Raw genomic sequence first — 54914 nt, 5'->3', positions numbered from 1 at the left:
GGGCGGCGCCTACCAGGCAAGCCAGGACAAGGCCTATGCCCAGCCCTATGTGGCCGAGCACCCCGACGTCACCGTGTCCTGGGATGAATCCTCGAACGAGGCCGTCGCCAAGCTGCGCGCCATGAACGAGGCCGGCAACATCACCTGGGATCTCGTGGATGTGGTCGCTGCGGACGCCATCCGTCTGTGCGACGAAGGCCTCGCGATGGAATACGACCCGGACGAGCTTCTGGCCCCCGCCGACGATGGCACCGATGCCTCGGATGATTTCGGTGACCTGATCGTGTCGGATTGCTTCATCCCGCAGATCGTCTATTCGACCACCGTGGGCTATCGCACTGATCTGGTGGGCGACACCCCCCCGACCGAGATCTGCGCCCTGTTCGACATGGATGCCTATCCGGGCAAGCGCGCGCTTGAAAAGCGCCCGATCAACAACATGGAATGGGCCCTGTACTGCGACGGTGTCGCCAAGGACGATATCTACGATGTGCTGGAAACCCCCGAGGGCCAGGACCAGGCGCTCGCCAAGCTTGATACCATCAAGGATCAGGTGGTCTGGTGGTCTGCTGGTGCCGACACGCCGCAGCTGCTGGCCGACGGCGAAGTCGTGATGGGCTCGACCTACAACGGTCGTCTGTTCTCGGTGATCGAGGAACAGGATCAGCCCGTTGGCATGCTCTGGGATATGCAGGTGTTCGATCTTGACGGCTGGATCATCCCGACCGGCCTGTCGGACGAAGCGCTCGCTCGCGTCAAGGATTTTGTCTACTTCGCGACCGACACGCAGCGCCTTGCGGATCAGGCCAAGTACATCTCGTACGGTCCCGCGCGCATGAGCTCGGCTCCGCTGGTCGGTCAACACGCCGATCTGGGCATCGACATGGCGCCGCACATGCCGACCGATCCCGAGAACTCCAAGAACACGCTGCTCTACAACTACGAGTTCTGGGCTGACTATCGCGACGATATCGACGCGAAGTTCCAGGCCTGGCTGGCGCAGTAAACACGCTTGGGGGCGGGCCATTGGTCCGCCCCCTCTGCAAAGGGCATTCGCCCGTGACAGCGCGTCCGCAAGAGACCGCACCAGAACAACCGACAACGGGGACCCCCATGACCCAAGCAAGCGCAGAAGGCGACGCCTCCGGCCCGATGCTGGCCGCCGATGGCACGCCTCTGAAAAAAAGCCTCGCGCGTGCATTGCGCCTGCAAAAGATGCGCGCGCTGATGCTGATCGCGCCGCTTTTGCTTTTCGTGCTCGTGACCTTCATCGCGCCGATCGCCGATATGCTGTTCCGCTCTGTCGAGAACGAGATCGTTTCAGAGACCCTGCCGCGCACCACCGCCGCGCTGGCCGATTGGGATGGGCAGGGCCTGCCGCCCGAGGGGGTCTATGAAGACGCCTTTTACGACCTCTACATGGCCGCCGAGCGCAAGGAGCACACCCGGCTTGGCACGCGGCTGAACTACGAGATGACCGGCGCCTCGTCGCTGATGCGCAAATCGGGCCGCGGGCTTGATGATATCGGCGAGGTCTATCAGGACCAGTTCGAAGACTTGGACAAGAACTGGGACGAGGCGCAGCCTTGGGCCGAGCTGATGGGCGACCCCGAGTGGCTGACCGATCAGGCCGCGTGGGAAAAGGGCGATCGCATGCCCAAATTCACCCTGCGCGATGGCATCGCCGACCTGCTGCCCAAGACCGCCGAGCAATACGAGGCCTTCGCGCTCTACCAGCAAGAGGAAGAGGCCAAGAGCCCGCTCAAGGAAGAGCCGTGGTCCGCCGTGCACACCGCGCTGTACGAGGATCTGAAGGCGGGCGATCTGTCGGGCTATACCGGCCCGCGCGCCGAGATGCTGATCGCCGCCGATGCGCTGGTAGACAGCCCTGACTTCGAGACCGTGTCCTTTGCCGATGGCTTCGTCGAGATGGACGAGGACTGGGCGCAGCCCGAGATCTGGAAGACCATCAAGCTATACGCGCCGGATTACACCTCCGGGTATTTCCTGAACTCGGTCGACATGCAACTGACGCCGGAGGGTGTGGAAATGCGCCCCGAGAACGAGCGCATCTACATCCTGCTGTTCAAGCGCACGATCTTCATGTCGCTGGTCATCACCGGCTCGTGCATCCTGCTGGCCTATCCGGTGGCCTATATCCTGTCGAACCTGCCATCGCGTCAGGCCAACCTGCTGATGATCCTCGTGCTGCTGCCGTTCTGGACATCGCTTCTGGTGCGCACCTCGGCGTGGAAGGTGATGCTGCAACAGCAGGGCGTGATCAACGATGTGCTGGTCTGGCTGGGGCTGATTGCCGATGACAGCCGCCTTGTGATGATCAACAACCAGTTCGGCACCATCGTGGCGATGACCCACATCCTGCTGCCGTTCATGATCCTGCCGATGTATTCGGTGATGTCGACCATCCCGCCAACCTATGTGCGGGCGGCGAAATCGCTGGGCGCAACCAACTGGACGACGTTCTGGCGGGTGTATTTCCCGCAGTCCATTCCGGGCATCGGGGCGGGGTCGATCCTCGTGTTCATCCTGTCCATCGGCTATTACATCACCCCGGAAATCGTCGGCGGCACCACCGGCACGTTCATCTCGAACCGCATCGCCTATCATATCTCAAGCTCGCTCAACTGGGGGCTTGCGGCGGCGCTGGGGGCGATCCTGCTGGCAGTGGTTCTCATACTCTACTGGGCCTACGACCGGATCGTCGGCATCGACAACGTGAAGCTGGGATAAGGCTATGAACGACGTCATTCTCACACCCGCAGGGGAAAAGCCGCTGGGGTTCACCCTTGGGGTTCTGGCGGCGGCAGGCGCTGTCGCCGGGATCTTTATCGGCGCGGCCAACGGCTCGTCTCTGCTTGGGGTCATCGGCGGCGCCATCGTCATGGCGGGCATCGCCTATGTGCTGGTCAAACTGCTAGGCGAGGGGCTGGAAAAGCTCGCCCGTCTTGGGCTGGTCGCGCTGTTCGCGGTGGTCGGCCTGCTGCTGAGCGGCACGCCGGGGCTGGTCGTCGGCGGGCTGTTCGGCTGGTTCTTTGGCTGGTTCGCTTACTGGATCGGCTTTGGCCGTTACCGGACGCCGCTGGTGCCCTACCTGACCTCTGGGCAGGTGCTGTGGCATTACACCTTCCGGGTGATCTGCGGCGCGATCTTCGTGTTCCTGATCACACCGATCCTCGTGGTGATGCCGCTAAGCTTCAACGCCGAAAGCTTCTTTACCTTCACCCCGGAAATGCTGAGCTTCGATCCTGCCGGCTACAGCCTGCGTCACTACCGCGACTTCCTGACCAACCCGGAATGGACCCGCGCGGTCGAGAATTCGTTGCTGATCGCGCCGGTGGCGACGGTGATTTCGGTCTCGCTGGGCACGCTGGCGGCCATCGGCCTGTCGCAAAGCCACGTGCCGGGCAAGCGGGCGATCATGGCGATCCTGATTTCGCCGATGATCGTGCCGCTGATCATCTCGGCCACCGGGATGTATTTCTTCTACTCGAAGATCGGTCTCGTGGGCACTTATTGGGGCGTGGTGCTGGCGCATGCGGTGCTGGGCATTCCCTTTGTCATCATCACCGTGACCGCGACGCTGGTGGGCTTTGATCGCTCGCTGACGCGGGCGGCGGCGAACATGGGGGCGAACCCGGTGACCACCTTCTTCCGGGTGCAGATGCCGCTGATACTTCCGGGGGTGATTTCGGGCGGGCTGTTCGCCTTCATCACCTCGTTCGACGAGGTGGTGGTGGTGCTGTTCATCGGTTCCGCCGAATTGCAGACGCTGCCGTGGCAGATGTTCACCGGCCTGCGCGAGCAGATCTCGCCGACGATCCTTGCGGCCGCGACGATCCTTGTGGGGATCTCGATCCTGCTGCTGACGGTGGTCGAGATGCTGCGCCGCCGCTCTGAACGGCTGCGGGGGATGACCCCGCGCTGAACTCGCCGAAATCGGCACATATCTGGAACGCGGGCGGAAATCTCTGCCCGCGTTCTGCGTTGGAAAAGCGGAGGGTGCTGCCCATCCGAATCCGGTGCAACTGGCTCAGGCGCTGCGCAGCCCGGTGGCGATCAGCATGCCGCGCCGCTTGGCCTCGTAGTAATAGCCCTTCGCGTACCATGAAATGGCGCGGTCCTGACTGCCGTCGGACACCAGCCACGCGCCGCGAAGATATTTCACGCCGTATCGCAGGTTGGTATCCGGGTTCAGAAGTTCCGGCGCGCTGCCCTGAAACCCCATGCTGCGGGCGGTTGCTGGCAGGATCTGTAGCAGGCCGTAATAGGGGCCGTTGCGGGCCTCGGGGGTGTGGGTGCTTTCGCGGATCGCAAGGCGATGCACAAGTTCGCGGGGCACCTCGTAATTGTCCGACCACTTGTTGATCAGCCTGCGCAACTCCGGCGTTTCATTCGGATAAAGCGGCGGGTTGAAATTCATCGCCTTGGGGGCTTCGGCCTGCTGGGGAGACATGCTGCAGGCGGCAAGGGCGCCGGGAATGAGCGCAAGGACGCCTCGGCGGGAAATCGGGGTCATGGATCCTCGGTATGCTGTCAAACGCCTGCAATCGGCCTTAGCGCACCCGCCGCAATCCGGCCAGACGCGAGGATTTGCGTCGGCGTGTCTTCGCCCATGCGCCGCCCCTTGCATCCCGGCGCGGCGACGGTCAGGATTTGCGCATGAAAAACGTGCTGCTCTCTCTTGGACATGGCTATTCGGCGCAGGCTCTGGCTCAGCGGTTGCTGCCGCAAGGCTGGACGGTGCTTGGCACCACCCGCGATGCGTCAAAGGCCGAACGTCTGCGCTCTGCCGGGGTCGTGCCGGTGGACTGGACGCCGCAAGCCGTCGAAGACGCACTTGCGCAAGCCACGCATCTGCTGGTCTCGGCCGGGCCGGATGCCGTGGGCGATCCGGCGCTGCGCCTTGCCCCGCAGGCGATCGCGCGGCGGGCATCGTCGCTGGCGTGGGTCGGTTATCTTTCCACCACCGGGGTTTACGGTGATCAGGCGGGCGGCTGGGTCGACGAGACGACCCCGCCAGACCCGAGCACCCGCCGCGGCCAGATGCGCGTTGCCGCCGAGGCGGCGTGGCAGGCGATCCCGGATCTGCCGCTGCATATCTTCCGCCTTGCCGGGATCTACGGTCCGGGCCGCGGGCCGTTCGAAAAGCTGCGCCGGGGCACCGCGCGGCGCATCATCAAGCCCGGTCAGGTGTTCAGCCGTATCCATGTCGAGGACATTGCGCAGACGCTCGACGCGTCGATCCGTCAGCCCAATCCTGGCGCGATCTACAATCTGTGCGACGATGATCCGGCCCCGCCGCAAGAGGTGATCGAATTTGCTGCCGCTTTGCTGGGCGTTCCGCTGCCCGAAGAAGAGGCATTCGACACAGCCGAACTGACCCCGATGGCACGCAGTTTCTATGCCGAAAGCAAGCGCGTTTCGAATCGCCGGATCAAGGAAGAACTGGGCGTGCAGCTGATCTACCCCGACTACAGCGCCGGGCTGCGCGCGCTGCAGGGCGCGTAACCGTCAGGCCTTGCGGCTCAGCACCTCGACCCCAAGCAGGCTGAGCACCTTTGCCTCGATCTGCGCGGCGTCCAGCCCGGCGCTGCGGTACATCGCATCGGGGCTGGCGTGGTCGATGAAGGTATCGGGCAGCACCATCGAGCGGAATTTCAGCCCGTGGTCGAACACGGCTTCGTCGGCCAGCAATTGCGCCACATGGCTGCCAAAGCCGCCGATTGCGCCTTCCTCGATGGTGATCAGCGCCTCGTGGTCGCGGGCCAGCCGCAGGATCAGATCGCGGTCGAGCGGTTTGGCAAAGCGCGCATCGGCAATGCTGGGGGTGATGCCGCGCGCATGAAGCTTTTCAGCGGCGGCCATCACCTCGCCCAGACGGGTGCCAAAGCTGAGGATCGCGACGCGCTTGCCCTCTTGAATCATCCGGCCCTTGCCGATCTCGAGGATTTCGCCCGTTTCGGGCATGTCGACGCCAAGCCCTTCGCCGCGCGGATAGCGGAACGCGATCGGGCCGCTGTCATGAGCGGCGGCGGTGGCGACCATGTGCTTGAGCTCGGCCTCATCGGCGGCGGCCATCACCACCATGCCCGGCAGGTTCGTCATGAAGGCGATGTCGAAGGCCCCGGCATGGGTCGCCCCATCCGCGCCGACCAGCCCGGCGCGGTCGATGGCAAAGCGCACCGGAAGCCGCTGGATCGCCACGTCATGCACCAGCTGATCGTAGCCGCGTTGCAGAAAGGTCGAGTACATCGCGCAGAAGGGCCGCAGCCCGCCCGCCGCCAGCCCGGCGGCAAAGGTCACGCCATGCTGCTCGGCGATGCCGACATCGAACACGCGCGAGGGAAACCGCTCGGCCATCAGGTCAAGCCCGGTGCCGTCGGGCATGGCGGCGGTGACGGCGCAGATCCGCGGATCGACCTCGGCCAGACGGGTCAGTTCCTTGGCAAAGACCTTGGTATAGGCGGGCGCGTTCGACGGTGCTTTCTTCTGCTCGCCGGTGGCGACGTCGAATTTCGCGCGGGCATGGCCACGGTCGGCGGCGCCTTCGGCGGGGGCATAGCCCTTGCCCTTGCGGGTCAGCGCATGGATCAGGATCGGCCCGGTGGCGCGGTCGCGCACGGTGCGCAGCACCGGCAGCAGCTGGGGCAGGTCGTGCCCGTCGATCGGGCCGATGTAGCTGAAGCCCAGCTCCTCGAACAGGGTGCCGCCAACGGCCATGCCCTTGAGCATCTCCTTCGCCCGCTTCGCGCCTTCGCGCAGGGGCGGGGGCAGCAGCGAAACCGCGCCCTTGGCGGCGGCCTTGAGATCGTGAAACGGCGCTTCGGCATAAAGCCGCGACAGGTAGGATGACATCGCACCGGTGGGCGGGGCGATGGACATTTCATTGTCGTTGAGGATGACGATCAGCCGCTTGCCAAGGTGGCCGGCGTTGTTCATCGCCTCATAGGCCATGCCCGCCGACATCGACCCATCGCCGATCACCGCGATGGCATCGCCCGCGCCGGTGTCGGTGGTGCCGCCCAGATCGCGCGCCACGGCAAAACCGAGCGCCGCCGAGATCGAGGTCGAGCTATGCCCGGCACCAAAGCAATCATAGGGCGACTCGGATCGCTTGGTGAAGCCCGACAGTCCGCCTTCCATGCGCAGGGTGCGGATGCGGTCGCGCCGCCCAGTCAGGATCTTGTGCGGATAGGCCTGATGCGACACGTCCCAGATCAGCTTGTCGCGCGGCGTGTCGAACACCGCGTGCAGCGCCACGGTCAGCTCGATGACGCCAAGCCCGGCCCCCAGATGGCCGCCGGTCTGCGACACCGCCGCGATGGTTTCCGCCCGCAGCTCATGCGCGAGCTGTTCCAGCTCGGCATCCGACATCCGCTTGAGGTCCGCCGGAGAGGTCACGCGGTCAAGAAGCGGGGTGTCGGGGTTGGTGGTCATCAATCTACTCGCAATCAGTTCTGGCGGGAGATAACGAAGCGGGCGGCGTCCCGCAAGGCATCGGCCTTTGCCCCATAAGAGCATAGCGCGTCGCAGGCTTCGGTCACGAGGCTTTGCGCGCGCGCCTGCGCACCGTCAAGGCCAAGCAGGGAGACAAAGGTCGCCTTGCCGCGCCCCTCGTCCTTGCCGACGGCCTTGCCGACGGTTGCGGCGTCGCCGGTGACATCAAGAATGTCGTCGGCGATCTGGAAGGCAAGGCCAAGCCGGTCGGCATAGGCGGTCAGCGGTGCAAGATCGGCCTGCGCCAACCGTGCCCCCGCCGTGGCCGACCACGTGATCAGCGCGCCGGTCTTGCCGTTCTGCAAGGCGGTGATCTGCTCCAGTGTCAGCGGGCTGCCGGCGGTTTCCGCCGCCATATCCAGCGCCTGACCCAGCACCATGCCGCGCGCCCCGGCCGCCCGCGCCAGCGACAGCGTCAGATCGGCGCGCACCTCGGGCAGCGGGTGACAGCGTGGATCGGCAACCAGTTCGAAGCCAAGCGCCTGCAGCGCGTCGCCGGCCAGAACGGCGGTGGCCTCGTCCCATTTACGGTGCACCGTGGGCTGGCCCCGGCGCAGGTCGTCGTCATCCATGCAGGGCAGATCGTCATGCACCAGCGAATAGGCATGGATCGCCTCGATGGCAGAGGCGGGCCAGAGCGCGCGATCCTGCGGCACATCGTGCAGACGCGCCGATTCCAGCACCAGCCAGCCACGCAGACCCTTGCCGCCGCCGACCGCATAGCGCATCGCTTGGCTGACGGGCAGGTCCTGGAACCCGCTCAGAACGGCGTCGAAATGGGCCTCCACGGCGCGTGCGCCGCTGCCCAGACTGTCGCGGAACATCAGGGCTTACAGCCCCTCGACGGTTTTCAGCCCGGCAGGCTCGCCGCCAGCATCAAGCTGGATCTGCGCGACCTTTTCCTCGGCGCTGTTCAGCTTGGCTTCGCAGTGCTTTTTCAGCGCATCGCCGCGCTTGTACAGCTCGATCGACGCTTCAAGCGGCACGTCACCGCGTTCCAGCTTACCGACCACCTGTTCCAGTTCGGCCATAGCCTGTTCGAATGTCATGTCCTCGACGGGCGCGTCGCTCATTTTCCTGCCTCGATCAGTTCTTCCACATGCGCGCGGCCCGAAGCCGCAAGCGCCGCCAGATCATAGCCGCCTTCGAGAACCGAGACCAGCCGCCCCCGGCAGTGTTTCGCCGCGATCTGGCACAGCGCATGGGTCAGCCAGCGGAAATCTTCGGTGTTCCAGTCCAGCTGGGCCAGCGGGTCGTCGGTGTGGGCGTCGAACCCGGCGGACAGGATCAGCAGATCGGGGGCAAAGGCGTTCAGCCGTGGAAACACCTGCGCCTCGTAGGCGGCGCGCATCTCGGCCCCGTCGCTGCCGGGAGGCAGGGGGATGTTGAGCACATTGCCGTGCCCACCTGTTTCGGTGGCATCGCCGGTGCCGGGCCACAGTGGGGACTGGTGCAAGGAAATGAACAGCACGCGGTCTTCGTCCCAGATCAGATCCTGCGTGCCATTGCCGTGATGCACATCGAAATCCACAATGGCGACGCGGCTCAGCCCGTGATGGTCCAGCGCGTATTGCGCCGCCAGCGCCGCATTGCCAAAGATGCAAAAGCCCATCGGGGTTTCGCGTTCGGCGTGATGGCCGGGCGGGCGCACGCCGCAGAAGGCATTGGACACCTCGCGTGAGATCACCGCATCCACGGCGCGGATCACCGACCCGGCGGCGCGGCGCGCAGCCTGCATCGAGCCGGGCGACATCCAGGTATCGCCATCCAGCTGCGTCTCGCCCTTGGCTGGTTCGGCGGCGGCGATCCTTTCGATGTAGCGCTGCGGATGAATGCGGCCGATGTCGGCATCGCTGGCCGGCGGCGCGGCAAGGCGCAGCAGATCCAGCGGTGCCAGCGCATGCAGCAGGTGTTCAAGCCGCGCCACCCGCTCGGGGTGGCCCTCTGGCGTGACATGGTTCAGACAATCGGAATGGCTGATGAGTGCGGTGGTCATGTCGATCCCTCCCTGATCGGCGCTATCGCGATGAAACCGCAGAGCCGGGAGTCGAACAACAGGGAATCCCTAGTCGGGGGCCAGCATGTAGCCCGCGCCGCGCACCGTCTGAAGATAGCGCGGTTGTTTGGGGTCGGATTCAAGCTTGCGCCGCAGGCGGGTGATCTGCACATCGACGGCGCGTTCCTGCGCCTGCCCCTTGTCGCGGCCCAGCTCCTCGACCAGCTCGCTCCGGGTCAGCGCAACGCCGGGCTTGGCGGAAAAGATCCGCATCAGCTGGCTTTCGGTGGCGGTCAGTCGCACCAGATCGTCGCCCTGCCACATCTCGCCCCGGTCGATGTCATAGCGGATCGGCCCAAGCGTCAGCAGCTTGGGGGCCGAGGCATCGCTGGGCGGCTCGGGCATCCGGCGCAGGATCGCGGCGAGGCGCAGCAGCAACTCCTTGGGTTCGAAGGGCTTGGGCAGGTAATCGTCGGCCCCGGCCTCGTAGCCCTTGATGCGGTCCTCGGTCTCGCCGCGGGCGGTCAGCAGCATGATCGGCGTGGTGCTGGTTTCGCGGATCGCGCGGGTCAGGCTGACGCCATCCTCGCCGGGCATCATCACATCAAGCACGATCATGTCGAAATCGAGCCCCTTGAGAATGCGCCGCGCATGGGCGGCATCGCGGGCCGCCGTGACAAGAAAGCCGTTGCGGATCAGAAATTTCTGCAACAGCTGGCGGATGCGCTCGTCGTCATCGACAACAAGAATATGGGCGTCTGGTTCGGCCATCAGCGGGTCTCCCTCAGGCCTGAATAATGCCGTTGCAGATCCGGGTCCATCATCGCTTCGAGAACCTTGCGAAATCCAGCGACCGCATCGGGGCCAGCCTGACGGTAGGCGGCGCGCATCCGCGCCCGCTGCGCATCCGACAGCCGGTGTTCCAGCTCGCGCCCATCAGCGGTGAGGAACAGGTGCCGCTCGCGCTTGTCGGCGCGTCCGACGCGGCTTTCGACAAGGCCGTCTTCGATCAGGGTGCGCAGCACGCGGTTGAGCGATTGCTTGGTGACGCCAAGGATCGACAGCAGGTTGTTCACCGTGGTGCCGGGCACGATGTTGATGAAATGGATTGCCCGATGATGCGCGCGCCCGTATTGCAGCGTCGACAAGATGCGGTCGGGATCGGCGGTAAAGCCGCGATAGGCAAAGAACATCGCCTCGATGCCCTGGCGCAGCTGTTCGTCGGTGAGAAAGAGCAGGGATTCCCCCACATGCCCTTGCGTTCCCGGCAGATCCGCCATCTTTGCCTCATCCTTCATCAGGTTTAGCACGGAGTTTAAGTCAGCCTTATTGACATTCCAAGACCCAACTGCTAGCGAGGCGCAGTTTTTGCGAAATTAAATATCCAAACCGGGTGCTTCTTCGCAATAAACGTAAATTCGAACGATGCCACACGACATATACCACGCCAAAGGAGATAGAGCGATGGAAGGTGCATATGACGACCGCGACGGCAAGATCTGGCTGGACGGCGCGCTGGTGGATTGGCGCAAGGCGCAGGTGCACGTACTGACCCACGCTCTGCATTACGCCTCTTCGGTGTTCGAGGGCGAGCGCTGCTATGATGGCAAGATCTTCCTTGGGCACGAGCATTCCAAGCGCCTGCGGTTTTCCGCTGGCGAGCTGGATTTCGAGATCCCCTACAGCGCCGAAGAAATCGACGCCGCCAAGGAAGCCGTGCTGCAGGCAAACGGCTTTACCAACGCTTATGTCCGCGCCGTGGCGTGGCGCGGCGCTGGCCCCGACATGGGCGTTGCCTCTTCGCGCAACCCCGTCCGCATGGCGATCGCCGCGTGGGAGTGGGGCAACTACTACGGCGACGCCAAGCTCAAGGGCGCCAAGCTGGACATCGCGCGCTGGAAGCGCCCGTCGCCCGAGACCATCCCGGTGCACGCCAAGGCCGCCGGTCTGTACATGATCTGCACCATGTCCAAGCACGAAGCCGAGGCGCGGGGCTGCTCTGATGCGCTGTTCATGGATTATCGCGGCTATGTGGCCGAGGCGACCGGGGCGAACATCTTCTTCGTCAAGAACGGCGAAGTGCACACCCCGCTGGCGGATTGCTTCCTCAACGGCCTGACCCGGCAGACGGTCATCAAGCTGCTGAAGGAAAAGGGCATCACCGTGCACGAGCGGCACATCATGCCCGAAGAGCTGGAAAGCTTCGAGCAATGCTGGCTGACCGGAACCGCCGCCGAGGTCACCCCGGTCGGTTCGATCCGCGATTACAATTTCGAGGTCGGCGCGCTGACGCTGGATATCCTCGACACCTACGAAAAGCTGGTGCGCGCCTGAGCGGACCATCGCGCCCCCGATCGCGGGGGCGCGTTTCCTGCCTTGTACGCCCTCGCCTGCGATGCCAGTTTGCCCGGTAACACCAGAGAAGGGCGCACGATGCAGGACACCACGCAACCGCTGAAGATCGTCACGCCGCAGGCCCCCGCGCCCGAGCTGTTCACCGACGCGGATGCCGCTGTCGATCGGTTGTGCGCGCTATACGATCTGGCCATCGGCTTCTTGCATGATCGCTTTCTGGAGGCGATGGCGAGCGGCCATCCGGGCACCCGCATCCGGGCCTATTACCCGGAAATCCGCATCACCACCAATTCCTATGCCAAGGTCGACAGCCGCCTGAGCTTTGGCCACGTTTCGGCGCCGGGCACCTATGCCACCGGGATCACCCGACCAGACCTGTTCCGGCATTACCTGAGGCAGCAGATTGCGCTGCTGATGGAAAGCCATCAGGTGCCGGTGCAGGTGGGGATCTCGGATACGCCGATGCCGGTGCATTTCGCGGTGTCGAACTATCCCGATATCGCGGTGCCGCAGGAGGGGGCATCCGAATTCATCCTGCGCGATGTCTTCGATGTGCCGGACCTGAACATCACCAACGACGATATCGTCAACGGCGTGGCGCTGCCCGCGCCCGACGGGGCAGAGCCGCTGGCACCGTTCACCGCGCAGCGCATCGATTACAGCCTTGCGCGGCTGGCGCATTACACCGCCACCGATCCGGGCCATTTCCAGAACCACGTGCTGTTCACCAACTACCAGTTCTACGTCAGCGAGTTTGAATCCTACGCCCGCGCCCAGCTGGCCGACCCGGCGAGCGGCTACACCAGTTTTGTCTCGACCGGCAATGTCGAGATCACCGACCCCGAGGCGGTGATCCCGCCCAGCCTCAAGATGCCGCAGATGCCGACCTATCATCTCAAGCGGGCGAATGGGAACGGCATCACGCTGGTCAACATCGGGGTGGGGCCGTCGAATGCCAAAACCGCGACCGACCACATCGCCGTGCTGCGCCCGCATGCGTGGCTGATGGTGGGGCATTGCGCCGGTCTGCGCGCCTCGCAATCTCTGGGGGATTTCGTGCTGGCCCATGCCTATCTGCGCGAGGACAAGGTGCTGGATGACGACCTGCCGGTCTGGGTGCCGATTCCCGCGCTGGCGGAAATTCAGGTGGCGCTGGAACAGGCGGTGGCGCAGGAAACCCAGCTGGATGGCTATGATCTGAAGCGGATCATGCGCACCGGCACCGTGGCGTCCGTCGACAACCGGAACTGGGAATTGCGCGATCAGTCCGGCCCGGTGCAACGGCTCAGCCAGTCGCGCGCCGTGGCGCTGGACATGGAAAGCGCCACCATCGCGGCGAACGGATTTCGTTTCCGGGTGCCCTATGGCACGCTGCTGTGCGTATCCGATAAACCCTTGCACGGAGAGCTGAAACTGCCTGGAATGGCGTCTGATTTCTACAAGACGCAGGTCGCGCGGCACCTGATGATCGGCATTCGCGCGATGGAGCGTCTGCGCGGAATGCCGCTCGAACGGTTGCACAGTCGCAAGCTGCGCAGCTTTCAGGAAACAGCTTTCCTCTAGATCGGCTGAGATCGCGGCTTTCATGGGCGAAAATCTGTGTTTTCCCCTTGCAAACCGCCCCATTCCATTGTGTTTGAACACGACATGATGACTATTCTAATAAGAAGCCCCCAACCACTACGGGCAGTCAAGGAGACCATGAAATGGCGAAACCGATGACCAAGACCGAGCTCGTGGCCGCTCTGGCCACCGAGATGGACGCGGACAAGAAAACCGCTTCCGCTGCGATCGATGCGATCACCGGCATCATCACCAAGGCCGTTGCCGAAGGTGGCGCCGTGACCCTTCCGGGCGTTGGCAAGATCTATTGCAAAGAGCGCCCCGAGCGTATGGTGCGCAACCCCGCCACCGGCGAGCAGTTCAAGAAAGACGCCGACAAGCAGGTCAAGGTGACCATCGCCAAGGCTCTGAAAGACAGCGTCAACGGTTGATCCGCCAAGCGGTCCCGCAGACAGAAAAAGGACCGCCCCCGGGCGGTCCTTTTGCATTTGTAGCGGATGTCAGATCCGCCCGAGCGCGGTGATCTGATAGCCGTCCGCGTCGAAATTCGCCGGGTCGAGCCAGTGTTCGAACCGCGCCTTGAGCGCCGGCCATTCGCTGTCGATCACCGAGAACCACGCGGTGTCGCGGTTGCGCCCCTTGACGATGACCGCCTGCCGGAACGTGCCTTCGTAGCTGAAGCCCAGCCGCTGCGCCGCCCGGCGCGACGGCGTGTTCAGCGCGTCGCATTTCCATTCGTAGCGGCGATATCCCAGCGTATCAAAGGCATTGGCCATCATCAGGAACATCGCCTCGGTGGCGGCGGGGGTGCGTTGCAGGCGCGGCGACATGTGGATGAAGCCGACTTCGATCGCGCCATTGGCCGGGTCGATCCGCAGGTAGGAACAAAAGCCCAGCGGCGTGCCATCCGGCGCGCAGATGGCGAAATACAGCGGATCTTCGCTGGCGCTGGCCTGCGCGGCCCATGCGGCGGCATCGGCGTGGTCTTTGAACGGGCCGCGCGGCAGATAGGTCCAGCCGCGCCCGTCGCGGTCTTCGGCAAAGGCCTCGAACAGGGCCGGGGCGTGATCGGGGGTCAGTGGCTCAAGCCGGACGAAGGCGCCGGGCAGTGCGCTGCGGCTTGGCCGGGGGCGGGGAAACACTCCCGCCACCGGCGTGCCGACCGGCTGCCCGAAATCGTTCATCCGGCTCAGGCTCATCCGAAGACCTTGCCGAGGCTCACGTCGACTGCGGCAACGATGGCGTCGACCTCTTCGGGTTTGATGATCAGCGGCGGCGCAAAGCACAGCACGTTGTTCAGGCCGGGGCAGGAGCGGTTCGACGCGCCGATGATCACACCTTCGGCGCCGCAGCCGGCAACCACCGCGCCGATCTGCGCTTCGCTCACGGGCTCTTTGGTATCGCGGTCCTTGACCAGCTCGATGCCGAGGAACAGCCCCTTGCCACGCACGTCGCCGACAACCGCGTGCTTTTCCTTCAGCGCTTCGAACTTGCCAAGCATGTAGGCGCCCATCTCGGCGCAATTCTCCAGCAGGTTCTCGTCTTCGATGATGCGCATGTTCTCCAGCGCCGCCGCCGGGCCGCCGGTGCAGCCGCCAAAGGTCGAGATGTCGCGGAAATGGTCAAGCGGATCGCTGGCGTTGTCCTTGAACAGGTCAAAGACCTTTTCACTGGTCACGCAGCAGGCGATGGCGGCATAGCCCGAAGCGACGCCCTTGGCCATGGTCACGAAATCGGGCTCGATGCCGTAATGCTGGTAGCCGAACCAATGGGTGCCGGTGCGCCCGATGCCGCAGACGACCTCGTCGATGTGCAGCAGAATGTCATATTTGCGGCAGATTTCCTGCACGCGGGGCCAGTAGCCTTCGGGCGGCACGATGACGCCGCCGCCTGCGGTGATCGGCTCGAGGCACAGCGCGCCGACAGTGTCGGGGCCTTCGCGCAGGATCACCTCTTCGATGGCATCGGCGGCGCGGCGGCCATAAGCCTCGCCCGACAGATCGCCCCAGCCCTGATCGGCGGCGCGGTATTCAAGGCAATGCGGCACCTCGACAAAGCCGGGCGCAAAGGGGCCGTATTGCACGTTGCGTTCGGTCTGCCCGCCCGCCGACATCGTGCCGATGGTGCTCCCGTGGTAATCGCGGTTGCGATAGAGGATCTTGTGCTTCTTGCCGCCATAGCGCTTGTGGGCGATCTGGCGCACCATCTTGAACGCCTTCTCGTTCGCCTCGGATCCCGAACTGGTGTAATAGACCCGGCTCATCCCCGGCATCTTGGCGATCAGCTTTTCCGCGAAAAGCGCACCGGGGATGGACCCGGCGGCGGCGGCGAAATAATTCACCTTCATCAGTTGCTCGGACATGGCATCAACGATGGTTTGCCGCCCGTAGCCGACGTTGACGGTCCAGACCGCGCCGGACACCGCGTCGATGAATTCGCGCCCGTTCTGATCCCAGACCCGCAGGCCCTTGCCCTCGACGATGATGCGCGGGTCGCTGGTTTCAAACGCCTTGTGCTGCACGAGATGGTGCCAGACGTGGGCCTTGTCGGCCTCCACCACGTGGCTGAGGTCGTTCTGGGTGCGGGTGCCGTCCATGCTGTTGTCTCCGGGAATGGGCCTTGCCGGCGCTGCCGCCGGTTCGGGCGCGATGATAGCACAGCTTTGCCGGAAAGACGCAACACCGCGGGCGGGGAATTTCCGCGATGCACGGCAGGTTTGCTGCGCTACGCGGCGCTTGCAGGCAAATGATCCAGACCCGCCCGGACAGGGTGGTTCGGGCGGGCGCGCGATGGTGCTGTTCTTGTGCAGGGGCGGACGCCCGCGCGCTACAGTGCAGACGCTTCCGAACTCATGCCGTCGAGCATCTGCAACAGCGCGACGATCTGCCCGTCGAGCCAGTGCCGCAGGCCCGTGATCGCCCCGACATAAGGATCAAGCACCGCGCCAAGCGCGGGCACCATGGCGATCACTGTCGGTGCGATCGCGTAAAGCAGGACCGCAAGCATCACGGCGACAATCGCCAGCCTGAAGCCTTTGCCAAAGCCGTCGCGCTCGGCGCTCATGTCTTCCGCGAGGGCGGCCCGGCCCTGCGGAGTCGACATGTCGTGCCCGCCGCTTGTGCGTCGCTCCGGGGTCGCGCGCAGGGTCTGGTTGATTTCTTCGATGTCGGGCAACAGGTCGCGCCGCGAATGGACGGCGGTGCTGGCGGCGGGGGCTTCGCCCTTGATCTGCGCCATCCGCTCGCGCGACTCGCGGGCGCGGCGGGTGGGCTCGTCTTCGTCCGGTTGGCTCAGCCCAAGGTCGGGCTGGGTTTCCAGAGATTCCGCTTCGGCGATGCGCTGACGCTGTTCGCGTTCGGCCTCTTCGCGCAGCACTTCGAGCACGGATGGGTCAAGGCTGCGCGGCTGGCGCTGCGCCTCCGGCTCTGGGGCGAAGTCGGTTTGGGGTTCTGGGCCTTGTGCAGGCTCAGGCCCGCTGTCCCAGCTGTCGTCGGTGGAGGTGGCGTCGGCAGGCAGCTTGTCGGGAGGATCCTGAAACCAGGTGTGCCCGCAGTTCGAACATTGCACATCGCGCCCGCCCGCAGGGATGACGTTGGTCGGTACCTCGTACTGCGCATCGCAATTCGGGCAAATCAGCCGCATCTGGTCCCCATGTTGCTGCGCGCCCAGCGGCGCCATGTTCCTTTGCAAACACTAGGTTGCCGCCCAAAGCGGGGAAAGCCCAATTTCCACACCCCCGGCGGATTGCATATGTGGCGCGGCTCATGCACAACAGGCCGTGGTTTTCGCCCCGCCCCGCAGACCGGGGTGCGGGCCGCAGGGGCAGGACGACACACCGTGATCGAGCTGGAGAACGTGGCGTACAGCTATGGCGGCGCAGAGCTGCTGAGCGAACTCTCGCTACAGCTTGCCCCCGGCTCGTTCCATTTCCTGACCGGCCCGTCCGGCGCGGGCAAGACCACATTGCTGAAACTGTGTTACGGCGCGCTGCGCCCGACGGCGGGGCAGGCGCGGATCTTTGGTCAGGACGTGCGGCAGATGGATCGCGACGCCATCGCCATGAGCCGGCGCCGCATCGGCGTGGTGCATCAGGATTGCGCCTTTCTGGATCATCTTCCGCTGAATGAAAACGTGGCGCTGCCGCTGACCGTCTCGGGCGAGGGCTTTTCGCAGCAGGATGAGAACCTGCGCGAATTGCTGGCTTGGGTCGGGCTGACCGAACGCGCCAACGCGCTACCGCCCGAGCTGTCGGGGGGCGAGCGTCAGCGCGCCGCGCTGGCCCGCGCGGTGATCATGTCGCCCGAGGTGATCCTTGCCGACGAGCCGACCGGCAACGTCGACTGGGAGATGTCGCAGCGCCTGTTGCAGCTGCTGATCGAGCTGAACCGCATGGGCAAGACCATTCTGATCGCAACCCATGACCTGTCGCTGATCCGCGCCGCCAAAAGTCAGGTTCAGGCGCGGGTGCTGCGCATTGCCAACCGGCGCATCACCGCTGCGGGGGCCGACCTGTGAACCTGACCCTGCAGACCTTGCGTGCGCTGGCACGGGGCGACAGCGCCGCGGACCGGGTGGTGCCGCCGACCGGGTTTACCGCGCGGCTGACGCTGTTCGTCGCCGCGGCGATGGCGTTCCTTGCGGTGTTTGCGCTGGCGTTGTCGCTGGCGGCGGGCCGGCTGGCGACCAGCTGGGGTAACGAGCTGGCGCGCTCTTCGACCGTGCGTATCTCTGCCCCGGCGGGGCAATTGGCGGCGCAGACCTCGGCGGCGCTGCGGCTGCTTCAGCAGACCCCCGGCATCGAGTCGGCCCGCGCGCTGAGCGAGGCCGAACAGCAGGCACTGCTCGAGCCGTGGTTCGGCCCGGACGTGCCGGTTGACCAGTTGCCGGTGCCGCAGCTGATCGAAGTGCAGGAGACCGCGCGGGGCTATGATCCGGCGGGGCTGCGCCTGCGGCTTCAGGCCGAAGTGCCAGGCGCGGTGCTGGATGATCACGCCCGCTGGCGCAAGCCTCTGGCGCAGGCGGCGTCTCGGCTGAACCTGCTGGGCTGGGGCGCAGCGCTGTTGATCGCAGCGGCGGTGGGCGCCATGGTGACGCTGGCCGCAAACGCCGCGCTTGCGGCCAATGCACAGGTCATCGCGGTGCTGCGCCTTGTGGGGGCCACCGACAATTACATCGCTCGCGCCTTTGTGCGCCGCTTTGCCCTGCGTGCGCTGATGGGCGCGGCTGCGGGCACGGCGCTTGGCGTGCTGGCGGTGATGCTGATGCCGTCGGGGGGCGAAACATCGGGCTTTCTGACCGGGCTGGGCTTTCAGGGCTGGCATTGGGGCGTGCCGCTTCTGGTGCCGCCGCTGGCCGGTGTCGTGGCCTTTGTCGCAACCGCCGTCGCCGCGCGGCGCGTACTAGCAGGACTAAGCTGACATGTTGCAATGGATTCGATCCTATGCGTTTCTCATCGCCATGTACGGGGGGATGGCGGTCATCGGGCTGGGGCTGTTCCCATGGGCGCTGACCTCGGAACACGCCGCCCGCCGCGTCGCCAAGATCTGGTGCCGCTGGACGCTGTGGTGCGCCTCGTGGATGGTCGGGCTGAAGACCGAAGTGCGCGGCGAAATCCCGACCGGAGAGGTGCTGATCGCCTCCAAGCACCAGAGCTTTCTCGATATCATCATCATCTTCGACGCGGTTCCGGCGGCCAAGTTCATCATGAAGCGCGAGCTTCTGTTCACCCCGGTCGTCGGGCAATACGCCACGCGCATCGGCTGCGTTCCGGTGGATCGCGGCAAGAAGGGCGCGGCGATTGCCGGGATGCTGCGCGCCGCCAAGGCCAGCAACGAGGCGCATCCCGGGCAGCTGATCATCTATCCGCAGGGCACCCGCGTGGCGCCGGACGTCAAGGCGCCCTACAAGGTCGGCGCGTCGCTTCTGCATGGCTATCTCAAACAGACCTGCATTCCGGCGGCCACCAATGTCGGGCATTTCTGGCCGCGCCTTGGGGTCTATCGCAAACCCGGCCTTGCGGTGGTCGAGTTCCTGCCCCCCATCGGTCCCGAAGTGACAAAGGCGGAATTCCTGAGCCATCTCGAAGAGGTGGTCGAGACCGCCAGCGACCGTCTGCTGAAAGAGGCACGCGATGCGGCGCGTTGACGACATCGCCGCGCTCGAGGCGCTTTACGCCGCTCCGGGCGGCGCGGCGCTGCGCAAGGTCGCAGGGCGGCTGACCCCGGCCTACCGGCGCTGGATCGCGGCGTCGCGGTTCTGCGTTCTGGCCACCTGCGGCCCCGAGGGGATGGACGCCAGCCCCCGCGGCGATGATGGCCCGGTGGCGCTGGAACTTGACGCTGGCACGCTGGCACTGCCCGACTGGCGCGGCAACAACCGGCTCGACAGCTTGCGCAATATCGTGCGCGACGGGCGAATTGCGCTGATGTTCATGGTGCCCGGTGACAATGTGGTGGTGCGGGTGAATGGCCGGGCGTGGCTGACCGACGACGCGGATCTGTGCGCACGCTTTGAGCAGGCGGGGCGGCACCCGGTCACGGTGATCGTCATCGAGATCGGCGAAGTCTATGCGCAATGCCCCAAATCGCTGCTGCGATCCGGGCTTTGGGGGCGCGATGACAGCGCCGAGGTGCCGAGCCTAGGCGATATCCTGTCGGAAATGACCAGCGGTGAGATCGACGCCAGCGCCTGGGATCGCGATTACCCCGACCGGGCGCGCAGCACGCTCTGGTAAGCGCCGGCGCTTTTTTCCCGCAGGCCTAAGATAAAAAGGCCCCGATCCGGGTTGGATCGAGGCCTTTTCCGTCACTGTCGCGATCAGGCGTGGATGGCGCCGTCGCCGCAGGCCAGCGCCGCCTCGCGCACCGCTTCCGAGAACGTCGGGTGGGCGTGGCAGGTCAGCGCCAGATCTTCGGCCGAGCCGCCGTATTCCATCGTCACGCAGACCTCATGGATGAGATCGCCCGCCGACGGGCCGATGATGTGGCAACCAAGGATGCGGTCGGTCTCCTTGTCGACAAGGATCTTGACGAACCCTTCGCCCGCGAACACCGCCTTGGCGCGGCCATTGCCCATGAACGAGAACTTGCCAACCTTGTAGGCGTGGCCCTCGTTCTTGAGATCGGTCTCGGTCTTGCCGACCGATGCCACTTCGGGCCAAGTGTAGATCACGCCGGGGATCACGTCGTAATTGACGTGGCCATGCTTGCCCGCGATGACTTCGGCGCAGGCCATGCCTTCATCTTCGGCCTTATGGGCGAGCATCGGGCCGGTGATGGCATCGCCGATGGCGTAGATGCCCTTGACCGAGGTTTGCCAGTGGCCGTCGGTCTTGATCTGGCCGCGGTCGGTGGTGGCAATGCCAAGCGCGTCGAGGCCAAGGCCTTCGGTGTAGGGCTTGCGACCGGTGGCGACCAGCACCACATCGGCGTCGGCGGTATGCTCGCTGTCATCCTTGCGCAGTTTGTAGGTGACCGTTGCGCCGGCATCGGATTTTTCGACGTTCGAGACCGCTGCGCCAAGGGTGAATTTCAGCCCCTGCTTGGTGAGCATCTTCTGAAGCGTGCGCTGAACCTCGGGGTCCATACCGGGGGTGATGGCGTCGAGATATTCGATCACCTCGACCTCGGCGCCAAGGCGGGCGTAGACCGAGCCCATTTCCAGCCCGATGACACCCGCGCCGATGACGATCATCTTCTTGGGGATCTCGCCCAGCGTCAGGGCACCGGTCGAGGTGACGATGGTTTCCTCGTCGATGGTGACATCCGCACCGGGCACCGACGCCGGGGCAGAGCCGGAAGCGATGATGATGTTCTTGGCGCTATGGGTCTCGTCGCCGACGGCGACCTTGCCGGCCTCGGGGATGGACGCCCAGCCCTTGAGCCAGTCGATCTTGTTCTTCTTGAACAGGAATTCGATGCCCTTGGTGTTCTGACCGATGACGTCATCCTTGTAGGACAGCATCTTGGCCCAGTCGACGGAGGGCGCATCGGCGTTCAGGCCCATGGCGGCAAAATTGTGCTGGGCTTCGTGCAGCTGATGGCTGGCGTGAAGCAGCGCTTTGGACGGGATGCAGCCGACGTTGAGGCAGGTGCCGCCGAGGGTCTCACGCCCTTCGACGCAGGCGGTCTTGAGACCCAGCTGGGCGCAGCGGATGGCGGCCACGTAGCCGCCGGGGCCTGCGCCGATGACGATGACGTCGTACTCTGCCATGGGATGTCCTTTCCTTTGTGTTCTGTCTGGGAGGGGGCGCTGCCCCCGTCCGCGTGCCGCGGACTCCCCCGGGATATTTTTTGGCCAGAAGAGGCCTAGAAGAGTGCCGCGACCAGCATGATCGCGGTGGCGAGAAACCCGACCATCCAGATCAGTGAGCGCCATGGCGCCCAGCCGAAGAGATAGGCGGGGATATAGAGAAGGCGGGCCATCAGGTAGAGGGCGGCGGCGGCGGCGGTCAGGCCGTCGCCCCTGTCGGCCCATGTGACGGTGAAGACGGCGATCGAGAACAGGATCAGGCCTTCGAAATGGTTGTTCATGGCCCGTTGGGCGCGCCCGGCGGCCCCGGTCAGCCCCAGCCCTTCGTCGCGTGGTGATGCAGCGTAATGCGCGCCGACCTGACGCTGCGCCAGCACGGAAAACAGGCCCATTTGCAGGATCTGCAATAGTGCGGCGAGGGTCAGGGCTGTGAGTTCCGGGGTCATGGTGTCAGGCAAAGTTCAGCAGGATCATGGCAAGGCAGCATCCGAGCCCAGCCGTGACGATAAGCGAGCGCCGTGGCTCCCAAGCAAGGGCGTAGGCGGGCTGGTAAAGCGAGTGGGCGGGTCATGCCGTCCTCAGGAAATGGGTCGCGCTGGGGGCGTGGCCGAGCGATCCGGCCTTGGTCAGCCAGGATTTGGCCTTGGCCGGGTCGTTGACTTCGAACAGCAGCCAAGTGGCGTTGCCTTCGGACTCGGTCCAGCGTTGCAGCAGGGTGAGGCCGGCATTGGCGCGGTTTTCCGCGTCGGCGTCGAAATGGGCGGTGTCGAAGGTCATGTGCTGGGTGAGAAGCTGGATGCTCATGCGGTGATCTCCGGTATGGACGGGTGCCGGGCGGTGTCTTCGATGAAACCTTGCCGGATCGCGGCGTCGCGACAGTGGCACAACGCATCGGCCATCGCTCGGTTGCGCATCATGTCCCTGAGCGCCGTCTGCGCCCCTGCCATGAGCTGCGACGATGCCGAGCGGTCTGCGGCGAGCCCATCGAGCGCTCCAGGCGCCGCATCGAAGCCATCGCTCAGCTTTTGGAGGTCTTCGATGATCTGGATGCGGGCACGGCGCGGCATGGAGCCTTCTCCGAAGGGGGGATCCCGGGCGGGCGATACCGCCCGGGACGCCGGATCACAGATCCATCAGCAGGCGGCGCGGATCTTCGAGCGCTTCCTTGACGCGCACGAGGAAGGTCACGGCGCCTTTGCCGTCGACGATGCGGTGATCGTAGGACAGTGCGAGATACATCATCGGGCGGATCTTGATTTCGCCATTGATGACCATCGGGCGGTCCTGGATCTTGTGCATCCCGAGGATACCCGACTGCGGCGGGTTCAGGATCGGCGAGGACATCAGCGAGCCGTACACACCGCCGTTCGAGATGGTGAAGGTGCCGCCCTGCATTTCCGCCATCGACAGCTTGCCGTCACGGGCGCGCTTGCCCTTTTCGGCAATCTCGCCTTCGATCTCGGCAAAGGACTTCTTGTCGACGTCGCGCAGAACCGGAACCACGAGGCCCTGCGGCGTGCCAGCGGCGATGCCCATGTGCACGAAGTTCTTGTAGACCACATCGGTGCCGTCGATCTCGGCGTTGACCTCGGGGACCTCTTTCAGAGCGTGCACGCAGGCCTTGGTGAAGAACGACATGAAGCCAAGGCGCACGCCGTGCTTCTTTTCGAACAGGTCCTTGTACTGGCTGCGCAGCGCCATCGTCTCGGTCATGTCCACCTCGTTATAGGTGGTGAGCATGGCGGCGGTGTTCTGCGCATCCTTGAGACGCCGGGCGATGGTCTGGCGCAGGCGGGTCATCTTGACGCGCTCTTCGCGGGCCGCATCCTCGGCGGGCGAGGGCGCGCGCGGCGCGGCTGCCGGTGCGGCGGGGGTGGCTTTCGCGGCGGCGATGGCGGCGCCGACATCGGCCTTCATCACGCGGCCATCCTTGCCGGTGCCCTGCACCTGCGACGACGACAGACCGGCCTCGGCCATCGCCTTTTTGGCGGAGGGCGCATCCTCGACATCAGAGCGGCCCGACTTCGACGGCTCGGCTGCCGGTGCGGGGCTGGGTGCGGGGGCAGCGGCTGCGCCAGCGCCACTGGACAGGATCGCCAGCTTGCCGCCAGCTTCGACGGTGTCACCCTCGGGGGCGAGGATTTCGGTCAGGGTGCCCGACGCGGGGGCCGGAACCTCGACCGACACCTTGTCGGTTTCCAGCTCGCAGAGCATCTCGTCCTGAGTGACGCTGTCGCCGACCTTCTTGAACCATGTCGAGACGGTTGCCTCGGACACCGATTCACCCAAGGTCGGGACCATCACATCGACCGGCGCTGCAGAGCCGGATTCGGCTGCGGGCGCGGGCTTGGTCGAGGAGGGCCGCAGTTCGACATCGGCCGAACCGGCTTCGCCGGCCGGGGCGACATTGGCGAGCAGGGCGTCGACACCGACGGTGTCGCCTTCCTGGGCCACGATGTCTTCGAGGATGCCTTCGACCGGCGAGGGCACCTCGACGGTGACCTTGTCGGTTTCCAGCTCGCAGAGCATCTCGTCAACCGCCACCGAGTCGCCCGGTTTCTTGAACCAGGTCGCCACGGTCGCCTCGGTTACGGATTCCCCGAGCGTGGGGACGCGCACTTCGGTCGTCATCTGTTCAGTTCCCTTCGATGGTCAGCGCTTCGTCGACGAGCGCCTGTTGTTGTGCCTTGTGCTGGCTGGCCAGACCCGTTGCGGGCGAAGCCGAGGTGGCGCGGCCCACGTAACGCGGCCGCTTGTGGGTTGCGTCGATGCGGCCCAGCACCCATTCGATGTTCGGTTCGATGAAGGTCCATGCGCCCTGGTTCTTGGGCTCTTCCTGACACCAGATCATCTCGGCGCCGGAGAAGCGTTCCAGCTCCTTGACGAGGCTGAGCGCCGGGAACGGGTAGAATTGCTCGACCCGCAGCAGGTAGACATCATCAATGCCGCGCGCATCGCGCTCTTCGAGCAGGTCGTAATAGACTTTGCCAGAACACATCACCACGCGCTTGATCTCGGCATTGGGCTTGAGCTTGGTCTGCGAGCTGCCCTTTTCCGCATCGTCCCAGAGAACGCGGTGGAAGCTCGACCCGGTGACGAAATCCTCGGCCTTGGACACCGCGAGCTTGTGACGCAGCAGCGATTTCGGCGTCATCAGGATCAGCGGCTTGCGGTAGCTGCGGTGCAGCTGGCGGCGCAGGATGTGGAAATAGTTCGCCGGGGTCGTGCAGTTCGCCACGATCCAGTTGTCCTGCCCGCATTGCTGCAGGAAGCGCTCCAGACGGGCCGAGCTGTGTTCCGGGCCCTGACCTTCGAAGCCGTGCGGCAGCAGGCAGACAAGCCCGGACATCCGCAGCCATTTGGATTCGCCCGAGCTGATGAACTGGTCGAACATGATCTGCGCGCCATTGGCGAAATCACCGAACTGCGCTTCCCACAGGGTCAGCGCGTTGGGTTCGGCCAGCGAATAGCCATATTCAAACCCAGACACCGCGTATTCCGACAGCGCCGAGTCGATCACCTCGTAGCGGGCCTGACCCTCGCGGATATTGTTGAGCGGGTAGTAACGCTCTTCGGTGTCCTGATTCACCAGCCCGGAATGGCGCTGCGAGAAAGTGCCACGGGTGCTGTCCTGACCGGACAGGCGCACCGGGTAACCTTCGGTCAGCAGCGAGCCAAAGGCCAGCGCTTCGCCGGTGGCCCAGTCAAAGCCCTGTCCGGTTTCGAACATCTTGGAGCGCGCATCAAGGAAGCGGCCGATGGTCTTGTGCAGCGGGAAGCCTTCGGGCGGGGTGGTCAGGCCCTTGCCGATTTCCGCCATGGTCTCGGGCTTGATCGCGGTTTCGCCGCGCTGGTAGTTGCCTTCCTTCTGCCGGTCGAGATGCGACCAGCGCCCATCGAGCCAGTCGGCCTTGTTGGGCTTGTAGGTCTTGCCAGCCTCGAATTCGCTGTTCAGGTGGGCTTGGAACTGCGCCTTCATATCCTCGATCTCGCCCTCGGGGATGAGGCCGTCCTTGACGAGGCGGTCAGTGTACAGCGTCAGCGTGGTCTTTTGCTGCTTGATCTTCTTGTACATGAGCGGGTTGGTGAACATGGGCTCGTCGCCCTCGTTGTGACCAAAACGACGGTAGCAGAAGATGTCGATGACCACGTCGTTGCCGAACTTCTGGCGATACTCGGTCGCGACCTTGGCTGCGTGCACAACCGCTTCGGGGTCATCGCCGTTGACGTGGAAGATCGGTGCCTCGACCACCAGCGCGTTGTCGGTGGGGTAGGGCGAGGAGCGCGAGAAATGCGGCGCGGTGGTGAAGCCGATCTGGTTGTTCACCACGATATGGATGGTGCCGCCGGTGCGGTGACCGCGCAGGCCCGACAGCGCGAAGCATTCCGCCACCACGCCCTGACCGGCAAAGGCCGCATCGCCGTGCAGCAGGATCGGCAGAACCTTGGTGCGCTCGACATCGCCAAGCTGGTCCTGCTTGGCGCGGACCTTGCCCAGAACCACCGGGTTCACCGCCTCGAGGTGGCTGGGGTTGGCGGTCAGCGACAGGTGCACCGGGTGACCATCGAATTCACGGTCCGACGAAGCGCCGAGGTGATATTTCACATCGCCCGAGCCATCCACATCGTCCGGTTTGAAGCTGCCGCCCTGAAATTCGTTGAAAATCGCGCGGTAGGGCTTGTTCAGCACGTTGGCCAGAACCGACAGACGGCCCCGGTGCGGCATGCCCATGACGATCTCGGTCACGCCAAGGTTGCCGCCGCGCTTGATGATCTGCTCCATCGCCGGGATCAGGGATTCCCCGCCATCAAGGCCAAAGCGCTTGGTGCCCATGTACTTGACATGCAGGAACTTTTCAAAGCCCTCGGCCTCGACCAGCTTGTTGAGAATGGCGCGGCGCCCCTCGCGGGTGAACTTGATCTCGCGACCGTAGCCTTCGATCCGTTCTTTCAGCCAAGCCGATTGCTCAGGGTCGGAAATATGCATGTATTGCAGCGCGAAGGTGCCGCAATAGGTGCGCTTGAGCACGCCCATGATCTCGCGCATCGACGCGACCTGAAGGCCCAGCACGTTGTCGATGAAGATCGGCCGGTCCATGTCGGCCTCGGTGAAACCATAGGCCTTTGGGTCAAGCTCGGGGTGCGGCTCGCGGCCGTGCAGGCCCAGCGGATCGAGATCGGCAGCAAGGTGGCCCCGGATGCGGTGGGCGCGAATGATCATCAGCGCCCGGATCGAATCCAGCACGGCGCGCTTGATCTGGTCGTCGGAAACCTTGACCCCGGTGGCGGCGGCCTTGTCGGCGATCTTCTTGCCGGCGCCCTTGGCTTCGGCGATGGGCATCACCGGCCATTCGCCGGTCAGCGCGGCGGTGATGTCGTCGGTCGGTGCGGGCGGCCAGTCGGCGCGCTGCCACGACGCGCCTGCCGCCTCGGCCTTCACGTTGGTCTCGTCATCGCCCAGAGCCTTGAAGAAATCCGCCCATGCCTCATCGACGGCTGCGGGGTCGTTGGCGTACCGCGCATACATCTGTTCGAGGTATTCGGCATTCACACCCTGCAGGAAGCTCGAGGCGTGAAACTGGTCGTTCGGGCTTTGATCCGTCATCGCACGTTTCCTTGGTTTGGCCGGGGCCCATCGCGGACTGGCCGTTTAGCAACGGGAGAGAGACCCTTTTGCACAAGGCCCCTGTCGCGATGCTCTGCCTTCTTCGTGGAAGGGCAAGATCTTCCCTTGCCCTTCCACATAATCCTGACCGCGGCGGACGCAAGCGACCGCCGCAAGGAAGCACTGCTTAAGCTTCCATCGCCTTAACAACGGCTTCGCCCAGCGTTGCGGGGCTGTCGGCAACCACGATCCCGGCGGATTTCATCGCCTCGATCTTGGATTCCGCATCGCCCTTGCCGCCGGCGACGATCGCGCCCGCATGGCCCATGCGGCGGCCCGGAGGGGCCGTGCGGCCCGCGATGAAACCGGCGATCGGCTTCCAGCGGCCCTTTTTCTTCTGCTCGGCGATGAACTCGGCGGCCTCTTCTTCGGCGGAACCGCCGATTTCACCGATCATGATGATGGATTCGGTTTCTGGGTCATCAAGGAACATGTTCAGCACGTCGATGTGCTCGGTGCCCTTGATGGGGTCGCCGCCGATGCCGACAGCCGTCGACTGGCCCAGACCCAGATCGGTGGTCTGCTTGACCGCCTCATAGGTCAGCGTGCCCGAGCGGGACACGACGCCGACCTTGCCGCGCATGTGGATGTGGCCGGGCATGATGCCGATCTTGCATTCATCGGGGGTGATGACGCCGGGGCAGTTCGGCCCGATCAGGCGCGACGAGCTGTTCACCAGCGTGCGCTTGACGCGCATCATGTCGAGAACGGGAATGCCCTCGGTGATGCAGACGATCAGCGGGATCTTGGCATCGATGGCTTCAAGGATCGAGTCGGCCGCGAAGGGCGGCGGCACATAGATCACCGAAGCGTTGGCTTCGGTCTTGGCCACGGCTTCGTGGACCGAGTTGAAGACCGGCAGGCCGAGGTGTTCCTGACCGCCCTTGCCGGGGGTCACGCCGCCGACCATCCGGGTGCCATAGGCGATGGCCTGTTCCGAGTGGAAAGTCCCCTGCGAGCCGGTGAAGCCCTGGCAGATGACTTTGGTATTCTTGTCTACGAGTACGGACATTTCAATGTTCCTCGAAGTGCGACCTGACAAAGTCCGCATCGTCGGACTCTATCGAGGTAATCTTGTTGAGTGCGTGTGTGTAAAGGGTCTTGCCGACAGGGGCTTCGGGGCCCGCCTCGTCGCTGTCGCGATGGACGGCAAGCTGCGCCAGTGTCAGCGACCGCGCAGGCGCGCCGCTGACGATCTGAACATCGAGCACCAGTTCCTTGTGCTCGCCCGATCCTGTCTTGTTCGGAAAGCTTTCGATCCGGGCCGCGGCGATGGTCCCGAAGGCGGCCAGACCGTGCCCGCCGGACGTCTCTGACGTCCAGACGAAAATTTCATCCCCCTCGGCCACCGCCGCCTGCTTGTAGGGGCGCGCATGGATCTGCGCGCGCCCGTCAGCGACGGTGAGCGGAGGGTCGATTTTCGCGATCAGTGCCATCCGTTCAGCCCTTCACGGCTTTCACGATCTTCTCGGCGCCGTCGGACAGGTTGTCCGCCGCGATCACGTCCAGGCCGGACTCGTTGATGATCTTCTTGCCCAGATCGACGTTGGTGCCTTCAAGACGCACAACCAGCGGAACCTTGAGACCGACCTCTTTCACCGCGGCGATCACGCCTTCGGCGATGACGTCGCAGCGCATGATGCCGCCGAAGATGTTCACGAGGATGCCTTTGACGTTCGGGTCAGAGGTGATGATCTTGAACGCCTCGGTCACCTTTTCCTTGGTGGCGCCGCCGCCAACGTCGAGGAAGTTGGCAGGCTCTGCGCCATACAGCTTGATGATGTCCATCGTCGCCATGGCAAGGCCCGCGCCGTTCACCATGCAGCCGATTTCGCCGTCAAGCGCGATGTAGTTCAGATCGTGCTGGCTGGCGGCGAGCTCCTTGGGGTCTTCCTCGGATTCGTCGCGCAGGCCCATGATGTCGGAATGACGGTAGAGCGCGTTGGAATCGAAGCCGGCCTTGCAGTCGAGGCACTTCAGGTCGCCGTCGGTGGTCAGGATCAGCGGGTTGATTTCCAGCATCTCCATGTCCTTGTCGACGAACATGCGATACAGGTTGCCGATCAGGGTGGTGCACTGGCGCACGGCCTTGCCGGTCAGGCCCAGCTCGAACGCGACGCGGCGACCGTGGTAGCCCTGATAGCCGATGGCCGGGTCGACCTCGAAGCTGAGGATCTTCTCGGGGGTCTTGTCCGCGACTTCCTCGATGTCCATGCCGCCTTCGGTCGAGCAGACGATCGACACCCGCGAGCTGACGCGATCGACCAGCAGCGCGAGGTAGAATTCGGAGGTGATGTCCGAGCCGTCTTCGATGTAGATGCGGTTGACCTGCTTGCCCGCCGGGCCGGTCTGGTGCGTGACCAACGTGTGGCCGAGCATGCGATTGGCTTCCTCGGCGGCCTCTTCGACCGACTTGGCCAGACGGACACCGCCCTTTTCGCCAGCGCCGGCTTCCTTGAAGCTGCCCTTGCCGCGGCCACCCGCGTGAATCTGGGCCTTTACGACCCACAGAGGTCCGTCCAGTTCGCCAGCCGCCGCCTTGGCTTCGTTCGCACTCAGCACGACACGGCCGTCCGAGACCGGGCAGCCATAGTCGCGCAGAAGCGCTTTCGCCTGATATTCGTGGATGTTCATGGAAGACTCTTCCCGTCTTGCTGCGATTTCGTTGCCGGGTATACGCAGGGTTCCCCGCTCCCGTCAGTGGAAATATCGTTAGAAAGCACCAATTGCGAGGGTTTTCTGCGGTTTGTGATCACAGGTTTTGGACGTGTGATCACAAGTGTCGGCGAGCTGTTGCCGATGTTAGCGCACCCGGCCGCGAATCACTCATTGCGCCATCCGCTGCCCATTTCGACGTCAGTTCGATGGCGAACGACAGGTACGAAAAAGCCGGGGCGCGCTGGCGCACCCCGGCTTGTCAGTCATTCGAAACGGATCAGGCGAGCGAGCCGTCGATGCCCTTGCAGGCCTCGACCAGACCCTGGACGGCCTTGACCGACACGTCGAACATCTCTTGCTCGTCCTTGTTGAGCTTGATGTTCAGGATCTTCTCGACACCGCCGGCGCCGATCACCGTGGGCACGCCCACGTACATGTCGGACACGCCAAGGTCGCCGTCACAGTAGGCGGCGCAGGGCAGAACGCGCTTCTGGTCCTTGAGATAGGCTTCGGCCATCTCGATCGCCGAGGTCGCGGGCGCATAGAAGGCCGAGCCGGTCTTCAGCAGGCCGACGATTTCAGCGCCGCCGTCACGGGTGCGCTGCACGATGGCGTCGAGCTTGTCCTGCGTGGTCCAGCCCATCTCGATCAGATCGGGCAGCGGAACGCCGGCAACGGTCGAATAGCGCACCGAGGGAACCATGGTGTCGCCGTGGCCGCCAAGCACGAAGGCGGTGACGTCTTTCATCGACACGTTGAATTCCACTGACAGGAAGTGGCGGAAGCGCGCCGAGTCGAGCACGCCGGCCATGCCGCAGACCTTGTTCGCGGGCAGGCCCGAGAACTTCTGCAGCGCCCAGACCATCGCGTCGAGCGGGTTGGTGATGCAGATGACGAAAGCGTCCGGAGCGTTGTCGCGGATGCCTTCACCGACGGCCTTCATCACCTTGAGGTTGATGCCAAGCAGGTCGTCCCGGCTCATGCCGGGCTTGCGCGGCACGCCGGCAGTGACGATGCAGACGTCTGCACCGGCGATGTCGGCGTAGTCGTTGGTGCCTTTCAGCGTCGCGTCGAACCCTTCGGAAGGGCCGGACTCGGCGATGTCGAGCGCCTTGCCCTGGGGGGTGCCTTCCGAGATGTCGAAGAGGACGACGTCACCCAGCTCCTTCAGGGCCGCGAGGTGGGCGAGCGTGCCGCCAATCTGTCCCGCGCCAATCAGGGCGATCTTGGGTCTTGCCATGGATCTAATCTCCGCTCCATTTGTCAATTCCGCTGTTTGCGTAAGGGTTTGGCGCATTGCGCGCAAGGGTGCTACTGCGAGGGGCGCGCGCGAAATATAGGCACTCAAGCGAAGTTGATTGCGCTAAAGACAACCAAATCCAAGCGTTACAGTGGTCGATGCGGATGAAAAAGCCCCGCCGTTTTCGCGTGGCGGGGCCGTCATGGCGCTGTTTCAGGGCGTTTTGGCATCGCTGCGGCAGGGCTGCGATCACGATTCTTGGGGGGCGGCACCCCGATCAGGCATCTTGTTCCGGAGTGGAGAGCATCTCGGCCATGGTCTCGAACGCCTGACCGCTGGCGACGAGGCAGGTCATTCCTGCGGTTGTGGTGACCGTGATTGTCCAGGTGCCGGTTTGTTCAGAGGCAAACACCTCCATCACTGCATTGTTCGACCCAAGGCCGATGCTGCGTTGGGTCTCGCCGTATTTCTGCGCAAGCTTTTCGACCACCTGCTGGCGCGGGGCGCAGGCGTTTGGCTGTCGGGCGCGGGCCGGACCCGCGATCAGGACGGCGGTGGCGGCCGCCAGAAGTGCCATGGATGCAATCGTCTGTTTCATCTTGTGCCCTTTCGGCTGTGACGCAGCTGTCTGCGCCTTTCCGCGCCGCTGCGTCTGTCGTGCCCTCGGTGTCCGCTGGCCTCCGCTCCCGGGCAGTCAATTTCTGGCCTGCCTCTAGGGAAAGCTTGCGAGTCATATGCTGAAGAAAGGTTAACGACCTGCCCTTGGCAGCGTGGATTCGCGCAACAGCGCGGTTACGTGCGGCTTTTTTCTGCGATGCGGCGCAAATCATCTTGCATCATTCGCAAATAAATGCCCTTTAACGCGCAACATTATTACCCATCGAGGAGGAAGCCCATGGATCTGCAAACCCGCCCCTTCCGATCTGTGCTGTACATTCCCGGCTCCAAGGATCGTGCGCTGGACAAGGCGCGCAGCCTGCCGGTCGATGCGATCATCTTCGATCTCGAAGACGCGGTGTCCCCCGGTGAAAAGCCCGCCGCACGCGAGACGCTGGCGGAGGCGCTGGCCAGCGGCGGCTATGGCAATCGTACCCGGATCGTGCGGATCAACGGGCTTGATACCGAGTGGGGCGAAGCGGATGCGCGCGCGGCCGAGGCGATGGATTGCGACGTGCTGCTGCTGCCCAAGGTCGAAAGCCCCGAACAGCTTGACGCGCTGGCAAAGCTTACGACCAAGCCGCTCTGGGCGATGATGGAAACCCCGCGCGGTATGCTGAACGCCGCAGCGATTGGCGCGCATCCGCAGCTGTGCGGCATGGTGATGGGCACCAACGACCTTGCAAAAGAGCTCAGCACCCGGTTCCGCGCCGATCGTCTGCCGATGATCACCTCGCTGTCGCTGTGCCTGCTGGCCGCCAAGGCCACCGGCTGCGTCATCGTCGATGGTGTCTATAATGCCTTCAAGGACGAAGGCGGCCTGAAGGCGGAATGCGATCAGGGCCGCGACATGGGCTTTGACGGCAAGACCCTGATCCACCCGGCGCAGGTCGACATCGCCAACGCCGCCTTTGCGCCGAGTGAGGCCGAGATCGACACTGCCAAGCGCCAGATCGCCGCCTTTGAAGATGCCGAGGCCGCGGGGCAGGGGGTGGCCGTCGTCGATGGCAAGATCGTCGAGAACCTGCACGTGGTGACGGCCAGAAGCATCCTCGCCAAGGCCGATGCCATCGCCGAAATGGCGCGCTAATCGGTTGCCGCCCCGCGCGATTGCCCGCAGGGTGGCCCGGACCATACAGGGAGACCTTTCATGATCCTGCTTATCCTCGGCGTGGCGCTCTGGTGGGGCGCGCATCTGTTCAAGCGCGTTGCCCCGGCGCAGCGCGCCGCCATGGGCGCCAAGGGCAAGGGCGTCGTGGCGCTGGCGCTTGCCGTTTCGATCCTGCTGATGATCTTTGGCTACAAGGCCGCCGACGGTGCGGTGTTCTGGGGGCGCCACCCGGCCACCGTGGGCATCAACAACCTGATGATGCTCGTGGCGCTGTACCTGACCTCGCCCGGCCCCAAGAAAGGCGCGCTGCTCTACCGGATGCGCCACCCGATGCTGACCGGCTTCCTGCTGTGGACCGTCGCGCATCTTCTGGTGAACGGCGATGTGCCGTCCTTCGTGCTGTTCGGCGGGCTGGGCCTTTGGGCCATCACCGAAATCATCGTCATCAACCGTGCCGAGCCCGGCTGGACCCCGCCCGCCAAGGGCAGCATCGCCAAGGATGCGATGTTTGCCGCGATCAGCGTCGTGCTGCTGCTGGTCATCGGTCTGATCCACACCTCGCTTGGCTACCCAACATTCGGATAAGACACATGAAACTCTATCGCTTTTTGTCCGAGGACGACACCTCGGCCTTTTGCCACAAGGTCACCGCCGCGCTGAACGCCGGATGGGAGCTGCATGGCGATCCGACCTATGCCTTCGATGCGGCCAATGGCGTGATGCGCTGCGGGCAGGCGGTGACCAAGGAGGTCGCTGGCACCTACACCCCCGACATCAAGCTCGGAGCGCAGTGATGGGCAGGGCCACCCAAGCCAAGACCAACCCGGGGCGTTTCTTCGAGGATTACGCCGTTGGGCAGGTGATCGAGCACGCCGTGCCGCGCACCGTGGGGCAGGGCGAGCGGGCGTTGTACCATGCGCTGTATCCGGCCCGCCACGCGCTCTATTCTTCGGATGAATTCGCGCGCAGCTGCGGGCTGCCGGGCGCGCCGCTGGATGATCTCGCGGCGTTTCACGTTGTGTTTGGCAAGACCGTGCCCGACGTGTCGCTGAACGCTGTGGCGAACCTTGGCTATGCCGAGGGGCGCTGGCTGGCGCCGGTCTATCTTGGGGATACGCTGCGCGCGTCGTCCGAGGTGATCGGGCTCAAGCAGAATTCCAACGGCAAGACCGGGGTGGTCTATGTGCGCACCCGCGGCAGCAACCAGCGCGGCGAGACCGTGCTGGAATATTGCCGCTGGGTGATGGTGCGCAAAGGCGATGTCGAGGCGCCTGCACCTGCCGCGGTGGTGCCGGACCTAAAGAAAGCGCTCACGGTCGACGATCTGACCCTGCCCGAGGGGCTGGATTTCAGCACTTACGACTTCACGCTGGCGGGCGAGCCGCATCGCTGGGGCGATTACGAGGTGGGGGAGACCATCGACCATGTCGACGGTGTCACCATCGAGGAAGCCGAGCACATGCTGGCCACGCGCCTGTGGCAGAACACCGCCAAGGTGCATTTCGACGCCACCTTCCGCCCGGATGGCCAGCGTCTGATCTATGGCGGTCATGTCATGTCGATGGCGCGGGCGCTGTCGTTCAACGGTCTGGCCAATGCGCAGATGATCGTCGGCCTGAACGGGGGGGCGCATGCCAACCCCTGTTTCTCGGGCGATACCGTCAAGGCCTGGAGCGAGGTGCTGGACAAGGCGGAAACCCCGGCCCCCGGCGTCGGCGCGATCCGCCTGCGGCTGGTGGCGACCAAGGGCGGCGCACCCTTTGCGCTGCGGGGCGAAGATGGCAAGTACCTGCCCGATGTGTTGCTCGATCTCGATTACTGGGCGCTGATGCCGCGATAGGTCGCAGGCCCGGAGGGGCGGTTTCGTTATCATCTGCGCCCCGGCTCGGATAGGCTTGGCGGCGATGGGGAGAGTCGCAACCACTCAGGAGAAAGCGCCATGTCTGTCACAGCCCTGCCGCAAGACGCGCGCGATGTGCTTGAAATGCCCACTGCGGATGTTCCCGATATCATCAGCGCGCTGGTCCATCGCCGCGAATTCAGCGCTCTGATGCGCCAGATCCACCATGATCTGCAATCTGCTGATCCGACGCGCCAGAGCAGCGGTGCGCGCGCATTGCGCAAGCTGGGCTTCCCGCTCTGAGCCATCGACTCGGGTGCGCGGCCGCTCAGAATACCTGACAAAAACCCTGATATTACAATGCGGGCGCTAACAGGAGAGGTTTGTGATCACAGTTTTTACGCCGTGATCACAAACTTCGATATTTTTTCCGAACTGCGACCAAAAAACATGCCTGCTGCAACTGCGAGACAGTGACACGGGTCAAGGAAACCCGCTAGAACCCGTCCAAGGGAACCGAAAGGACTAGCCATGGCCGAAGCGAAAAGAATCGAGCGCCCGCTCTCCCCCTTCATGTTTGTGCAGTATTACCGGCTACAGCTCACCGCTGTGACGTCGGTGATGATCCGCATCACCGGCAACGCGATGATGGCGGCGGTCTTCTTTCTGATCGTCTGGCTGCTGGCGCTTGCCTCGGGGCCGGAGGCCTTTGAAACCGTCGAATGGTGGCTGACCAGCTTCATCTTCGATCTGTTCTGGTTCTTCATGCTCTGGGCCGTCTGGTATCACTACCTTGGCGGGCTGCGTCACCTGATCTTTGACGCCGGCAAGGGGCTGGAAATCGAGACCGCCGAAAAGCTGGGTTGGATCTGCGTCTACGGCTCTGTCGTGCTGACCGTTCTGACCGTCATCGTCATCTGGCTCTGAGGGAGGCATAGACACATGCACTACCAGACCGACCGCAAGCGCGCCGTAGGCAAGGGCTCTGCCCATTCGGGCGCCGAACATCACTGGTTCATGATCGTCAGCTCGGTTGCGCTGGCCTGCATGATCCCGACCTGGATCTACATCTTCGGCAACGCGCTGGGCTCTGGCTACGAGGCGTCGCTGGCGACCATGTCGCGCCCGTTCCCGGCGATCCTGACCGCGCTGGTGCTGATTGTCGGCATGCTGCACTTCAACAAGGGTGGCCGCGTGATGATCGAGGATTACACCCAAGGCACCACCCGCAAGCTGCTGATCATGGCCTATACGGGCTTTTCCTACGTGATGATCGCCTGCGGGCTGTTCGCGCTCGTCAAGATCGCGCTCTGAGACAGAAAGACCGGAAAAATGGCAGCATACGAATACGAGACGCATACGTTTGACGTCGTGGTCGTGGGGGCCGGCGGCGCCGGTCTGCGCGCCACCCTCGGCATGGCCGAGCAGGGCCTGCGCACCGCTTGCGTGACCAAGGTCTTCCCGACCCGCTCGCACACCGTGGCGGCGCAGGGTGGCATCGCCGCGTCGCTGTCCAACATGGGCCCCGACAACTGGCAGTGGCACATGTACGACACCGTCAAGGGCTCGGATTGGCTGGGCGACACCGACGCGATGGAATACCTCGCGCGCTCGGCGCCCGCCGCCGTGTACGAGCTGGAACATTACGGCGTTCCGTTCAGCCGCACCGACGAGGGCAAGATTTACCAGCGCCCGTTTGGTGGCCACACCACCGAATTCGGCGAAGGCCCGCCCGTGCAGCGCACCTGCGCCGCCGCCGACCGCACCGGCCACGCCATCCTGCACACGCTGTATGGCCAGTCGCTCAAGCACAATGCCGAATTCTACATCGAATATTTCGCCATCGATCTGGTGATGAGCGATGATGGTGTCTGTCAGGGCGTCGTCTGCTGGAGGCTCGAAGACGGCACCTTCCACATCTTCCGCGCCAAGACCGTGGTTCTGGCGACCGGCGGCTATGGCCGGGCCTATTTCTCGGCGACCTCGGCCCACACCTGCACCGGCGACGGTGGCGGCATGGTGGCGCGCGCAGGGCTTGCACTGCAGGACATGGAATTCGTGCAGTTCCACCCCACCGGCATCTACGGTTCGGGCTGCCTGATCACCGAAGGCGCACGGGGCGAGGGCGGTTACCTCACCAACTCCGAAGGCGAGCGGTTCATGGAACGCTACGCCCCGACCTACAAGGATCTGGCCCCGCGCGACTATGTCAGCCGCTCGATGACCATGGAAATCCGCGAAGGGCGCGGTGTGGGCGAGCATGGCGATCACATCCACCTCAATCTGTCGCACCTGCCGCCCGAGGCGCTGGCCGAACGGCTGCCTGGCATTTCGGAATCGGCCAGGATCTTTGCCGGTGTCGATGTGACCAAGGAACCGATCCCGGTTCTGCCGACGGTGCATTACAACATGGGCGGCATTCCCACCAACTACTGGGGCGAAGTGCTGAACCCGACCGCCGACAACCCCAATGCCATCGTGCCGGGCCTGATGGCCGTGGGCGAGGCAGGCTGTGCGTCGGTGCACGGGGCCAACCGCCTTGGCTCGAACTCGCTGATCGACCTCGTGGTCTTTGGCCGCGCTGCCGCAATCCGCGCCGGTGAGGTTGTCGATCGTGAAGCATCGCCGCACACGCTGAACCAGCCGTCCGTCGACAAGGCGTTCGACCGGTTCGACGGGCTGCGCTATGCCGATGGTGACACGCCGACCGCCGAGCTGCGCCTTGAGATGCAGCGCACCATGCAATCGGATGCCGCCGTGTTCCGCACCGACAAGACCCTGATCGAAGGTGTCGAAAAGATGACCGCCGTCGCTGGCAAAATGTCGGATATCAAGGTCACCGATCACACGCTGATCTGGAACTCGGACCTGATGGAAACGCTTGAGCTGACCAACCTGATGCCCAACGCGCTTGCCACCATCGTCGGCGCCGAGGCTCGCAAGGAAAGCCGCGGGGCGCATGCCCACGAGGATTATCCGACCCGCGACGACGAGAACTGGCGCGTGCACACCATCAGCCGCGTCAACGGCACCGAGGTCACGCTGACGCACCGGCCGGTGATCGTCGATCCACTGACCACCGAAGAGGTCGGCGGCATCAGCCTTGCCAAGATCGCACCGAAGGCCCGGACGTTCTGATGCGTCTGGCCTGCCTCCTTTCATGGTCGGCGCTTGCGGCACGTGACGCGCACAGGTCTGCACCTGTGTCGCGCTGCGTGCCATGCGTGCCCGCCGAGGAGGACATGCTTTGCGAGCGCTGATCGCTTTGCTTCTGGCGCTGCCCGTCATGGGCTGCGCCGACATGGTGCCGCGCAAGGCCGGGCAGCTTCAGGTGCTCTCGCCCAAGCCGCTGGGGTTCACCGAACAGGTGGCCGCCAACGCCGCCGGTCCGATCCTGACCCGGCTGGCGCCCGGCGTGCCGAGCGACAAGGCGCTGGCCTGCCTGTTCGAACACGCCCAGCCGGGGCAGATTCAGGCGCTGGCCCGCAATTCTGCTCTGGGGCAGCCCGAGCTTAACGACGATATCGTGCTCGATATCCTTTATGACGAGGACATCCGCTTTTGCCTGCGCGGGGGTCCGATCTATTGGCTGTTCGGATAGGAGCCCACGGTTTGCGCAAGCTTGTCTTTCTCGCCCTGCTGCCGGTTCTGGCGTCCTGTGACGCCGCGACCCAAGATCAGATCGCCCGCAACGCCGCGCGCTCGACGGTAAACAAGGTGGTGCTGCAACGCTATCCCAGCGTGCCGGTCGAACCGGCACTGAACTGCGTCATCGACAATGCCAACGCGCAGCAGATCTACGCGCTGGCCTCTGAATCTGTCACCGGTCCCACGCAATCGAGCGTCGAGATCGTCACCGTGATCGTCTCGAAGCCCGAGACACTGACCTGCCTGGCCGCCGAGGGGCTGCCGGCGCTCATCCGATAGGAGAGACCCATGGTTCAATTTACCCTGCCAAAGAACTCGAAGATCCGCACCGGCAAGACCTGGCCCAAGCCGACCGGCGCGACCAATGTCCGGGCGTTCAAGATCTATCGCTGGAACCCCGAGGATGGCGAGAACCCCCGGATCGACACCTATCACCTTGATATGGACAAATGCGGCCCGATGGTTCTGGACGCGCTGATCAAGATCAAGAACGAGGTCGATCCGACCCTGACCTTCCGCCGGTCCTGCCGCGAGGGCATTTGCGGATCCTGCGCGATGAACATCGGCGGCATCAACACGCTGGCCTGTATCTACGGGCTCGACGAGGTCAAGGGCGACGTCAAGATCTACCCGCTGCCGCACATGCCGGTGGTCAAGGATCTTATCCCCGACCTCAACCTGTTCTACGCGCAGCACGCGTCGATCATGCCGTGGCTCGAAACCAAGACCAACCGTCCTGAAAAGGAATGGAAGCAGTCCATCGAAGATCGCAAGAAGCTGGACGGCCTGTATGAATGCGTGATGTGCGCCTCCTGCTCGACCGCCTGCCCGAGCTACTGGTGGAACTCTGACCGCTATCTTGGCCCGGCCGCGCTGCTGCACGCCTATCGCTGGATCATCGACAGCCGCGATGAAGCCACGCCCGAGCGTCTGGATGCGCTTGAAGACCCCTTCAAGCTTTATCGCTGCCACACCATCATGAACTGCACCAAGACCTGCCCCAAAGGTCTGAACCCGGCGAAATCCATTGCCGAGATCAAGAAGATGCTGCTGAACCGGCACGTCTGATCCTGCTGCAGATCGCGAAACGAGCGCCGCTTCCGCAAGGGGGCGGCGCTTTGCATTGGCAAAGGGGCGAAAGCTTACCCTGCGACAGTTGCAATAAGCGCAGACCGTCCTTGCATGTGCTGGGGGGTGTGCTGCGCTGCAGCAAGGGCTATCTGCAAGGGCAGGGGGGAAGTGACGGACCGATAAGATACCGAAAGGCCCACCCGATGACCGAGCAGAGCAAAATCGACCCGAAGCAGGCCCTCGCCGCCCTCGAGCAGGCATATGGCTATTACCAACCCGAACCCGTTCTCGTGCAGGACAACAGCGCAAACGTTGTGGATGACCTCAACGACGATCTGGACGGCTTTGCCTACTACCGCGCTGCCTGAGCCTGTCTTGACCTTTGTGCAGCGCGCTACAGGTCCATGCTCATGACACGTTCCATACATTCCCGAGGCCGGCCGTGATCTTCGCTGCCGGCTTCGTCATTGCTTTTATCATCCTGTTGTTCTGGAACAGGAAGAACAAGGATCGCAGGCTGTGCCGCTGGCGCGAGTATCGCCAGAATGGCGGCACGACATGGACCTGTGTGCACTGCGGCGCCAGCACCGAAGGCGTGCCGGGCCAGACGCCCACCACCTGCCTGCGCCCTCGCGGCGAGGCGCCGTAGACCTTTCAGCACCGTCAGCTGCCGTAGCGATAGCCAAAGATCAGATAGGCGGTCAGCGCCGCGCTAAGCGCCATGCCCATGGGAAAGCGCTTGCCGCTGGTCCAGCTCTTCCAGTCTGGCGCAAGGCGGCGCAGGGGTGAGAATTTGATCAGCCTGTGGGTGACGAAGGCGCCGATCAGGCTTGCCGCCAGCAGCGCCATCAGGAACCGCAGGTCCGCGAGGTGCACGAACGGCGCGGCCGCAGCGATGAACTTGGCATCGCCCGCGCCCATCACGCCGCCAGCGTTCAATGCCATGCCGACCACCAGCGCCACCGCAAGATGGGTGTAGCGCCACAGGTAGGCATCAAGCGGCAGCACCATCAACCCGACCACGACAAAGACCATCAGCAGGGCAATGTTCGCCGCGTTGGTGATGCGCAGCTCGCGCATGTCGGTGTAGCAGACATACAGGCAGATCGGCAGCACGAGGGGCAGGAACCAGCTTGCGGCCATGGCGGATATCGACAGCATCGGATCAGCTTGCACTGCCATTCTCGAGAGCAGCCAGCGCGGTGGATGCTGCCTCGAAATGCTGCGGATGGGTCTCGATGGCGTCTTCCAGCAGGCCCTTACCGATCTTCACATCGCCGCGCTTGATCGCCGAAAGCGCCAGCGTGTAAGTCAGATCGGCGCGCTCGGTCTGGGTCATGTCCAGCACCGGCAGGCTGTAATTGCCCTGCGCACCGCGCGCCAGCACAAGGTTGTTCTTGGCGGTGAACAGGGTGCTATCGTGGCGCAGGGTTTCGTAGAACAGCTTTTCCGCCCCGGCCGCATCGCCGCGCGAGAGCTTGGAATAGCCCCAGTTGTTCAGCACCGATGCTGGCTGGGTGGTCAGCCCGGCGGCGATCTCGTAAAAGCTGTCGGCTTTGTCCCATTGCTTGTTGCTGTCGGCCACCATCGCTTCGAGCCGGTAGCGCATGTAGGATTCATGGGTCGGCGGGATCGCACTCAGCACCTGTTCCGCCTTGTCCCACTGGTTGTCGCGGATCAGCGCGTCGGCCAGTTGCACCTTGTCTTCGTCGCTGGACTCCGCATGCGCCACCACCTCGGCCCAGGCGATCGCCGCCTCGCGGGAGCGTTTTGCGCGCACCAGCGATGTGGCAAGGCCGCGCATCAGATCGATGCGTCCCGGCTCGAGCTCTCCGGCGCGGGCGAAATAGGTCACTGCCGCCGTGGGATCGGAAGCCCTGAGCATCACATCGTTCAGCCCGGTGCCGTCGATGACATTGACGTCGGTGAACTCGCGGTTCACCGCGTCGGCGTCGATTTTCCTGTCACAGGCCGAAAGACCGAAGGCCCCCGCAATGCAGAGGGCCACGAGAATGGAATGGCGCATTCGGTGCGTCCTTTACTGCTCTTGCCTCGTCACGCGGCCGATCATTGCCGGCCATCTTATTGTCGGTTCAGTCGTGCCGCTGGATGAGGTAGGTGCTCGTTCCCTCGCGGATCAGCTGAAAATCCTCTTGCTCGGCAGCAGAATAGCCCGGATTTTCCAGTTTTGCGAGCGCCAAGCGCAGATTGTCGCGGATTGCGTCGCTTTGGCCATTGTCCAGCGCATAGGCGCGACGGAACACTTCGGACGCTTCGGACACCTTGCCCGCTTCCATCAGCACCACGCCGAGGTTGTTCCATGCCTCGGGCCAGTCCGGTGCGAGTTTGATCGCTTGGCGCAGCAAATGTTCCGCCTGACCAAGCCGCCCGAGCGCGAGGTTCGCCGAGCCGAGCGAGGTCAGCACCTCGCCGTCAAGCCCGTCTTGTCCGGCGGCGCGCAGATAGGCCTCGAGCGCCAGTTCGTGTTCGCCCGCGGCCATCAGGCGGTGGCCGACCAGCAGCCCGTCGACCGACTGGCCCTTGGGGTCAAGCGATGGGGCATAGACCTGCCCGTCCTCGATGGCATGGCCGCCGGTGTCTCCACAGGCGGCCAGAAAGAGCGTGGTCAGGCAGGCGGCAAGGCCGATGCGCATGATGGTCCTGTGTTCGGGGCCCGGTTACGGGGAGATGGCGCCAAGTTGCGTGATGCCGACGATGGACGGACCAACAAGGATGATCAGCAACGGCGGCACCGTGAACATCATAGTGGTGAGGGTCATCTTTGTCGGCAGTTTGTTGGCCTTTTCTTCGGCGCGCATGACCCTTTTGTCACGCATTTCCGAGGCGTAGACCCGCAGCGCATCGGCAATCGAGGTGCCAAAGCTCGCCGCCTGATTGAGAACGGTGACAAAAGAGGCAACGTCCTGCACGCCGCAGCGCTCGCCCATGTCGTTAAGCACTGCCGCCTTGTCCTTGCCCGCCTTCATTTCGTGGCTGATGATCTCGAATTCATCGGCAAGCGCGGGGTAGGAGGCGTGCAATTCGGCCGCCACCCGTACGATGGCCTGATCCAGTGCCTGACCGGCTTCGACGCAGACCAGCATCATGTCCAGCGCGTCGGGGAAGCCTTCCTCGATCTGCTTGCGGCGCTCTTCGATGCGCTTTTGCACCCAGTATTTCGGCGCCAAGTAGCCAGCGGCGCCGGGCAACAGGATGTACATCAGCTTTTGCTGCATCGTTGCCGTCGGTCCGTCGATGACCATGAAGTAATACACCGTGCCTGCCGCCAGCAGGCCAATGCCCAGCACCATCTGCGCAAGGTAGAACAGGCGCACCGCGTCACGGGTGCGATAGCCCGCCTGAAGCAGCTTGAGCCGGGCCTGCCCCAACTCTTCGGCGCTTTTGGGTTCCAGATACTGGGCGTATTTGTTCAGCTTGGCGTTGCGGCGGGTGTCGCGCAGGATCGCCTTGGTCTCGGCGTCGATGCGGGCGCGGCCGGATTTGGCCAGCTTGTCCATCGGGTCTGGCTTGCTGCCCAGCATCAGCGGGATCGCGGCAAGGATCAGCAGCAGGGCCAGCCCCGCCACCGCCATCAGCGGCCCGGCCGGGCCAAGCATGTCGGTCAGCATGGCGTTGAGATTGTCAAGCATCGGGATGGACCTCTCAGACCTTGATGTTCACGAGGAAGCGCATGACCATCAGGTTCAGAGCCAGAAACACCGCAACGATGAAGCAGGCCGGGATGAACCATTCGTGGTCGAGCACTTCGTCGTAGTAATGCGGGTCGGTGACCTGAATCACCAGCAGCACGGCGACCGGAAAGCCCGACAGGAACTTGCCGGACCATTGCGCCTCGGCGGTGATCGCCTTGACGCGGCGGAACAGGCGAAAGCGGGCGCGGATCACCTTGGCAAGCCCGTCGAGGATTTCCGCAAGGTTGCCGCCCGATTGCTGCTGGATCGACACCGCAACGGCCAGAAAGCGCAGATCCTGCATATCAAGCCGTTCGGCCATGTGCTTGAGGCTTTCGCCAATGTCGCGCCCATAGGTCGATTCATCCGAGATCACGCCGAATTCGGTCGCCAGCGGGTCCTTGATTTCGCGCGACACCACCGAAATGGCCGAGCTGAACGGATGGCCGACGCGCAGGCTGCGCACCATCAGCTCCACCGCGTCGGGCAGCTGTTCCTCGATCAGGGCGAGGCGCTTCTTGGCCTTGCTGCTGACCCACATGAACACGCCGCCGATGCCCATGGCGAGCCCGAGCACGATGCGCACCGGAAGGCTGGCCTCGGTGCCGACGGTCAGCCCGAAAAAGGCAAAGACGCTGACCCCGGCCATCATCGCGATCAGCTGGTTGGGGGTAAAGGCGATGGCCGCCTTCTGCGCCCGGTCGGCCAGCAGCGAATACAGCGGAATGCCGCGGCTTTTCAGGTGCTGGTCCATCTCCTTGCGCAGCTTGGCAAGCACCTCTTCGCGGTTCGATGTCTTCTCGATCATTTCGAGACGGCGGTTCACCCGGCTGTTGAGCCGGATCGACTTGCCGAAAGCGACAAGATAGACGCCCTCGACCAAGACGAACACGCCAAGGAAGATCAGGCCGTAGATGATCAGTTCTGCGGAAAACATGGGGCGTTACTCCGGGCGGAAGGGTTCGTAGATCGACGGAGGGATATCGAAGCCCCACATCTTGAAACGTTCAGAATAGTGGCTGCGCACGCCGGTGGCGGTGTAATGCCCGATGATCTTGTTGTCGGGGGTCAGGCCGACGCGCTGAAAGCGGAACAGCTCCTGCATCGAGATCACGTCGCCTTCCATGCCGGTGATCTCGGTGATCGAGGTCATCCGGCGCGAGCCGTCCTGCAAACGGCTGGCCTGCACGATCAGGTTTACAGCCGAGGAAATCTGGCTGCGCATCGCCTTGAGCGGCATTTCGATGCCGGCCATGGCAATCATGTTTTCAAGGCGTGAAATACCGTCGCGGGCGTTGTTGGCGTGGATCGTGGTCATCGACCCGTCATGGCCGGTGTTCATCGCCTGCAACATGTCGATGACTTCCTCGCCGCGCGTCTCGCCGACGATGATACGGTCAGGGCGCATCCGCAGCGCATTCTTGAGACAGTCGCGCGGGGTGACGGCGCCCTTGCCCTCGACATTGGGGGGGCGGCTTTCCATGCGTCCCACATGGGACTGTTGCAGCTGAAGTTCCGCCGTATCCTCGATGGTCAGGATGCGTTCGGCATCGTCGATGAACGAGGACAGCGCGTTGAGCGTGGTGGTCTTGCCTGACCCGGTCCCGCCCGAGACGATGACGTTCAGGCGGGTCGACACGGCGGCCTGAAGATAGACCGCCATTTCCTCGGTAAAGGCGCCAAAGCTGATCAGATCGTCGATCGACAGCTTGTCTTTCTTGAATTTCCGGATGGATACAAGGCTGCCATCGACGGCGATGGGCGGCACCATGGCGTTGAAGCGCGAGCCGTCCGCAAGGCGGGCGTCGACATAGGGGTTGGATTCATCGACCCGGCGGCCCACGGCGGACACGATCTTGTCGATGATACGCATCAGGTGGCGTTCATCCTTGAACACCACGTCGGACATCTGCAGTTTGCCGCCGCGTTCCACAAAGATCTGGTGCGGGCCGTTGACCAGAATATCCGACACCGTGTCGTCTTTGAGCAGGGTTTCGAGAGGGCCAAGACCCTTGACCTCGTCATACAGCTCCTGATTGACGGTCTGCCGGTCCTCGCGGTTCAGGACGATGCCCTTTTCCGACAGGTTTTCCGACACGATGGCGCTGATCTCTTCGCGCAGATCCTTTTCGGAGGCGGCGTCGATCGCCGCAAGGTTCAGGTTGTCGAGCAGCGCCCGGTGCAGTTCCAGCTTGATGTCGCCCAGCCGCTCCTTGCGTTTCTTCTCGCGATCCTGCGGGGCGGCGTCGGCGATTGCGGCGATCTGAGGTTTTCGCATCGACGGCTTGCTGGGCGCGGCGCTGGCGGCCGAAGACGGCGCCGCCGCGGCGGGAGCTTCCTTGCCGGTCGGCTTCTTGTAGCGGGAGAACATGGCGCGGGCTCCTGATCAGGCGGCTTGTGCGGCGGACAGGCCGATGGCGTAAAGTTCCGCCGCAAGCTTGGCGATGTCTTTACGCAACGGGTTCTTGGGGGCATGGGTCGCAAGCGGCTCGCCATGATCGCAAGAGGTGGCAACCTGACGACCCCCGTCCGACAGCTGAAGCCGCAGGTCGATGCCAAGGCTTTCGGACATGCGCTTGATACGGCTCTTGCCTTGCAGATCGGTAAACTTGGGGGCGCGATTGACGGCAAAGCGGATCTTGTCAAACGGCAGATCCTCGGCCTGAAGCGCCCGCTTGAGCCGCAGCGTGTTCTGGGCCGAGCGCATGTCCAGCTCGATCAGCGCGAAATAGATCTGCGATTGCGTCAGCACGGTGTCGGTCCAGCCGGTCAGGGCCGAGGGCATGTCGACGATGACGAAATCGAAATGTTCGCGGGCCACGCCAAGGATCTTGGTCACATCTTCGGGGCCGATCAGGTCGAGGGGTATGACATCCGACGGCGAGGTCAGCACCTGCAGCTTTTCGCCATGGGTCACCAGCGCCTGACCAAAACTGTCCCCGTCCATCGATTCGATGTCGGACAGCAGTTCCATCACCGCCTCGCGGCGGGGCAGGTCAAGGTAGGTGGCGATCGATCCGAACTGCAGGCCGAAATCCAGCAGGCAGACCCGTGGTGGCTTGTCCTTGGTCACATTCGCCAATTCCCACGCGAGGTTGACCGCAAAGGTGGTGGCGCCGCAGCCGCCGCACATGCCCTGAGTGGCAATCAGAACGCCATCGCCGCCGCCCTTGAGCTTGACCTTGTCACCGGCGCGCTGCCCCGGTTGTGGCGCTTCGGGGGCGCGCACCCGCTCGAGCCGCTCGACGGCGGCGCGCAGCTCGCCTTCGGGCAGCGGATAGGGGACAAATTCGTCGGCACCCCCGCGCAGCAGTTGGTGCAGCGCGGCGGGGGTGACGTCTTCGGCGATCAGGATCACCTTGACGCCGCGCGCCTTGGCGGCGCCGATCAGCTCGGACAGCAGGCCAAGCTGATCCTCGTCTTCCTCGTCAATGGCCATGGCAACGAATTCAAGCGCTTCGGCATCGGGCTGGTTCAGAAAAGCAAGCGCCTCGCCAAAGCCCAGATCGCCCCAGCCTTCGCCAAGCAGCATCTCCATGTCTTCGATCAGCAGGTCAAAATTCTGCACGTTCCGGCTGATGGTGCAGGCTATGATCGGTGCTGGATCGTTATGCGCTGCGGACTTGCTCATGGCCTTCTATCCTATCGCTGCTTGGGAAGGGTTCCCGAAACGCGCGGACAGGAAAGAGGGCGCGACACGCCCGGATCTGCCCGTGGTCTGGTTCCCCCATGCCAAGGTGGTGCGGCATGGATCTCCGTTCAGGGGCAGAGTCGCCTACAATGTGGGCAACATTTTGGCCGAAAAGCCGAAATTGTGCGGTATCGCCGGACGATACCCGACCCGAAGGCGGGTATCAGGTCTTATTCGCTGTCGCCGGACAGGCCGCCAAGCGCGGTCGTGGGCTCTGCGCTGCGGATGTATTCGCGGTACACCACTTCGGCGTAGCGCCCATCTAGAACCATCGGATTGTCTTGAACAAATCCCGACACCTCGGTCACGGTCCGCCGGTTGCGGCGTTCCTGCCCGGGTGTGGCGATCAGCGGCTGGGTCTCGCCAAAGGACACCACCGCCTCTAGCCGCGCGGTCGAGATGCCCTGGCTGGCGAGGTAGGCAACCACGGCGCGGGCGCGGGCCATGCCAAGCCTCTTGTTATAGGCATTCGAGCCGACAAGGTCGGTGTGCCCGTAGACGCGGAAGCGCACTTCGGGGAACTGGCGAATCCACCGCGCCTGTTCGCGCAGGGTGTTCATCGCCCCGGCATCCAGAACCGCGCTGTTGAAGGCAAAGTTCACCGTGCTCGGGACATCCTGTGCAAAGCGGCGGCCCAGATCGAGCGCATAGGATTGCGGGTTCCGCATCGCCATGGTGTTGTTCATGGTGGCGTTGCCAAAATCGCCGGAATCGGCGATGGCGCCGGCCTCGGACCAGAACTGGCTGTAGAGGGCGCCATCCTGCGGCGCGCCGCAAGCTGCGGCGAGCCCGAGGGCGGCAATGGCCACGCTGTTCCTGATCATTGTCCCAAGCCCTCGCATCGTCTGTGTGCTGCGTGTCACGTCAGTCCATCACATAGCCATAAGAGCCCGTGAAATCCTGCTTTGCAACCTCGGCTGCCCCGCCGCTGGTCGGCCGTTTGCTGCTGCCCGAGGTCTTGCCGAACAGGAACAGTTCGGATTCGGTGGGCGGGCGCACGCGATCGGTCGGCAAGGCCAGAACCTCGCCCCGTGTTGGGCTGACAAGATGCGGGGTCACGATGATCACAAGCTCGGATTGCTGGCGCTGGTATTCGGCGCTGCGGAACAGCGCGCCCAGCACCGGGATATCGCCCAGCCATGGTACCTGACCGCTCAGATCGGTGAAATCATCCTGAAGCAGACCGGCGATGGCAAAGCTCTCTCCGTCGCGCATTTCCACCGTGGTCGAGATTTCGCGGCGCTGGAACGCATCGACGGTGATCGAGTCGGCGGTAACACCGTTGGCGCTGTCGATCGAGGACACCGCGCCGGTCATCTCGAGGTTGATCAGGTCGCCGTCGACGACCCGCGGGATGAAGTTGAGCTCGACGCCGAAAGGTTTGTATTCGATCGACACCGCGCCATCGCCCTGCGACACCGGGACCGGGTATTCGCCGCCCGCGAGGAACCGTGCTTCCTGCCCGGACAGGGCGGTGAGGTTCGGTTCGGCCAAGGTGCGCGAGACGCCCTTGTTTTCCAGCGCCTCCAGCAGGATGCCCACGGCAACGCTGCCTGCGTCAAAGCCCAGCAGGGTGGCGCCCTGCGCGCCCGAGGTGATCTCGACCGGAGAGCCAAGCGCGTTGGACCCGTTCAACCATGTTCCGGTCTCGGTCGACAGGTCGGCATCGCCAAAGATCGTGCCCGACAGCGCCAGCGACGAGCCGAGGCTCTTGGCGACAGAGCGTTGCATTTCCGCGAAACGGACCTTGAGCATCACCTGCTGCACGCCGCCCACGCTCATCAGGTTCGACACCCGCTCGGGGGCGTAACGGTCGGCAAGGTCAAGTGCGCGCTGAAGCTTTTGCGCGCTGGACACGGTGCCCGACAGCACGATGCCGTCATTGGCGGTGCGCACTTCGATCTTTTCGTTGGGAAGGATCTGGCGCAGGCGTTCCTTGAATTCGGAAACGTCGGCGGCGACCCGCACATCGACGTTGGTGATCAGCTGGCCGTTCTGGTCAAGGATGGTCAGCGTCGTCGTGCCCGGCGTCTTGCCCAGCACATAGATGGTGCGTTCGGACAGCGACGAGATATCCGCAATGGCCGGGTTGGCGATCGACAATTCCGCGAACGGGGTGTCGCTTTCCACCACCACGGCACGGTTCATCGGCACGTTGAGCGTGCGCTCTGTTCCGCTTTGCACAACGCGAAGGTTGTCGGCCTTGGCACTCAGCGCAATGGGACTCACGCTCAGGGTCAGCCCGATCAGGGCCGCCTTCAGGGTCTTCTCGATTGTCATGTGACCTGCCTCTCGATCACGCCTCTGGTACAGGTCTGTGAGCGCCTGCTGTCACAGGACTGTGCGTCAGTTCGGTTTTTTATGCAATAAACAATGGGTTTGGCGGTTTCCCTTATGTGGGTATCCCGCAACAGCAACCGGGGCGCAGGGCAGCGTCCCGGTGTTCAAGGCCCTGATTCCATTCAGTTCGTGCAGGGGATCGCGATCTGTACAACCTCGGCCCCGCGGCGCACCCGCGTGCTACAGACCTGTTCTGCGGCCTTTTCGATGACCTGAGTCTGCTCGCTGATGCCGAGCAACTGGCGCTGGTCCATCTCGATGGCGCCCGCGACGGTTTCGTCATTCACCCCCATCAGCGACAGCGACAGCTTGCCGGTGGTCTGGGCCTGCGCAAGCCCCGCAACCTGGGTCGGGCTGATCGCCACGGTGACGGTGCGGGCGATGCTGGGATCAGAGGCGGAGGAGTCAGAGGTTTGGTCAATGGCGATCAGCCGGATGCCGGTTTCGATCAGCTTGGTGACATCGCCGCGCGGCAGGTTCGGATCGCCGCCGGGCAGGCGGCCCGTCCAGTAGACATCAACCCGATCGCCCGGGCGTAAAAATCCCGAAACGCCCGATGCAACGTCAACGCGAATCGCAAAGGCCCGCTCGCCGGGGCGCAACCGCGAGGTCAGGCCAGCATCGCCGCCCGGTTCGCTGACTCGCTGGGCGGTGATCGCATCGAATTTCTCCATCGCATTGACCACGACACGGGGGGCTTCCCCCTCTTTGAACAGCGGCGAGGCCGCATCGAAGATGCCTTCGGGAAGAATTTCGACCGGCCAGGGCGCGACGCGCACATCCTCGGGTTTGATCACCTCGCCCCGTGCGAGCGCGCGGCTCGCAACGTAGATTTCATGCACGGGAACCGCAACGACGGCCTTTTTTCGTTCCTGCTGAAGCGCGTTCTGATACGCGCCGAATTGCTGCTGCGCCAAGTGCACTGCGAAACCGGCCAGCGCCAGTCCTGCAAGCAGCACGAGTCCGAATACCAGTCGCATGTCGTGTTTCCTCTTGGGTCTGCATGGCGCCGGGCAGGGGCCCGGCGGGCTTGGGGGGCAGGTCTAGGCCGCGATTGTGGTGGTTTGTGGCCGATTACGGACCGGTTTCAGGGCTTTGTTTCCGCAGCAGGCAAAAGGGCAGAACGCAAAAAGCCGCTTCGTTTCAGAAGCGGCTTTTTGCAGATTATCGAGATGCCGATCAGTCTTCGGGATAAAGGACGGTAATCTCTTGGCCCAACCGGTTCCCGGCTGCTTGCTCCATATTCGTGGCGTTGTCGCGGATTTCAAAGAACGAGATCGCGGCCATGGCAACGACAGATGCGGTCAGAACAACCCAATCGACCGTAATCGCGCCAGCTTCGCCTCGAAGAAAACTCCCAAGCTTTCGAAACATCACTTCACCCGTGGCCTTGCTGCGATCAACTTGCAGGTACCCACCAGACCGGCGTGCCGGTCCGGTGGCAACCGTCAGAAGATCTTAGTCGAACAGGGCGGACTGCTCGTTCGCAACGGCGAGGCCAGCTGCGTTGATCATGTTGTCCGAGTTGTCGCGGATGGTGGTGTAGGCGCCGATCGCCATGGCGACCACGGCTGCGGTCAGCACGACCCAGTCAACGGTCACGGCGCCGTCTTCGTCGGCGCGGAAGGTCTTGATGAAGTTCAGCATGTCTCTCTCCAGAGGTTGGTTGCTCACGGTCACCGCTCCGATCCGTTCCGGGCCTCTCTCTTTGCCCCGTCTCGCTGCGGTATGAGACTATATAGCCGTTGGAATCGGGCAGCATTCGGGCGCAATTGGTTTGATTTTGGCGAACAGCCGGATTCTTGCGAATAAATGATCATGGCATTGATAAGATTTGGTAAAAATTTCAAAAACGCGTGAAATAATGGATTTTCCAAAAGGAAGTCGGGCGAAAATGGCACGGCCATCCGAAGATTGACGCAATGGTATTGGCCGGTGGTGTGCCTCATGCGAAACTCGCCGCAAGGCAAGACTACCAGAGGCAGTATCAGCCATGTATCGAGCAACGGCTCTGGCGATGACATTCGCTTTGTGCGCGGCGCTCGCCTGTCCGGGCGGTGCGAGGGCAGAGCAGCCGTCTCCCTTTCCGGAGTTTTCCGCCAAACGCGTCAAGGTGCCCAGGCCGGGCACCAAGAAGCGCATCACCGTGCAGATCGAGCCACAGGCCGTGGTTCCGGTGGTTGCGGCGCCGCCCAAAGTTGGCGAGCCTTCGGGGCGTGCGGCGGGGCCGGGCAATTACGACTGGTTCTGGAACGTGGTGTCGCCCGCGCTGGCAGACAGCGGGCCCGGGCGGCTCGAACCGGCGCTGCTGGGGTTGTCAAAGCCACCGGTTGGCAAGGGGGTTGCCGCGCCGCGTCTTCAACTGTTGCAGCAGATGGCGGCGCAGCACGGGATCGAGTTGCTCAGGGCCACAGTTGGCACGCGGGTCTCGCCGGCGCTTGCGCTGGCGGTGATGGCGGTGGAATCCGGTGGGCGCGCCGATGCCAAAAGCGGGGCCGGGGCGCAGGGGCTGATGCAGTTGATGCCGGCCACCGCAGAGCGCTTTGGCGTCAAGGACGCCTTTGATCCGGCGGACAACATCGGCGGCGGGGTGCGGTTTCTCGACTTCCTGATGGAAACCTTCGACGGTGATCCGATCCTTGTGCTCGCCGGCTACAACGCTGGCGAAAATTCGATCCCGAAATTCGAGGGCGTGCCGCCTTATGCCGAAACCCGTGACTACGTGCCCAAGGTGCTGGCCGCCTTCAGCGTGGCACGGGCGCTGTGCCTGACACCGCCGATGCTGGTGTCCGACGGCTGCGTCTTCCAGATGGCCGCGCTCAACTAGCGGCGCAGCACCGCGCCGGGGTTCATGATGCCGCTGGGATCAAGCGCCGCCTTGATCGCGCGCATCGCCGCCAGCTTGGCCGGATCGCCATAGCGTTCCAGATCGCCGGTCTTGAGCCGCCCGATGCCGTGCTCGGCGCTGACCGAGCCACCCATTTCATGCACAAGGTCATGCACGGCGCGCTTAATGTCGTCGCGCTGGTGGGCATGGTCATGCTTGCTGCGACCCCGAAGTGGGAAGACGTTGTAATGCAGGTTGCCGTCACCCAGATGGCCAAAGCAATTGATGCGAAAGTCGCCGATTGTCGCAATCATCGGCCCGCCGCGGTCGATGAATTCGGGCACAAGGCTTAGCGGCACCGAAATATCATGCGACGAGATCGCCCCGACAAGGCGGTTCGCCTCGGGCATGCGCTCACGGATTGCCCAGAAATCCTGCCGCTGCTGCTCGGATTGCGCCACGATGCCGTCGCTGACCAGCCCGGCCTCAAGCCCAGCCTCGAACAAGGTCTCCAGTGCCCCGGCCGGGTCCAGCCCGCGGGCGAGGCCAAGCTCGATCAGCACGCACCACTCGGGCGGGCTCTCCCACGGATGACGCAGATCGGGCAGCGTCTCGCGCTGAAACGCCAGCCCCTGCCGCGAGATCAGCTCAAAGGCCGAAATGCCCTCGCCCAGTTGCCCCCGCGCCAACGCCAGCAACGCCAGCGCCGCCTTCGGTTCCGCAACGGTGAAAAGGGCGGTGCCGCTCGCCGCGGGGATCGGCGACAGCTTCAGCGTAGCGGCGGTGATCAGCCCCAACGTGCCTTCGGCGCCGATCAGCAGGTGGCGCAAATCATAGCCGGTGTTGTCCTTGCGCAGACGCTTGAGCCCGTTCCAGACGCTGCCATCGGGCAACACCGCCTCCAGTCCCAGCACCTGATCGCGGGCGTTGCCATAGCGCAGCACGTTGACCCCGCCCGCGTTGGTCGCCAGCAGCCCGCCGATGCGCGCGGTGCCTTCGGATGCCAGCGACAACGCAAACAGCCGCCCGGCGTCCAAAGCTGCCTGCTGCACATCCGCCAGCACCGCACCGGCCTCGGCCACAAGCACGTTCTCATCGGGCAAGACGGCACGAATGGCCGCCATCCGCTCCATAGACACGATCAGCGGAGCAGGGGTGTCGGGCGAGACCTGCCCCCCGACAAGGCCGGTCCCGCCGCCGAACGGCAGCACGCCAACCCGCGCGGCATTGCATGCGCGTATGATGATCGCCGCCTCTTCGACACTGCGCGGCAGGGCGACCCACTGCGACGTGCCTTTCCAGCGCCCGCGCGGCTCATCAAGATAGCGCGGCTCGGCGCGGCGCAGCGCCCCGTCCGGCAACTGTCCGGCAAGGATCTGGGCAAAGCGGTCATCGGCGGGATGCAGGCTCATTCTGGCGCTCCTAGTTCGAACCGCGACACTGCGTCCGTTTGCGCAGAAAGTGAAGGGGGGCACGTCCGTCAGGCCGTCGCCGATCAAGGGCCCGGTGCCCGGTCTTCTTCTGGCCGCAAATATCCCGGGGGGAGGCTCCGCAAGGAGACGGGGGGCAGCGCCCCCCTTCCGCCGCCGATCAAGCCTTGCTGCGCCGGGTCAGCCGACCTGCGTCTTGCCGCGCCGGTCATGGCGTAGCGCAGCATACAGAACATGCGTGCGCCAGCGCCCGTTGATCTGCAGATAGCTCTGCGCCACGCCTTCGAACTTGAACCCCGACTGTTCCAGCAACCCGCGCGAGGCGACGTTCTCGGGCAGGCAGGCGGCCTCGATCCGGCTGAGGTCAAGCCTGTCGAACGCATGGTGCACCAGCGCTGCGATGGTCTCGCGCATATAGCCTTGCCGCGCATAGGGCAGGCCGGTCCAATATCCCAGAACCGCCTGCTGCGCCGGGCCGCGGCGGATGTTGTCCAGCGTGATCGCGCCCAGCAGTTGCTCATCTTCGCGGCGGAAAATGAACAGCGGCACCGCCGAGCCGCTGGCGATCGAGCGGTTCGCCCAATAGACGCGGTTGGTAAACGCCCGGCGGCTAAGGTGATCCGGTGCCCAGCTGGGTTCCCACGGCGTCAGGTAGCTGCGGCTTTCGAGGCGCAGCGACACCCATGGCGCGAAATCGCCGTGGTACGGCGGTCGCAGCACCAGCCGCTCGGTGTCGAGCCGGAACTTGCGTTTCCGGCCCAGCATCACGCCACCCGGCGCGCCTGAAGATCGGCAAGTGTCGGTGCCTTAGACACCGGCCCGTACAGCGCCAGACCGGCGGGCGCCTGCGTTGCCATCGCTTCGGCGAAATCGCGCACGTCGCCGGTGGTGACGTTGTCGATCTTTGCCACCGTATCTTCGATGGGCGGCACCTCACCCCAGATCTGCACCATGCGCGCCATGCGCTCGGCGCGGCTGGACGAGCCTTCAAGCCCCATCAGCAGCCCGGCTTTCATCTGGGCACGGGCGCGCGCCACTTCTTCGAGCGACATATCTTCGGCGGCGCGTTTCATCTCGTCGATGGTGATGCCGGCCAGCTCGGCCAGATCGTCGCCGCTGGTGCCGGCATAGATCGTCGTCGTGCCGGTATCCTCATAGGCGCCGGACTGGGCAAAGATCGTGTAGCACAGCCCGCGCTTTTCGCGGATCTCCTGGAAAAGCCGCGAAGACATGCCGCCCCCCAGCGCGATCGAATAGATCTGCGCGGTGAAGAAATCCGCATCGCGGTAGCCCGGCCCCTCGAAGGCCAGCGCGAAATGCGCCTGTTCCAGCTTCTTTTCGCGGCGCGTCTCGCCGCTGGTG

At 64.0% G+C, this 54914-nt stretch carries 61 protein-coding genes (2 of these 61 cut by a window edge); 25 read left to right on the top strand and 36 right to left on the bottom strand.

Annotated elements, in window-relative coordinates; all coding sequences use genetic code 11:
* From KO516_RS08845 to KO516_RS08835, 3 genes are all read left to right on the top strand, one after another.
* Positions 1-1006 carry the 3' portion of an extracellular solute-binding protein gene (locus tag KO516_RS08845; protein ID WP_216003426.1) on the top strand. The gene continues 101 nt to the left of window position 1, outside the view, so only the last 1006 of its 1107 coding nucleotides appear in the window; its start codon lies beyond the left edge, outside the window; it ends in the stop codon at positions 1004-1006.
* A gap of 107 nt (positions 1007-1113) precedes the next feature.
* On the top strand, positions 1114-2751 hold the full coding sequence (locus KO516_RS08840) for an ABC transporter permease (RefSeq protein ID WP_216003425.1): 1638 nt from the start codon (positions 1114-1116) through the stop codon (positions 2749-2751).
* 4 nt (positions 2752-2755) lie between these two features.
* Positions 2756-3946, top strand: coding sequence for an ABC transporter permease (locus tag KO516_RS08835; protein ID WP_216003424.1), 1191 nt, complete (start codon positions 2756-2758; stop codon positions 3944-3946).
* 105 nt (positions 3947-4051) lie between these two features.
* Here the strand turns inward: KO516_RS08835 and KO516_RS08830 are convergent, their stop codons facing one another.
* Positions 4052-4537 carry a lytic transglycosylase domain-containing protein gene (locus KO516_RS08830; RefSeq protein WP_216003423.1) on the bottom strand — a complete coding sequence of 162 codons (486 nt, stop codon included), beginning with the start codon at positions 4535-4537 and terminating at the stop codon, positions 4052-4054.
* A gap of 143 nt (positions 4538-4680) precedes the next feature.
* On the opposite strand from KO516_RS08830, the gene KO516_RS08825 reads away from it, so the two are divergent.
* A complete protein-coding gene (locus KO516_RS08825; RefSeq protein WP_216003422.1) occupies positions 4681-5529 on the top strand; it encodes an SDR family oxidoreductase in 849 nt (282 codons plus the stop codon).
* A gap of 3 nt (positions 5530-5532) precedes the next feature.
* Here KO516_RS08825 and dxs read toward each other — a convergent pair whose 3' ends face one another.
* From dxs to KO516_RS08795, 6 genes are all read right to left on the bottom strand, one after another.
* Positions 5533-7458, bottom strand: a complete 1926-nt coding sequence (gene dxs, locus KO516_RS08820) for a 1-deoxy-D-xylulose-5-phosphate synthase (protein ID WP_216003421.1) — start codon at positions 7456-7458, stop codon at positions 5533-5535.
* A 14-nt stretch (positions 7459-7472) separates the two neighbouring features.
* A complete protein-coding gene (locus tag KO516_RS08815) occupies positions 7473-8342 on the bottom strand; it encodes a polyprenyl synthetase family protein (protein ID WP_216003420.1) in 870 nt (289 codons plus the stop codon).
* Between the two features lie 6 nt (positions 8343-8348).
* Positions 8349-8591, bottom strand: coding sequence for an exodeoxyribonuclease VII small subunit (locus KO516_RS08810; protein ID WP_216003419.1), 243 nt, complete (start codon positions 8589-8591; stop codon positions 8349-8351).
* Positions 8588-9514: a histone deacetylase family protein gene (locus tag KO516_RS08805; RefSeq protein ID WP_216003418.1), complete on the bottom strand. Its 927-nt coding sequence runs from the start codon at positions 9512-9514 to the stop codon at positions 8588-8590. The genes KO516_RS08810 and KO516_RS08805 overlap by 4 nt, the downstream gene beginning before the upstream one ends.
* 69 nt (positions 9515-9583) lie before the next feature.
* On the bottom strand, positions 9584-10285 hold the full coding sequence (locus KO516_RS08800; protein ID WP_216003417.1) for a response regulator: 702 nt from the start codon (positions 10283-10285) through the stop codon (positions 9584-9586).
* The gene (locus KO516_RS08795) at positions 10285-10794 is read right to left on the bottom strand and encodes a MarR family winged helix-turn-helix transcriptional regulator (RefSeq protein ID WP_216003416.1); all 510 of its coding nucleotides are present in this window, start codon (positions 10792-10794) and stop codon (positions 10285-10287) included. Before KO516_RS08795 ends, KO516_RS08800 begins: the two co-directional genes overlap by 1 nt.
* Before the next feature lie 184 nt (positions 10795-10978).
* On the opposite strand from KO516_RS08795, the gene KO516_RS08790 reads away from it, so the two are divergent.
* From KO516_RS08790 to KO516_RS08780, 3 genes are all read left to right on the top strand, one after another.
* On the top strand, positions 10979-11848 hold the full coding sequence (locus KO516_RS08790; protein ID WP_216003415.1) for a branched-chain amino acid aminotransferase: 870 nt from the start codon (positions 10979-10981) through the stop codon (positions 11846-11848).
* 99 nt (positions 11849-11947) lie between these two features.
* Positions 11948-13432 (top strand): AMP nucleosidase, encoded by a 1485-nt coding sequence (locus KO516_RS08785; RefSeq protein WP_216003414.1) that lies wholly within the window; start codon positions 11948-11950, stop codon positions 13430-13432.
* Between the two features lie 143 nt (positions 13433-13575).
* Positions 13576-13863, top strand: coding sequence for an HU family DNA-binding protein (locus tag KO516_RS08780; RefSeq protein WP_216003413.1), 288 nt, complete (start codon positions 13576-13578; stop codon positions 13861-13863).
* Between the two features lie 69 nt (positions 13864-13932).
* Here KO516_RS08780 and KO516_RS08775 read toward each other — a convergent pair whose 3' ends face one another.
* From KO516_RS08775 to KO516_RS08765, 3 genes are all read right to left on the bottom strand, one after another.
* Positions 13933-14631 carry a GNAT family N-acetyltransferase gene (locus KO516_RS08775; RefSeq protein ID WP_216003412.1) on the bottom strand — a complete coding sequence of 233 codons (699 nt, stop codon included), beginning with the start codon at positions 14629-14631 and terminating at the stop codon, positions 13933-13935.
* A complete protein-coding gene (locus KO516_RS08770) occupies positions 14628-16028 on the bottom strand; it encodes an aspartate aminotransferase family protein (RefSeq protein WP_216003411.1) in 1401 nt (466 codons plus the stop codon). The genes KO516_RS08775 and KO516_RS08770 overlap by 4 nt, the downstream gene beginning before the upstream one ends.
* Before the next feature lie 230 nt (positions 16029-16258).
* Positions 16259-17074 (bottom strand): zinc-ribbon domain-containing protein, encoded by an 816-nt coding sequence (locus KO516_RS08765; protein ID WP_216003410.1) that lies wholly within the window; start codon positions 17072-17074, stop codon positions 16259-16261.
* 195 nt (positions 17075-17269) lie between these two features.
* Between KO516_RS08765 and KO516_RS08760 the strand changes: the two genes are divergently transcribed.
* From KO516_RS08760 to KO516_RS08745, 4 genes are read left to right on the top strand one after another with little or no spacing between them, the layout of a single operon-like run.
* Positions 17270-17947 carry a cell division ATP-binding protein FtsE gene (locus KO516_RS08760; RefSeq protein WP_216003409.1) on the top strand — a complete coding sequence of 226 codons (678 nt, stop codon included), beginning with the start codon at positions 17270-17272 and terminating at the stop codon, positions 17945-17947.
* The gene (locus KO516_RS08755; RefSeq protein WP_216003408.1) at positions 17944-18849 is read left to right on the top strand and encodes an ABC transporter permease; all 906 of its coding nucleotides are present in this window, start codon (positions 17944-17946) and stop codon (positions 18847-18849) included. The genes KO516_RS08760 and KO516_RS08755 overlap by 4 nt, the downstream gene beginning before the upstream one ends.
* Position 18850: 1 nt before the next feature.
* Complete coding sequence (locus KO516_RS08750) at positions 18851-19576, top strand: 1-acyl-sn-glycerol-3-phosphate acyltransferase (protein WP_216003407.1); 726 nt, start codon at positions 18851-18853, stop codon at positions 19574-19576.
* Positions 19563-20165 (top strand): pyridoxamine 5'-phosphate oxidase family protein, encoded by a 603-nt coding sequence (locus tag KO516_RS08745; protein ID WP_216003406.1) that lies wholly within the window; start codon positions 19563-19565, stop codon positions 20163-20165. The genes KO516_RS08750 and KO516_RS08745 overlap by 14 nt, the downstream gene beginning before the upstream one ends.
* Before the next feature lie 83 nt (positions 20166-20248).
* On the opposite strand, the gene lpdA is transcribed toward KO516_RS08745, so the two are convergent.
* From lpdA to KO516_RS08690, 11 genes are all read right to left on the bottom strand, one after another.
* Positions 20249-21643, bottom strand: a complete 1395-nt coding sequence (lpdA, locus tag KO516_RS08740; protein ID WP_216003405.1) for a dihydrolipoyl dehydrogenase — start codon at positions 21641-21643, stop codon at positions 20249-20251.
* Positions 21644-21738: 95 nt separating this feature from the next.
* On the bottom strand, positions 21739-22128 hold the full coding sequence (locus tag KO516_RS08735; protein WP_216003404.1) for an MAPEG family protein: 390 nt from the start codon (positions 22126-22128) through the stop codon (positions 21739-21741).
* Between the two features lie 121 nt (positions 22129-22249).
* Positions 22250-22486, bottom strand: a complete 237-nt coding sequence (locus KO516_RS08730; protein ID WP_216003403.1) for a DUF3303 family protein — start codon at positions 22484-22486, stop codon at positions 22250-22252.
* A complete protein-coding gene (locus tag KO516_RS08725) occupies positions 22483-22749 on the bottom strand; it encodes a hypothetical protein (protein WP_216003402.1) in 267 nt (88 codons plus the stop codon). The genes KO516_RS08730 and KO516_RS08725 overlap by 4 nt, the downstream gene beginning before the upstream one ends.
* 55 nt (positions 22750-22804) lie before the next feature.
* Positions 22805-24313, bottom strand: coding sequence for a 2-oxoglutarate dehydrogenase complex dihydrolipoyllysine-residue succinyltransferase (gene odhB / locus KO516_RS08720; RefSeq protein WP_216003401.1), 1509 nt, complete (start codon positions 24311-24313; stop codon positions 22805-22807).
* 4 nt (positions 24314-24317) lie between these two features.
* Positions 24318-27287, bottom strand: a complete 2970-nt coding sequence (locus KO516_RS08715; RefSeq protein ID WP_216003400.1) for a 2-oxoglutarate dehydrogenase E1 component — start codon at positions 27285-27287, stop codon at positions 24318-24320.
* A gap of 187 nt (positions 27288-27474) precedes the next feature.
* Entirely contained in the window at positions 27475-28359 is an 885-nt protein-coding gene (sucD, locus tag KO516_RS08710) for a succinate--CoA ligase subunit alpha (RefSeq protein WP_216003399.1), read from the bottom strand.
* 1 nt (position 28360) lies between these two features.
* Complete coding sequence (locus tag KO516_RS08705; protein ID WP_216003398.1) at positions 28361-28783, bottom strand: hypothetical protein; 423 nt, start codon at positions 28781-28783, stop codon at positions 28361-28363.
* Between the two features lie 4 nt (positions 28784-28787).
* The gene (gene sucC, locus KO516_RS08700; RefSeq protein ID WP_216003397.1) at positions 28788-29981 is read right to left on the bottom strand and encodes an ADP-forming succinate--CoA ligase subunit beta; all 1194 of its coding nucleotides are present in this window, start codon (positions 29979-29981) and stop codon (positions 28788-28790) included.
* A gap of 301 nt (positions 29982-30282) precedes the next feature.
* Complete coding sequence (gene mdh / locus KO516_RS08695; RefSeq protein ID WP_216003396.1) at positions 30283-31245, bottom strand: malate dehydrogenase; 963 nt, start codon at positions 31243-31245, stop codon at positions 30283-30285.
* 277 nt (positions 31246-31522) lie between these two features.
* The gene (locus KO516_RS08690) at positions 31523-31843 is read right to left on the bottom strand and encodes a hypothetical protein (RefSeq protein ID WP_216003395.1); all 321 of its coding nucleotides are present in this window, start codon (positions 31841-31843) and stop codon (positions 31523-31525) included.
* Between the two features lie 297 nt (positions 31844-32140).
* Between KO516_RS08690 and KO516_RS08685 the strand changes: the two genes are divergently transcribed.
* From KO516_RS08685 to KO516_RS08625, 13 genes are all read left to right on the top strand, one after another.
* Complete coding sequence (locus tag KO516_RS08685) at positions 32141-32992, top strand: CoA ester lyase (RefSeq protein WP_216003394.1); 852 nt, start codon at positions 32141-32143, stop codon at positions 32990-32992.
* Between the two features lie 60 nt (positions 32993-33052).
* The gene (locus KO516_RS08680) at positions 33053-33598 is read left to right on the top strand and encodes an NnrU family protein (RefSeq protein WP_216003393.1); all 546 of its coding nucleotides are present in this window, start codon (positions 33053-33055) and stop codon (positions 33596-33598) included.
* Between the two features lie 5 nt (positions 33599-33603).
* A complete protein-coding gene (locus KO516_RS08675; RefSeq protein ID WP_216003392.1) occupies positions 33604-33807 on the top strand; it encodes a DUF1737 domain-containing protein in 204 nt (67 codons plus the stop codon).
* Entirely contained in the window at positions 33807-34853 is a 1047-nt protein-coding gene (locus KO516_RS08670) for a MaoC family dehydratase (RefSeq protein WP_216003391.1), read from the top strand. Before KO516_RS08675 ends, KO516_RS08670 begins: the two co-directional genes overlap by 1 nt.
* Positions 34854-34952: 99 nt before the next feature.
* Positions 34953-35156: a hypothetical protein gene (locus KO516_RS08665; protein ID WP_216003518.1), complete on the top strand. Its 204-nt coding sequence runs from the start codon at positions 34953-34955 to the stop codon at positions 35154-35156.
* Positions 35157-35384: 228 nt separating this feature from the next.
* On the top strand, positions 35385-35780 hold the full coding sequence (sdhC, locus tag KO516_RS08660; protein ID WP_216003390.1) for a succinate dehydrogenase, cytochrome b556 subunit: 396 nt from the start codon (positions 35385-35387) through the stop codon (positions 35778-35780).
* Between the two features lie 15 nt (positions 35781-35795).
* A complete protein-coding gene (sdhD, locus tag KO516_RS08655; protein ID WP_216003389.1) occupies positions 35796-36167 on the top strand; it encodes a succinate dehydrogenase, hydrophobic membrane anchor protein in 372 nt (123 codons plus the stop codon).
* Between the two features lie 18 nt (positions 36168-36185).
* Positions 36186-37991 carry a succinate dehydrogenase flavoprotein subunit gene (gene sdhA / locus KO516_RS08650; protein WP_216003388.1) on the top strand — a complete coding sequence of 602 codons (1806 nt, stop codon included), beginning with the start codon at positions 36186-36188 and terminating at the stop codon, positions 37989-37991.
* Between the two features lie 109 nt (positions 37992-38100).
* Positions 38101-38454, top strand: coding sequence for a hypothetical protein (locus KO516_RS08645; protein WP_252737490.1), 354 nt, complete (start codon positions 38101-38103; stop codon positions 38452-38454).
* 11 nt (positions 38455-38465) lie between these two features.
* Positions 38466-38780, top strand: a complete 315-nt coding sequence (locus tag KO516_RS08640) for a hypothetical protein (protein ID WP_216003386.1) — start codon at positions 38466-38468, stop codon at positions 38778-38780.
* A 9-nt stretch (positions 38781-38789) separates the two neighbouring features.
* A complete protein-coding gene (locus tag KO516_RS08635; protein ID WP_216003385.1) occupies positions 38790-39569 on the top strand; it encodes a succinate dehydrogenase iron-sulfur subunit in 780 nt (259 codons plus the stop codon).
* A gap of 206 nt (positions 39570-39775) precedes the next feature.
* On the top strand, positions 39776-39940 hold the full coding sequence (locus KO516_RS08630) for a hypothetical protein (RefSeq protein ID WP_216003384.1): 165 nt from the start codon (positions 39776-39778) through the stop codon (positions 39938-39940).
* Positions 39941-40014: 74 nt separating this feature from the next.
* Entirely contained in the window at positions 40015-40221 is a 207-nt protein-coding gene (locus KO516_RS08625) for a hypothetical protein (protein ID WP_216003383.1), read from the top strand.
* 14 nt (positions 40222-40235) lie between these two features.
* Here the strand turns inward: KO516_RS08625 and KO516_RS08620 are convergent, their stop codons facing one another.
* The 12 genes from KO516_RS08620 to KO516_RS08565 all read right to left on the bottom strand — a co-directional run bounded on the left by KO516_RS08620 (position 40236) and on the right by KO516_RS08565 (position 50942).
* Positions 40236-40733 (bottom strand): prepilin peptidase, encoded by a 498-nt coding sequence (locus KO516_RS08620; RefSeq protein ID WP_216003382.1) that lies wholly within the window; start codon positions 40731-40733, stop codon positions 40236-40238.
* 4 nt (positions 40734-40737) lie between these two features.
* Entirely contained in the window at positions 40738-41598 is an 861-nt protein-coding gene (locus KO516_RS08615) for a lipopolysaccharide assembly protein LapB (protein WP_216003381.1), read from the bottom strand.
* A 67-nt stretch (positions 41599-41665) separates the two neighbouring features.
* A complete protein-coding gene (locus KO516_RS08610; RefSeq protein WP_216003380.1) occupies positions 41666-42226 on the bottom strand; it encodes a tetratricopeptide repeat protein in 561 nt (186 codons plus the stop codon).
* A 24-nt stretch (positions 42227-42250) separates the two neighbouring features.
* Positions 42251-43222, bottom strand: a complete 972-nt coding sequence (locus KO516_RS08605; protein ID WP_216003379.1) for a type II secretion system F family protein — start codon at positions 43220-43222, stop codon at positions 42251-42253.
* 13 nt (positions 43223-43235) lie between these two features.
* Positions 43236-44201, bottom strand: coding sequence for a type II secretion system F family protein (locus tag KO516_RS08600; protein ID WP_216003378.1), 966 nt, complete (start codon positions 44199-44201; stop codon positions 43236-43238).
* A 6-nt stretch (positions 44202-44207) separates the two neighbouring features.
* Positions 44208-45635, bottom strand: coding sequence for a CpaF family protein (locus tag KO516_RS08595; RefSeq protein ID WP_216003377.1), 1428 nt, complete (start codon positions 45633-45635; stop codon positions 44208-44210).
* A gap of 15 nt (positions 45636-45650) precedes the next feature.
* The gene (locus KO516_RS08590; RefSeq protein WP_216003376.1) at positions 45651-46895 is read right to left on the bottom strand and encodes an AAA family ATPase; all 1245 of its coding nucleotides are present in this window, start codon (positions 46893-46895) and stop codon (positions 45651-45653) included.
* A 230-nt stretch (positions 46896-47125) separates the two neighbouring features.
* Positions 47126-47779, bottom strand: a complete 654-nt coding sequence (locus KO516_RS08585) for an OmpA family protein (protein WP_252737489.1) — start codon at positions 47777-47779, stop codon at positions 47126-47128.
* Positions 47780-47819: 40 nt separating this feature from the next.
* A complete protein-coding gene (locus KO516_RS08580) occupies positions 47820-49235 on the bottom strand; it encodes a type II and III secretion system protein family protein (RefSeq protein ID WP_216003375.1) in 1416 nt (471 codons plus the stop codon).
* Between the two features lie 182 nt (positions 49236-49417).
* On the bottom strand, positions 49418-50275 hold the full coding sequence (cpaB, locus tag KO516_RS08575) for a Flp pilus assembly protein CpaB (protein WP_216003374.1): 858 nt from the start codon (positions 50273-50275) through the stop codon (positions 49418-49420).
* Positions 50276-50474: 199 nt separating this feature from the next.
* The gene (locus tag KO516_RS08570; protein WP_216003373.1) at positions 50475-50669 is read right to left on the bottom strand and encodes a hypothetical protein; all 195 of its coding nucleotides are present in this window, start codon (positions 50667-50669) and stop codon (positions 50475-50477) included.
* A gap of 84 nt (positions 50670-50753) precedes the next feature.
* Positions 50754-50942 carry a Flp family type IVb pilin gene (locus tag KO516_RS08565; RefSeq protein ID WP_216003372.1) on the bottom strand — a complete coding sequence of 63 codons (189 nt, stop codon included), beginning with the start codon at positions 50940-50942 and terminating at the stop codon, positions 50754-50756.
* A 370-nt stretch (positions 50943-51312) separates the two neighbouring features.
* Between KO516_RS08565 and KO516_RS08560 the strand changes: the two genes are divergently transcribed.
* Positions 51313-52122 carry a lytic transglycosylase domain-containing protein gene (locus KO516_RS08560; protein ID WP_252737488.1) on the top strand — a complete coding sequence of 270 codons (810 nt, stop codon included), beginning with the start codon at positions 51313-51315 and terminating at the stop codon, positions 52120-52122.
* Here the strand turns inward: KO516_RS08560 and KO516_RS08555 are convergent.
* The 3 genes from KO516_RS08555 to KO516_RS08545 form a co-directional block, all read right to left on the bottom strand.
* Positions 52119-53534: an FAD-binding oxidoreductase gene (locus tag KO516_RS08555; RefSeq protein WP_216003370.1), complete on the bottom strand. Its 1416-nt coding sequence runs from the start codon at positions 53532-53534 to the stop codon at positions 52119-52121. The two genes, KO516_RS08560 and KO516_RS08555, sit on opposite strands and share 4 nt — an antisense overlap.
* Before the next feature lie 198 nt (positions 53535-53732).
* Positions 53733-54317, bottom strand: a complete 585-nt coding sequence (locus KO516_RS08550; protein WP_216003369.1) for a GNAT family N-acetyltransferase — start codon at positions 54315-54317, stop codon at positions 53733-53735.
* On the bottom strand, positions 54317-54914 hold the 3' portion of the coding sequence (locus KO516_RS08545; protein ID WP_216003368.1) for a pitrilysin family protein. 665 nt of this gene lie beyond the right edge of the window; 598 of the gene's 1263 nt are visible here — the last part of the coding sequence; its start codon lies beyond the right edge, outside the window; the stop codon is at positions 54317-54319. Before KO516_RS08545 ends, KO516_RS08550 begins: the two co-directional genes overlap by 1 nt.

This window comes from Citreicella sp. C3M06, from assembly GCF_018860705.1.
In the GTDB taxonomy this organism is placed as follows: domain Bacteria; phylum Pseudomonadota; class Alphaproteobacteria; order Rhodobacterales; family Rhodobacteraceae; genus Salipiger.
This window is presented reverse-complemented; position numbering and strand designations above follow the sequence as displayed.

Coding starts and splice junctions, on each gene's coding strand:
- KO516_RS08840 (WP_216003425.1), top strand. CDS start 1,114: ATGACCCAAGCAAGCGCAGAAGGCGACGCCTCCGGCCCGATGCTGGCC.
- KO516_RS08835 (WP_216003424.1), top strand. CDS start 2,756: ATGAACGACGTCATTCTCACACCCGCAGGGGAAAAGCCGCTGGGGTTC.
- KO516_RS08830 (WP_216003423.1), bottom strand. CDS start 4,537: ATGACCCCGATTTCCCGCCGAGGCGTCCTTGCGCTCATTCCCGGCGCC.
- KO516_RS08825 (WP_216003422.1), top strand. CDS start 4,681: ATGAAAAACGTGCTGCTCTCTCTTGGACATGGCTATTCGGCGCAGGCT.
- dxs (WP_216003421.1), bottom strand. CDS start 7,458: ATGACCACCAACCCCGACACCCCGCTTCTTGACCGCGTGACCTCTCCG.
- KO516_RS08815 (WP_216003420.1), bottom strand. CDS start 8,342: ATGTTCCGCGACAGTCTGGGCAGCGGCGCACGCGCCGTGGAGGCCCAT.
- KO516_RS08810 (WP_216003419.1), bottom strand. CDS start 8,591: ATGAGCGACGCGCCCGTCGAGGACATGACATTCGAACAGGCTATGGCC.
- KO516_RS08805 (WP_216003418.1), bottom strand. CDS start 9,514: ATGACCACCGCACTCATCAGCCATTCCGATTGTCTGAACCATGTCACG.
- KO516_RS08800 (WP_216003417.1), bottom strand. CDS start 10,285: ATGGCCGAACCAGACGCCCATATTCTTGTTGTCGATGACGACGAGCGC.
- KO516_RS08795 (WP_216003416.1), bottom strand. CDS start 10,794: ATGGCGGATCTGCCGGGAACGCAAGGGCATGTGGGGGAATCCCTGCTC.
- KO516_RS08790 (WP_216003415.1), top strand. CDS start 10,979: ATGGAAGGTGCATATGACGACCGCGACGGCAAGATCTGGCTGGACGGC.
- KO516_RS08785 (WP_216003414.1), top strand. CDS start 11,948: ATGCAGGACACCACGCAACCGCTGAAGATCGTCACGCCGCAGGCCCCC.
- KO516_RS08780 (WP_216003413.1), top strand. CDS start 13,576: ATGGCGAAACCGATGACCAAGACCGAGCTCGTGGCCGCTCTGGCCACC.
- KO516_RS08775 (WP_216003412.1), bottom strand. CDS start 14,631: ATGAGCCTGAGCCGGATGAACGATTTCGGGCAGCCGGTCGGCACGCCG.
- KO516_RS08770 (WP_216003411.1), bottom strand. CDS start 16,028: ATGGACGGCACCCGCACCCAGAACGACCTCAGCCACGTGGTGGAGGCC.
- KO516_RS08765 (WP_216003410.1), bottom strand. CDS start 17,074: ATGCGGCTGATTTGCCCGAATTGCGATGCGCAGTACGAGGTACCGACC.
- KO516_RS08750 (WP_216003407.1), top strand. CDS start 18,851: ATGTTGCAATGGATTCGATCCTATGCGTTTCTCATCGCCATGTACGGG.
- KO516_RS08745 (WP_216003406.1), top strand. CDS start 19,563: ATGCGGCGCGTTGACGACATCGCCGCGCTCGAGGCGCTTTACGCCGCT.
- lpdA (WP_216003405.1), bottom strand. CDS start 21,643: ATGGCAGAGTACGACGTCATCGTCATCGGCGCAGGCCCCGGCGGCTAC.
- KO516_RS08735 (WP_216003404.1), bottom strand. CDS start 22,128: ATGACCCCGGAACTCACAGCCCTGACCCTCGCCGCACTATTGCAGATC.
- KO516_RS08730 (WP_216003403.1), bottom strand. CDS start 22,486: ATGAGCATCCAGCTTCTCACCCAGCACATGACCTTCGACACCGCCCAT.
- KO516_RS08725 (WP_216003402.1), bottom strand. CDS start 22,749: ATGCCGCGCCGTGCCCGCATCCAGATCATCGAAGACCTCCAAAAGCTG.
- odhB (WP_216003401.1), bottom strand. CDS start 24,313: ATGACGACCGAAGTGCGCGTCCCCACGCTCGGGGAATCCGTAACCGAG.
- KO516_RS08715 (WP_216003400.1), bottom strand. CDS start 27,287: ATGACGGATCAAAGCCCGAACGACCAGTTTCACGCCTCGAGCTTCCTG.
- sucD (WP_216003399.1), bottom strand. CDS start 28,359: ATGTCCGTACTCGTAGACAAGAATACCAAAGTCATCTGCCAGGGCTTC.
- KO516_RS08705 (WP_216003398.1), bottom strand. CDS start 28,783: ATGGCACTGATCGCGAAAATCGACCCTCCGCTCACCGTCGCTGACGGG.
- sucC (WP_216003397.1), bottom strand. CDS start 29,981: ATGAACATCCACGAATATCAGGCGAAAGCGCTTCTGCGCGACTATGGC.
- mdh (WP_216003396.1), bottom strand. CDS start 31,245: ATGGCAAGACCCAAGATCGCCCTGATTGGCGCGGGACAGATTGGCGGC.
- KO516_RS08690 (WP_216003395.1), bottom strand. CDS start 31,843: ATGAAACAGACGATTGCATCCATGGCACTTCTGGCGGCCGCCACCGCC.
- KO516_RS08685 (WP_216003394.1), top strand. CDS start 32,141: ATGGATCTGCAAACCCGCCCCTTCCGATCTGTGCTGTACATTCCCGGC.
- KO516_RS08680 (WP_216003393.1), top strand. CDS start 33,053: ATGATCCTGCTTATCCTCGGCGTGGCGCTCTGGTGGGGCGCGCATCTG.
- KO516_RS08675 (WP_216003392.1), top strand. CDS start 33,604: ATGAAACTCTATCGCTTTTTGTCCGAGGACGACACCTCGGCCTTTTGC.
- KO516_RS08670 (WP_216003391.1), top strand. CDS start 33,807: ATGGGCAGGGCCACCCAAGCCAAGACCAACCCGGGGCGTTTCTTCGAG.
- KO516_RS08665 (WP_216003518.1), top strand. CDS start 34,953: ATGTCTGTCACAGCCCTGCCGCAAGACGCGCGCGATGTGCTTGAAATG.
- sdhC (WP_216003390.1), top strand. CDS start 35,385: ATGGCCGAAGCGAAAAGAATCGAGCGCCCGCTCTCCCCCTTCATGTTT.
- sdhD (WP_216003389.1), top strand. CDS start 35,796: ATGCACTACCAGACCGACCGCAAGCGCGCCGTAGGCAAGGGCTCTGCC.
- sdhA (WP_216003388.1), top strand. CDS start 36,186: ATGGCAGCATACGAATACGAGACGCATACGTTTGACGTCGTGGTCGTG.
- KO516_RS08635 (WP_216003385.1), top strand. CDS start 38,790: ATGGTTCAATTTACCCTGCCAAAGAACTCGAAGATCCGCACCGGCAAG.
- KO516_RS08630 (WP_216003384.1), top strand. CDS start 39,776: ATGACCGAGCAGAGCAAAATCGACCCGAAGCAGGCCCTCGCCGCCCTC.
- KO516_RS08620 (WP_216003382.1), bottom strand. CDS start 40,733: ATGCTGTCGATATCCGCCATGGCCGCAAGCTGGTTCCTGCCCCTCGTG.
- KO516_RS08615 (WP_216003381.1), bottom strand. CDS start 41,598: ATGCGCCATTCCATTCTCGTGGCCCTCTGCATTGCGGGGGCCTTCGGT.
- KO516_RS08610 (WP_216003380.1), bottom strand. CDS start 42,226: ATGCGCATCGGCCTTGCCGCCTGCCTGACCACGCTCTTTCTGGCCGCC.
- KO516_RS08605 (WP_216003379.1), bottom strand. CDS start 43,222: ATGCTTGACAATCTCAACGCCATGCTGACCGACATGCTTGGCCCGGCC.
- KO516_RS08600 (WP_216003378.1), bottom strand. CDS start 44,201: ATGTTTTCCGCAGAACTGATCATCTACGGCCTGATCTTCCTTGGCGTG.
- KO516_RS08595 (WP_216003377.1), bottom strand. CDS start 45,635: ATGTTCTCCCGCTACAAGAAGCCGACCGGCAAGGAAGCTCCCGCCGCG.
- KO516_RS08590 (WP_216003376.1), bottom strand. CDS start 46,895: ATGAGCAAGTCCGCAGCGCATAACGATCCAGCACCGATCATAGCCTGC.
- KO516_RS08585 (WP_252737489.1), bottom strand. CDS start 47,779: ATGATCAGGAACAGCGTGGCCATTGCCGCCCTCGGGCTCGCCGCAGCT.
- KO516_RS08580 (WP_216003375.1), bottom strand. CDS start 49,235: ATGACAATCGAGAAGACCCTGAAGGCGGCCCTGATCGGGCTGACCCTG.
- cpaB (WP_216003374.1), bottom strand. CDS start 50,275: ATGCGACTGGTATTCGGACTCGTGCTGCTTGCAGGACTGGCGCTGGCC.
- KO516_RS08570 (WP_216003373.1), bottom strand. CDS start 50,669: ATGTTTCGAAAGCTTGGGAGTTTTCTTCGAGGCGAAGCTGGCGCGATT.
- KO516_RS08565 (WP_216003372.1), bottom strand. CDS start 50,942: ATGCTGAACTTCATCAAGACCTTCCGCGCCGACGAAGACGGCGCCGTG.
- KO516_RS08560 (WP_252737488.1), top strand. CDS start 51,313: ATGACATTCGCTTTGTGCGCGGCGCTCGCCTGTCCGGGCGGTGCGAGG.
- KO516_RS08555 (WP_216003370.1), bottom strand. CDS start 53,534: ATGAGCCTGCATCCCGCCGATGACCGCTTTGCCCAGATCCTTGCCGGA.
- KO516_RS08550 (WP_216003369.1), bottom strand. CDS start 54,317: ATGCTGGGCCGGAAACGCAAGTTCCGGCTCGACACCGAGCGGCTGGTG.